The following is a 57,671-nucleotide window of genomic DNA, read 5'->3' as shown; positions in this document are numbered from 1 at the left end:
TCGAAATCATTTATCGAAGTTGGTCAGTCTGTAACCGCTGGCGAAACACTGTGCATCGTTGAAGCAATGAAGATGATGAACCAAATCGAAGCAGACAAATCTGGTGTAGTTACTGCAATCCTAGTTGACGATGGTCAGCCAGTTGAATTCGACCAACCACTTGTTGTTATCGAATAATAGAGGCTGTCTCTTATGTTAGATAAATTAGTCATCGCGAACCGAGGCGAAATTGCGCTTCGTATTCTTCGCGCATGTAAAGAATTAGGCATCAAAACCGTTGCCGTACACTCAACAGCAGACCGTGATTTGAAACACGTACTTCTTGCTGATGAAGCAATCTGTATCGGTCCAGCTCGCGGTATCGATAGCTACCTAAACATTCCACGCATTATTTCAGCAGCAGAAGTAACAGGTGCAGTCGCTATCCACCCAGGTTACGGATTCCTATCTGAGAACGCTGACTTTGCTGAGCAAGTTGAGCGTAGCGGCTTTATCTTTGTCGGTCCAAAGGCAGAAACCATTCGCATCATGGGTGACAAAGTATCCGCCATCACTGCGATGAAAAAAGCAGGTGTTCCTTGTGTACCGGGCTCTGATGGCCCACTTGACAATGATGAAGTGAAAAACAAAGCTCACGCGAAGCGTATTGGCTACCCAGTCATTATCAAAGCCTCTGGTGGTGGTGGTGGTCGCGGTATGCGTGTAGTTCGCTCTGAAGCTGAGCTGGTAGAAGCTATCGCTATGACCCGTGCTGAAGCAAAAGCAGCGTTCAACAACGACATGGTTTACATGGAGAAATTCCTAGAAAACCCACGTCACGTTGAAGTACAGGTGATTGCTGATGGTCAAGGCGGTGCTATCCACCTTGGTGAACGTGACTGTTCTATGCAGCGTCGTCACCAGAAAGTGGTTGAAGAAGCGCCAGCTCCAGGTATCACAGCAGAAATGCGTAAGTACATTGGTGAACGTTGTACGCGTGCTTGTTTGGAAATTGGTTACCGCGGTGCAGGTACTTTCGAGTTCCTTTACGAAAACGGCGAATTCTACTTCATCGAAATGAACACGCGTATTCAGGTAGAGCACCCAGTAACAGAAATGGTGACGGGCGTTGACCTGATCAAAGAGCAGCTTCGTGTAGCAGCCGGCCAGCCTTTGTCATTCACTCAGGATGACATCAAGATCCGCGGCCATGCGATTGAGTGTCGTATCAACGCAGAAGACCCTGAGCGCTTCCTACCTTCACCAGGTAAAATTGAGCGCTTCCACGCACCGGGCGGTATGGGCGTTCGTTGGGAATCGCACATCTACACGGGCTACACAGTACCACCGCACTATGACTCAATGGTCGGTAAGCTGATCACATTCGGTGAAAACCGTGATGTTGCCATTGCTCGCATGAAGAACGCACTCGGTGAGATGATCATCGAAGGCATCAAGACCAACGTTCCGCTGCAAGAAAGCATCATGAACGACGAAAACTTCCAACATGGTGGTGCGAACATCCACTACCTAGAGAAGAAACTCGGTCTGCAGTAATTAGATTACTGACACGATACAAATGCTCACTTCGGTGAGCATTTTTGTTTTCAGTGCAGTCTGGGCTCAAATACTCTCCCGAGTTCTGCTACACTCTGCGCAAATTTAAATCTAACTATCTAGACGAGCACATACCCATGCCTTGGATTCAAATCAAACTCAATGCGACCAACGACAACGCTGAGCAAATCGGCGACATGCTAATGGAAGAAACAGGAGCACTGTCTGTAACCTTCTTAGACGCGCAGGATACGCCAGTATTTGAACCATTGCCGGGGGAAACCCGTCTATGGGGTGATACCGATATTCTCGCTTTGTACGATGCTGAAGCAGATACCCAGTTTATTATTGAACAGACCAAAAATAGCAACTTGCTACCAGAAGGCTTTGCTTACAAAGTGGAGCAGTTGGAAGACAAAGACTGGGAACGAGAGTGGATGGACAACTTCCACCCGATGAAGTTTGGTGAGCGTTTATGGATCTGCCCAAGCTGGCGAGATGTCCCAGAGCCGGATGCGGTCAACGTGATGTTAGACCCTGGCCTCGCATTTGGTACTGGCACTCATCCAACTACTGCGCTGTGCCTGGAGTGGCTGGAAGGGCTAGACCTATCGGGTAAAACCGTGATCGATTTTGGTTGTGGCTCTGGAATCTTAGCGATCGCTGCGATCAAGCTTGGTGCTGAAAAGGTCATCGGGATCGATATTGATCCTCAGGCTCTCATCGCTTCAAAAGACAACGCCGAGCGCAATGACGTTGCCGATAAGCTCGAAGTTTTCCTACCACAAGATCAACCAGAGGGCCTGATCGCTGACGTCGTCGTCGCGAACATCCTTGCTGGTCCACTTCGTGAGTTGTCGCCGATTATCAAGTCTCTAGTCAAACCGAACGGCCAGTTGGCAATGTCTGGCGTGCTGGATACACAAGCAGAAGATGTGGCTAACTATTACCGTGATAAGCTTCACATTGATCCTATCAAGGAACAGAGTGAGTGGTGTCGAATCTCGGGCTGCAAGCAAGGCTAGACAAGACTTTCAGGGCTAATTGTTTGAAATTCATACAAATTACAAAAACAATTTGTAAATGCTCAAATATTAGTCTTTTCACAGCGGAAAAAAATGCGTAAAATGCGCGCCCTTGCTGGTACTAAGCTGTGAAGACGTTTTGAAAATCGGAAATCATCAACTTAAGAATAATCTCATCGTCGCCCCGATGGCGGGAGTGACCGATAGACCGTTTCGAGAGTTATGCCTCCGCTATGGTGCTGGGATGGCCGTCAGTGAAATGATGTCCTCAAACCCAAAGCTATGGAAAACGTCTAAGTCCAAGCAACGCATGGTGCATGAAGGTGAATCGGGCATTCGCTCTGTACAGATTGCGGGTGCGGATCCACAACTGATGGCCGACGCTGCTCAGTTTAGCGTTGAGAACGGTGCGCAAATCATCGATATCAACATGGGCTGCCCAGCAAAAAAAGTGAATAAGAAGCTTGCCGGTTCTGCACTGCTTCGCTTTCCCGATATCATCGAAGGTATCCTTAAAGCGGTAGTCAATGCAGTCGATGTCCCTGTGACACTCAAAACCCGAACAGGCTGGGACCCAGATAATAAAAACTGTGTCCAAATCGCTAAATTAGCCGAAGACTGCGGCATACAAGCGCTTGCTCTGCATGGCAGAACAAAAGCCTGTATGTACAAAGGTGAGGCAGAATATGACAGCATCAGAGCAGTCAAGCAGGCGATTTCGATACCGATTATTGCAAACGGTGATATCGATAGCCCAGAGAAAGCCAAGCGCGTACTGGAGTACACCGGTGCAGACGCTCTGATGATTGGACGTCCCGCCCAAGGTCGTCCATGGATTTTCCAGGAAATCCAACACTTTTTGGAAAACGGCACCACGATGCCTGACCTTCCGTCCACGGAAGTGAAAGACATTCTGCTGGGTCATGTGAATGCGCTCCACGATTTTTATGGAGAGTATTTAGGGCCACGAATCGCGCGTAAGCACGTAGGTTGGTACCTAAAAGAGCATGAGCAAGCAAGTGAGTTTCGCCGTACCTTCAACGCGATTGAGACAGCAGAGCTGCAACTTGAAGCGTTAGAAGCGTATTTTGATAAAGCCTAACTATTTGAAGCGAACGCTTTAGATACAATAGGTAAACGTTGCATCATAATTAAGAGAAGAGCTAGACCGAATATGTTCGAACAAAATCTGACTTCAGAAGCATTAACAGTAACGACAGTAACGTCACAGGACCAAATTACTCAGAAACCATTACGTGACTCTGTTAAAGCGTCTCTTAAAAACTACTTGGCTCAACTAAACGGCCAAGAAGTCACAGAACTATACGAATTAGTTCTAGCTGAAGTTGAACAGCCACTACTAGATACCATTATGCAATACACTCGCGGTAACCAAACTCGCGCAGCAACTATGATGGGTATTAACCGCGGTACTCTTCGCAAGAAACTTAAAAAATACGGCATGAACTAATCGTTCTGACGAGTTTTTTCTAAGAAAGCCGATTCCTCAGGGATTCGGCTTTTCTCTTTATCATCGCTTGCCATTTATTCACTTCATTTCATAGTAATTATTTGGCTCTCCAGCTCAGCTAGTTCACTGATTTTAAGGCTAAAGCGTACAAACCAAGCGCATATTACGTCTCACTTTCACATCCTATAATTGAGCAAATAGTAAGCAAACTGTGATCTCTCACGATTGTCATCACTACCTGTCTAGATATAATGCGGTGTTCACCTATTGTTGGATAAAACTATATGCTTGATAAGCAAAGGGAAGCATGGCTGAGCCAGATTCTTAATGAACTTCCTGACCGACTTTTCGTTTTGGATCAATCGGGGCGCTTTATCGAGGGTTTTGGGGGAACGTTCCATTCTGTTCGCCTCGAAAAAAGTGGCTATACCAACAGAACACTCCATGACCTCCTTCCGCACGATAAAGCCGATCAATTGTTCAGCTATATACAAACGGTAACAGCATCAGCAAAGCCGCTGATTGTGCAGTACAGTGTTAGCCCTATAGAGTGTCTACACTTCTCTATTAATGAACTGGACAATTTAAATGGGCGAGATGAAATGTGGTTTGAAGCGACGATCAAACCCCTGTGTATCGTGGATGGAGCTCAATATGTGCTGTGGCAAGAACGCGACATCACCAGTACTTACCACCGCCAAGAAGAACTGAAGCGACTTTCAGAAACCGATGAACTCACGGGTATCTTCAACCGACGAGCCTTCTTAGAAGCACTAGAAAGTGAGCTGACTAGCAGCAAAGACACACAGCATGGGCTATCGTGTTTGATGATTGATATTGACCACTTTAAAGAGATTAACGATCAGGTGGGCCACCTCTCAGGAGATGAAGTCATCACACATGTGGCGAAAATTTGCCAGCAACAAATCCGTGGTAGTGATTATATTGGGCGGTTAGGAGGAGAAGAGTTCGGTGTCGTGCTGTCTAATATCAATGCGATAAAAGCTTACGACATCGCTGAACGCATTCGTCAATCCATCGAGAGTACCCCCTGCCATGTCGATGAACATATTATTCACCCAACCGTAAGCATCGGCATTGCGGAAAGCACACCTGACATCCAAAATGTTAAACAGCTGCTAATCCAAGCGGATAAAGCCATGTACTACTCAAAACAAACAGGTCGTAATCAGGTTACGCTTTACCACAGTAGTTTGCCCGATATGAAGGTGCAATCGGCTACCCAAGCTCGGATTCGTCAGGCGGGTTAATCTTCAGAACAACACGATTGTTCATGCTCTTCATTTCCCAGCGCACCTAAAATCGAACAGTGACTGGCATCATCATCAACATGACCACAACACGCATCGTTGATTTTCTTCAATGCTTGGCGAATACGGTTTAGCTCTGCAATTTTTTCATCAATCACTTCGAGCTTTGCCGAGGTGATGGCTTTTACTTCGGCACAACTGTGCTCGGTGGCTTCTAGCTTTATCTCTAGCAGCTCGCGAATTTCTTCCAGACTTAGCCCTAGGTCTTTGGCTTTTAGGATAAAACCGACCTGTTTCTGATTTTCTTCGTTATAAAGACGATAACCCGATTCACTGCGCCCCATGGGGCGGATTAGTTCATTTTTCTCATAGAAGCGCAAAGTATCGGTGGTCACACCACAACGCTTTGCCAGTTCTCCAATCTGGAACATAACTTTCCTTATTAACTATCTCGTTACTTTTTAAGTTAAAAAGCACGGTTTTCATAATTATTTTTGAGATGCCAAACGATTGCGCGAGCTTTTTTGTAATAAATTAGTTAGAATGTGCGCCATCAAGTTTAGAGTCTAATACCTGCCCAGTCTCGACTGGCAAAAAGGTCTTTACCAAAACTGGCCAATATTTTATCCCTACGAGATAAAAACAAGTTCATTTTTGGCAAATATCTTTAGTTTAACTCCATGACTTTGAGGAAGATGGAAGCATGAACAACGCTCGTCCAATTCGCCGCGCCCTTATCAGCGTATCAGACAAAACCGGTATTGTTGAGTTTGCCCAAGCGCTTGCTGAGCGCGGTGTCGATATCCTATCCACTGGTGGTACAGCCCGCTTACTTGCTGAGCAAGGCATTAACGTTACTGAAGTATCCGATTATACGGGTTTCCCGGAAATGATGGACGGACGCGTGAAAACGCTACATCCAAAGGTTCATGGTGGTGTTTTGGGCCGTCGTGGCCAAGATGATGACGTGATGGAAAAACACGGCATCAACCCTATCGATATGGTTGTTGTAAACCTATATCCATTCGCCGAAACCGTTTCTAAAGAAGGCTGTACCCTAGCTGATGCGGTAGAGAACATCGACATCGGTGGCCCAACAATGGTCCGTTCTGCAGCGAAAAACCACAAAGACGTGACTATCGTTGTGAACGCTCACGATTACGACCGCGTGATCTCAGAAATGGACGCAAACGAAACGTCTCTTACGCTAGAAACACGCTTCGACCTCGCTATCGCGGCATTCGAGCACACCGCGTCTTATGATGGCATGATCGCAAACTACTTCGGTACTATGGTTCCATCTTACGGTGAGAACAAAGAAGGTGATGAAGAGTCTAAATTCCCACGTACTTTCAACCAGCAATTCAAGAAGAAGCAAGACATGCGCTATGGTGAGAACAGTCACCAAGCAGCTGCTTTCTACGTTGAAGCAAACCCTGAAGAAGCTTCGGTTTCTACTGCTCGTCAAATCCAAGGTAAAGCCCTTTCTTACAACAACATTGCAGACACGGACGCAGCGCTTGAGTGTGTGAAAGAGTTCAACGAGCCAGCATGTGTGATCGTTAAACACGCGAATCCATGTGGTGTGGCTCTAGGTAAAGACATTCTAGAAGCATACAACCGCGCTTACCAAACTGATCCTACATCTGCATTCGGCGGCATCATTGCCTTCAACCAAGAGCTAGATGCTGAAACAGCATCTGCGATTGTTGAGCGTCAATTCGTTGAAGTAATCATCGCTCCATCTGTTTCTGCTGGCGCGATTGAAGTGGTTGCGGCGAAGAAGAACGTGCGTCTGCTTGAGTGTGGCGAATGGACAACTAAGACGACGGGCTTTGACGTGAAACGCGTGAATGGCGGTCTACTCGTTCAAGACCGCGATCAAGGCATGGTAAGCCTAGACGACCTAAAAGTAGTTTCTAAGCGTCAGCCAACAGAAGAAGAGCTAAAAGATGCCCTATTCTGCTGGAAAGTAGCGAAGTACGTGAAATCAAACGCGATCGTTTACTCGAAAGGCGACATGACTATCGGTGTAGGCGCGGGCCAAATGAGCCGCGTTTACTCTGCGAAAATCGCAGGCATCAAAGCTGCAGACGAAGGTCTACAGGTTGAAGGTTGTGTGATGGCATCAGATGCATTCTTCCCATTCCGCGACGGTATCGATGCGGCAGCAGAAGCAGGCATCAAGTGTGTAATTCAACCAGGCGGCTCTATGCGTGATGACGAAGTTATCGCTGCAGCGGACGAACACGGCATGGCGATGATCTTTACCGGTATGCGTCACTTCCGCCACTAATTTCCTCTTCGTATTTGGCACTGTGGCGTCCTTAGCGGCTTTCGCCCACCCCAGCTGGCTATGCTCCCGGGGATGGGCTCAATTGCTACCTAGCCACATCACCAATTACTTTGAGCAAGACTTATAATTTTGTTTTTTAAATATTTCGATATTTGAAATACGTAGAGCACGTCAGTGACTTTAGTTCAAGGAAAACACGTGGAGCTTATGACCATAAGTGAGCATGTTTGACACAGAAATAAAGGCTCTGAAGCAGCTATAAGGATTTTAAAACATGAATGTATTGATTATTGGTGCCGGCGGTCGTGAGCACGCTTTAGGTTGGAAAGCAGCACAAAACCCAAACGTTGAGACAGTATTCGTTGCACCTGGTAACGCAGGTACCGCGCTTGAGCCAAAGCTAGAAAACGTAAACATTGGTGTTGAAGCCATCTCTGAGCTGGTTGCATTCGCTCAAGAGAAGAAGATCGAGCTGACGATTGTTGGCCCAGAAGCGCCACTTGTTATTGGTGTCGTTGATGCTTTCCGTGAAGCGGGATTACCTATCTTTGGTCCTACTCAAGCGGCTGCGCAGCTAGAAGGATCTAAAGCGTTCACCAAAGATTTCCTTGCGCGTCATAACATTCCGACGGCTGCGTACGCTAACTTCACTGAAATTGAACCAGCTCTGGCTTACGTTCGTGAGCAAGGTGCTCCTATTGTTGTAAAAGCAGACGGTCTTGCTGCAGGTAAAGGGGTTATTGTTGCGATGACGCTTGAAGAAGCGGAAGATGCAATCAAAGACATGCTGGCTGGCAACGCGTTTGGTGAAGCCGGTAGCCGTGTGGTGATCGAAGAGTTCCTCGACGGTGAAGAAGCCAGTTTCATCGTCATGGTAGACGGTCAGAGCGTTCTGCCAATGGCCACCAGTCAAGACCACAAGCGTGTGGGCGATAAAGACACTGGCCCTAACACTGGCGGCATGGGTGCTTACTCCCCAGCACCAGTGGTAACCCCAGAGATCCACGAACGTATCCTTGAAGAAGTTATCTACCCAACCGTGCGTGGCATGGATGCAGAAGGTCACCCTTATACTGGTTTCCTTTACGCTGGTCTTATGATCGACAAAGACGGTACACCGAAAGTCATCGAGTACAACTGCCGCTTTGGCGATCCAGAAACGCAGCCTATTATGATGCGTATGGAATCTGACCTTGTTGAGCTTTGTCTGATGGCTATCGACGAAAAGCTTGATGAAGCCGAGTCTAAATGGGACCCACGTGCGTCTATCGGTGTGGTTCTAGCCGCAGGGGGCTATCCAGCAGACTACGCAAAAGGTGATGTGATTTCCCTACCGGCTACCGAAGTCGAAGGTCAGAAGATCTTCCACGCCGGCACTGCAAACAACGAAGCTGGCGACATTGTGACGAATGGCGGTCGTGTTCTATGTGCAACTGCTCTGGGAAATAGCGTCTCAGACGCTCAGCAGCAAGCGTACGCGCTAGCTAAGCAAGTCAGTTGGAATGGTATGTTCCATCGTAATGACATTGGTTACAGAGCGATAGAGCGCGAAAAAAGCGAATAACCTCTCAGAATCAAAAAAGGCGCTTTAAAAGCGCCTTTTATTTGTTGAGTAGCTTAATCCGAAAGCAAACTTGGCCTCTCGATACAAGAATGGTCTTCATCTGCTAACATCAATAGGTCTTCAACCGTCACCCGATTGGTTCGGGTTGAGCCTAAGAATGCGACATAGTTATCCACACCCGCCAAACGATTCACTACAAAAGAAGGCAGAGTCTGATTAAACTCAAGTCGAGAATAACTTTGCCCCGAGCAAGTTTCAAAGGTTGTACCATCCCAGTAACCTTGGATCAGTTCTTGACCTTTTTTATCTTGTTCTTTCGTTACACTGGTAACAGACTCGGCGTCACTCTTATAACGTTCCAGTTCAGCAGGTTTCACAGGAAAAACTTTTCCATCCAAACGATATTGCTGGTAAACCGCTTCACCCTCTTTGTTAAAGCGAACATGAACTCGGTACGGCACCAGTCCTTGCTCCCCTTTTAATTGCTCACCTTCACGAATCAGCTCTCGAAGTTCACCTTCAATCCAGCGATAGTCTGTCTTGTACCACCCGTAATCTCCAGCAGTGACATAGTCTGCTGCAGTGCTTGGAGAAGCTTGCTTTTCGGTATACCAATATAAACTTGTCGCATCACCCATACTCTTTCCACCCGTATAATATGCGAATTGATCTAAGTTAGGTCGAGGAGCGCTGGAAGAGCAACCAACAATAGAAGAGATGATTAGTGAAGAGAATAAATATTTTTTCATGAGACAGTGATGCGCCAAGACAGAAGACTACCTTGGCGCATTATAAATTATTTCACTGCGTCTTTCAGAGCTTTACCTGAAACAAATGCAGGAACGTTTGCAGCAGCGATTTGGATCTCAGCACCCGTTTTTGGGTTACGACCAGTGCGAGCCGCGCGGTGGTTTACTTTGAATGTACCAAAACCAATTAGTTGAACTTGGTCACCCTCTTTAAGTGCATCAGTCACACCATCAAGAGTTGCTTCAAGAGCAGCCTTAGCTTGTGCTTTAGATAGATCTGCTTTCTCTGCGATAAAGTCGATTAATTGGGTCTTGTTCATTAGGTTTCCCTTCTCATATGTTATCGAATTCAACTCACTCTAAAGCATAAATGCCCCATCTGGCAAAGGTTTGTAAGCGATCTTTAGCTTTCATGACGTACTTTTAACCATAATATGAGTATTAACTCACAATTTGTTACCTTCCTCTCCTATGAGAAGGCTTGTTTTTCATCATAATTAACCTTATTTATAAAGCGCTGATGGTCCACGAAGCCTGATATTGTGGGGCTTGAAGCGAATATAAAATACTCACACCAATAATGCCCAGGCATAGTGGCTCATTTCATGATTGATAATTTTGATGAGTACATTGCAAAATTTGGTGCTGGTATAACCTATATAGGACACTTATGTTACTGCTAACCATATACGTCTCTGTTGCGATTGGCGTATCCTTTATCTGCTCCGTTTTGGAAGCGGTTCTTTTGAGTATTACCCCGAGCTATTTGGCTCAATTGCGTCAGCAGGGACACCCTGCGGCCAACAAACTCTCTAAGCTCAAAGCAGATATAGACCGCCCATTAGCGTCGATTCTAACCCTGAACACAATTGCTCACACTATTGGTGCGGCCAGCGCTGGTGCTCAAGCGGCTGTTGTATTCGGCAGTGAGTGGCTAGGCGTGTTCTCTGGTGTCCTGACACTGGGTATTCTGGTGCTATCTGAAATTGTGCCGAAAACGATTGGGGCGACCTACTGGCGACGGCTTGCCCCTCTAGCGGCAGTGATATTGCGATGGATGGTTTGGGCATTAACCCCATTTGTGTGGTTTTCAGAGCAGATTACTAAACGTCTCGCACGTGGCCACGAAGCCCCAAAAATGCGCGACGAGTTATCGGCGATGGCCATCCTGGCGAAAGAAAGTGGTGAGTTTGCTGAAGGCGAAACCAAAATCCTTAACAACTTACTGGGCATCCAAAATGTGCCAGTCACTCAGGTAATGACACCACGGCCAGTCGTATTCCGCGTCGATGCTGAAATGAGCATCAATGAGTTTCTTTCTGAATATAAAGAAACGCCTTTTTCACGCCCGCTGGTGTACAGCCAATCAAAAGATAACATCATTGGATTTGCACATCGATTAGAACTCTTCAAACTCCAACAAGCAGGCTGCGGTGAAAAACAACTGGGGGCGGTAATGCGTCCTGTCCATGTGTTACTAAATAACTTATCTCTGCCTAAAGCATTCGAGCAGATGATGGCTAAGCGCCTCCAGCTTGCGATGGTGGTTGATGAATATGGTACAGTGCAAGGTATTCTGACATTGGAAGACATCTTCGAGCACTTAGTGGGAGAAGAAATTGTCGATGAAGCGGATCGCGCAACCGATATGCAAGAATTAGCCTTTGAACGCTGGGAAAAGTGGAAAGAAACCCACGGTGTGATTGAAAGTCGAGACGACGACGAGGATCAAGCGTCAGAATTCAGTAGAAAAGAAGATAACTAATCATAACGGGAGCCTTGAGCTCCCGTTACAGATTAAAGGCTCACACCAATATTACTCATGCCTTCTTCTCTGAGCTCTAAGCGAAGATCTTTAATTAAATCGACGTCTCGTTCTTGAGCGTCTTTTAGTGGTCGGAAAATAGCCCACTGAACGTCCCACTCTTCACATACGGCTTCATTGTCTTTCTGATTTTCATTGGTTATATCAATACCCGTTTGAGCTTCCTCGAGCTGAGCAACTGTCTGTACTGATTGTTGACTGACCTTTTGCATACTTTCAAACAAGTCATCACGATCTAGCAAACCATGCAATAATGTCGACAGGCCAACACACGCATCAATAGCAGGCAACACCCCATAAAAGTCGAAATCTTCGGAGCTCGGAATAATCTCTTCTAATTTCTCTAGCTGACGTTCATAGTTTACTTTCGCATTTTTAACCGTCAGCTGTTCCCATACACTATCGAGAATATCGCGATAAATTCGTGCCTCAGCAAATTCCGTACTGTCACAAAACATCGCATAATTAGGGTACATACGTTCACACAGACACGCCATGAAGGTAATCTGCTTCCAAGGTTCTAACTTCTCGAGACGAAGTTGAAGAGGGTTCTGTAGCATAGGGACTCATTGGTTCAGAAAAAGACAGCGGAAGTGTACTTGATAACCATAGTGGAAAAAAGCAAAGCCGATGAACAATTTTACCAACAAAGTCTATTTACTGACTGAAAACAACGATGCCTATCAAAAGCAGCTTGATGCTCTACAATTACCAGACTTAGCCATCACTCAGATGCCCGATGAAGCGTGCATATTATTGGCTTCCCCTCCATTAGCCGCCAAGAAGCTGAATGACTTCCCTCATCTTGAATGGATGCAATCTGTCTATGCAGGAGTGGATGCACTCGCTACAGTAGAAAAGTCCGATTTTCTTCTCACCAATGTGAAGGGAATATTTGGTCAACAAATCTCAGAATATGTGTTGGGGTACCTCATCCAACACCATCGCCACTTTTTGCACTATCAAGAAAGTCAGAATCAGGCCAAGTGGGTGCCCAAACCCTACCAGTCTCTAAGCGCACTCACTTTATTGGTCTTAGGGACAGGCTCGATAGGTAGCCACCTCGCCAAAACGACTCAAGCATTTGGCATAAAAGTGATCGGCATTAATCGTAGCGGCATTCCGGCCATGCACTCGCCTTTCGCGGAGACTTACCATATTCAAGAGCTGGAAAGTGTACTCAGCCGAGTCGACGTTATTGTTAACACGCTTCCGAGCACACCCGATACACTGCATATTCTCAATAGCCAATCTCTTTCTCATTGTCGCTCTGCGCTACTGTTCAATGTTGGCCGTGGTAATGCTATCTGTGAATCTGGCCTATTGTCTGCGATTGAAAACCAATCTATCACTCACGCCTATCTTGATGTGTTTGAAAACGAACCACTAGAAGCCCAGCATCCCTTTTGGCATCATCCTGCCATTACTGTGACTCCTCATATCGCCGCGCTCAGTTTTCCTGAGCAAGTTGTCGAGATCTTTGCTGAGAACTATCAACGCTGGCGAGACGGCTTTTCACTCATCAATGAAGTCGATCTCGAGAAAGGTTATTGATGCTAGAAAAATTACTCAAAGAGGTTCGCCAGTGTAAGCTTTGTGAGCCAGAGCTACCGCTCGGTGCAAATCCAATCATTCAGGCAGGTAAGCAAGCCAAATTGCTAATCATAGGGCAAGCGCCAGGTACCCGAGTGCACAACACCTCCATCCCTTGGAATGATCCAAGTGGTGACAGGCTTCGTCAATGGCTTGATCTCGACAAAGCTCACTTTTATGACTCAAATAATATCGCCATCATGCCCATGGGGTTGTGCTATCCGGGTAAGGGGACAAGTGGTGACCTCCCACCGAGAAAAGAATGCGCTCCTCAATGGCACAATAAAATTCTTGAGCAGTTACCCAATGTAGGGATGACACTGTTAATCGGCCAATATGCGCAAAATTACTACCTGCAAGATAAACCGAGGACGCTGACTGAAACCGTGCGAGTCTGGCAACAATGGGCCCCACGCTATTTACCTCTACCCCACCCCTCGCCGCGAAATACGCTCTGGCTCAAGCGTAACCCTTGGTTTGAGAATGAAGTAGTCCCGTTCATTCGACAATATGTGCATGAGCATTTAGGACATTAAGTCACCATATAGATTCTAAGCGAGTCGCATTTTTGTAATAAAATTTCAACAAATATAGAAAACACCGTCTAGCCAAATTGATTACATTCATTTGCACAATATCTGCAAACTTAGCCTACACCATTTGACTCAAAGCGATATTTTTCGCTAGATTGTCTACTTAACAAGGAACAATGGATGTAATTTTTTTACAAGGCAGGATGACAATGAACGAGAAATACTCTGCTCTCAGAAGTAATGTAAGCATGCTAGGGCATTTACTTGGCAACACGATCAAGGATGCGCATGGTGATGCGCTTCTAGAAAAAGTAGAAACTATTCGTAAACTTTCTAAATCCGCGCTTTCTGGTAATCAATCTGATCGTGAAAGCTTGATTGAAGAGATCAAGAGCTTACCTGATGAGCAACTCACTCCTGTTGCGCATGCCTTCAACCAATTTCTCAACCTCACCAACATGGCAGAGCAGTACCATACGATCTCTCGTCATTGTGATGCGCACGTCTGTGAACCCGATGCCATCAATACCCTGTTTTCCAAACTAAGCCAAAATGGCATCAGTAAACTCGATACCACTCAAGCGGTCCGTGACCTCAATATAGAGTTGGTACTTACGGCGCACCCCACTGAGATCACACGCCGCACGATGATCAACAAACTGGTCAAAATCAATAAGTGCTTATCGAAATTAGAGTTAAACGATCTGTCAGTGAAGGAACGTCAAAAGACAGAACGCCGCCTCGAACAATTGATCGCCCAAAGTTGGCATTCAGACACCATTCGCCAGCAGCGCCCGACTCCCCTTGACGAAGCTAAATGGGGGTTCGCGGTTGTAGAAAATTCACTGTGGGAAGCAGTGCCTGATTTCCTACGCGAATTGGACGGCCGCCTACGAGGCTACCTTGAAGAAGGCCTGCCCATTGATGCACGCCCTGTCCACTTCTCGTCTTGGATGGGAGGGGATCGTGACGGTAACCCGTTTGTCACTCACACCATTACCCGTGAAGTGATGTTGCTGTCACGCTGGAAAGCGGCAGATCTATACCTTAATGATATCAATGAGTTGGTAAGCGAACTCTCAATGACTCGTTGTAATGAGGCGGTACGTGCACTAGCTGGTGAAGATGAACATGAGCCTTACCGTGCGGTACTAAAGCAACTACGAGCCCTACTGACCGAAACCAAAGAAATACTTGATGCAAAAGTAAACGGCCAGAAGCTAGCCGTTAAAGCCCCACTTCAGCGTGTCGAACAACTATGGGCACCACTTTATGCGTGTTACCAATCTCTACATGAATGTGGTATGGGCATTATTGCAGATGGTTCTCTACTCGATACCCTGCGACGTATCAAAGCCTTCGGGGTGCATCTGGTACGCTTGGATATCCGCCAAGAGAGTACCCGCCATTCAGATGCGTTATCCGAATTGACTCGCTACCTTGGCATTGGTGACTACAACCAGTGGAGTGAGCAAGACAAAATTGCCTTTCTGACCAATGAACTGGCTTCTAAACGTCCACTTCTCCCACGTGACTGGCAACCATCAGAGCCCGTCCAAGAAGTACTGGATACCTGTAAGATTGTCGCAGCCCAACCGCGTGAAGCATTCGGCGCTTACGTTATTTCGATGGCGCGTACCGCCTCTGATGTTTTAGCGGTACACCTATTACTGCAAGAAGCGGGATGCCCATATCGTATGGATGTCTGTCCACTTTTTGAGACGTTGGACGATCTGAATAATGCAGAGTCAGTGATCAAGCAGCTAATGGGTATTGATCTCTATCGTGGTTTTATTCAAAACCACCAAATGGTCATGATTGGCTATTCTGACTCAGCGAAAGATGCCGGAGTAATGTCTGCAGGCTGGGCTCAGTACCACGCGATGGAGTCCTTGGTGAAGGTCGCTGAAGAAGAAGGAGTCGAGCTCACCCTATTCCATGGTCGAGGTGGAACGATTGGCCGTGGTGGTGCCCCGGCTCATGCCGCTTTATTATCTCAACCACCAAAAAGCCTGAAAGGTGGCCTTCGAGTAACCGAGCAAGGCGAAATGATCCGCTTTAAACTGGGCTTACCAGAAGTGGCAGTAAACAGCTTCAACCTATACGCCAGTGCAATTTTGGAAGCTAACTTGCTACCACCACCAGAGCCGAAACAGGAATGGCGCGATCTGATGAATGTCCTATCAGAAGTAAGCTGTGAAGCTTATCGACGAGTCGTCCGCGGTGAACCTGACTTTGTTCCTTACTTCCGTCAGACTACCCCTGAATTAGAACTCGGTAAATTGCCTCTTGGTTCTCGTCCAGCGAAACGTAACCCTAAAGGTGGCGTAGAAAGCTTGCGTGCGATTCCATGGATCTTCTCTTGGAGCCAAAACCGTTTAGTCTTGCCAGCATGGTTAGGAGCAGGAGAAGCCATTCAGTATTCTATCGACAAGGGCCATCAAACATTGCTTGAAGAGATGTGCCGTGAGTGGCCGTTTTTTTCCACTCGCCTAGGCATGCTCGAGATGGTTTATACCAAATGTAACCTTGAGATCTCCCGATACTATGATGAACGTTTAGTCGAGCCAAAGCTCTTACCTCTTGGCGATAAGCTTCGAACGCAGCTACAAAAAGACATCAAAGCCGTACTGAATGTCGAAAACAATGAGAACTTAATGCAAAGCGACCCTTGGGGGCAAGAGTCCATTCGCCTGAGAAATATCTACGTTGAGCCATTGAACATGCTGCAAGCTGAGTTACTCTATCGCACTCGCCAAAGTGAAACAGCTTCTCCTGAACTTGAAGAAGCATTAATGGTCACGATTGCTGGTATTGCAGCAGGTATGCGTAATACTGGATAAACCATTACCAAAGCACAAAAAGGCTGTCATCCTAGACAGCCTTTGCTATATCTGATTCTAAAAACGTCAAAGCAATTAGCATTATTTAAACAAAAAATAGTAACAATACAGATTTTACAGAATAATAATCCAAAATATTTATTTATTGAGCAAATTATCAGTTTTTTGGTTTATTTTGTTCTTCTATTCCACTTTATGCTTATTATTTAGATATAATGTTGCTCCCTTGCGATACACAACAACATCTACATATCGCTCTAGGTGATAAAACGGCTTTTTTAAGGTGACATGGCCAACTTTGTTGGCGCTGCTTAAATACATTCACTGATGATAAGTGCCAAAGAAGCACGACAGTAACTAAGCAGTTGTTAGTAGTTATTTGACCATTTGGATTGAAGACATGTCATTACCACACGTTATCCTGACAGTTCTAAGCACGCGCGACGCAACTGGATATGATATCACCAAAGAATTCTCAGCCACTATTGGCTACTTCTGGAAAGCCAGCCACCAACAAGTTTATCGTGAGCTAAATAAAATGGCTCAAAACGAGTTGGTTACCTGTGTTTTAGAGCCTCAAGAAGGCAAACCAGACCGAAAAGTATATTCTATTACCGACTCCGGTCGTGTTGCATTAGGTGAATGGTTTGATCAACCCACAGCACATCCAACCGTTCGTGATGAATTCTCTGCGAAGCTGATGGCTTGTGCTGTTCAGCCTTCTGCGCCTTATCGTGAACAACTTGCAGAACTTGTTGAAGAATCACGCAAGTTAGTCGCTCACTATCAGGAAATTGAAAACGCATATTACTCAACCCCTGCAACGCTGGATAAACAGCAACGCTTAGAACGTTTAACGCTTCGCCGCAATCTCTTGGTGCGCCAAGCATGGATTGAGTGGGCAGAAGAAGTGCTCGCGGAACTAAGCTCTCTAGGTTAAAGAGACAAAAAAGGGTTGAAGCCAAAGCTTCAACCCTTTTTCTTTTAAGAATGTACCTTCTTAAATACCATCGCCACCAATAAAACTCTGCGAGCGCCCATTGAATTGTTGATCCATATCCAATGATGGCTTATCTGTCTTAGGTCGACCAACGATCTTAGCTGGTACTCCAGCCACAGTCGTATGAGCGGGGACAGCTTGCAGCACCACTGAGCAAGACCCAATTTTAGCCCCCTCACCGACTTCAATATTACCCAAAATCTTAGCTCCGGCTCCGATCATTACGCCTTCTCGGATTTTAGGGTGACGATCACCGCACTCTTTCCCCGTACCGCCCAACGTCACGTCTTGCAAGATCGACACATCATTTTCAACCACAGCCGTTTCACCAATCACTATGCCGGTTGCGTGATCCAGCATGATGCCTTGGCCAATTTTCGCAGCAGGATGAATATCAACTTGGCACGCGACTGAAATTTGATTTTGCAAGTAAGTCGCCAAAGCAATGCGCCCCTGGTTCCATAGCCAGTTTGCTACACGATAGCCTTGCAGGGCATGATAGCCTTTGAGGTATAAAAGAGGCATTGAATACATGGAAACCGCAGGGTCTCGATTCACTGTTGCACAGATATCACAAGCAGCGGCCTCCGTGATCGAGTGATCAGCGTTAAAAGCTTCTTCTACGACTTCACGAACAGCCATCGCTGGCATAGAAGCAGTGTTCAGCTTGTTCGCCAAGATATAGCTTAGAGCAGCAGCCAAGCTCTCATGCTTAATGATCGTCGCATGGTAGAAGCTTGCGAGCATCGGCTCCTGCTCTGACAGCTCTCGAGCTTCACGGACAATGGCTTGCCAGACTTTCTGTTTTTCACAATGTTTCATTTATCAACCCTTCACCTAAGCTGGCTTAAGTGCTTATCGCTTTCCATTTCTATCAGCGTTTACGCCTCTGATTTCTTATCTCGAGCAAGCAAATCTTTTGCTGCCAAGTGAGCATCTTTTCCTTGATACAATACTTGATAAATTTGGTCAACAATCGGCATCTCCACGCCCATTCTCTGAGACAGCAACCAAACCTCTTTTGTGTTGCGGTAGCCTTCAACAACTTGGCCAATCTCTTCCTGCGCCATATCGACATCTTTACCTTGTCCTAGAGCGAGCCCGAAACGGCGGTTACGTGATTGATTATCTGTGCAAGTCAAAACCAAATCGCCAAGTCCTGCCATACCCATGAAGGTCTCTGGCTGCGCGCCTAATGCAGCGCCAAGACGCGTCATTTCCGCAAGACCACGGGTAATTAATGCCGTACGTGCATTCGCACCAAAACCAATGCCATCGGACATTCCAGCCCCTATAGCAATCACATTCTTCACCGCACCACCCAACTGCATACCGGTGAAATCGCTGTTGGCATATACTCGAAAGGTCTTACTGCAATGAATTTTCTCCTGCAGATCAGAAACAAAACCTTTATCAGGAGAAGCCACCGAGATTGCTGTCGGCATTCCCATCGCTAGCTCTTTAGCAAAGGTTGGCCCTGATAAAACCGCCATTGGGTGGTTTTCTCCTAAAGCTTCAACTGCAACTTCTTTCAACAATCGACCTGTTTCAGGCTCAAGCCCTTTGGTCGCCCAACAAATTCTGGAGTCGGGTCTTAGGTAAGGCTTAACATTATTCAGTACAATACCAAAAACATGGCTGGGTACGACAACCAATAGGTCACGACTTGCCTGTACAGCCTTTTCTAGATCTGATTCAATGATCAGTGAGTCAGGAAAATCAATCGCTGGTAAAAATTCGTGATTAGCTCTATCAGATTCCAAGCGCGCCATATGCTCAGGGTCATGCCCCCAAATCACCACATTCGCACCATTTCTCGCGAGTGAAATAGCTAGAGAAGTACCATAGGAACCCGCGCCAAGCACTGTCATTGCTATCTCTTTACCATAGCTGTTTTGAATGTCTGAGTCCGTCATTAATCCGCCTGATCGTATCTAATATGTGGAACTTGGAATGATTTCAGTGTAAGGCACTATTATCAGCAATAAATAAAAAATGCACAGCACATCCCTCGATGCTCTGTGCATTTCTTTAAGAAATAGCGATGAAACAATTAAGCTTCCGCTGTACCTTCTTGCTGAGCTTGCTGCTGTAGGTAGTTCATAAACAGAGCATCAAAGTTAACTGGTGCTAGGTTAAGTTGTGGGAACGTACCTTTAACCACTAAGCTAGAAATCGTCTCACGAGCATATGGGAATAGAATATTAGGGCAGAACGCACCTAGACAATGCGCAAGCTGGCCTGCTTCCATCTTGTCCGCTGTGAAGATACCACCTTGTTGTACTTCACATAGAAATGCTGTTTCTTCTTCGTTTTTAACCGTCACGGTTAGACGTAAAACCACTTCGTACACACCTTCACCTAGCTCACGGCTCTGGGTGTCTAAGTCCAATTTCACGTCAGGGTTCCACTCTTTCTGGAACATATTTGGTGAGTTAGGCGCTTCAAAAGAGACGTCTTTTAAGAAAATACGTTGGATTGCGAAATTTTGCGCTTCTTGTTGGGGTGCTGCTTCAGCCATTTTAAAAATCCTTTAATAGATCAAGTCGTCTGCTAGGAGACTAACTGAGAGAGTTGATTGTGACTAGGTTTTCCAAACAATTCGTGGAATTGTTCACATCTCTCTCTAATAAGCGCTGATTTTTTATTCAGCGCTTTCGTAAAATTCATGCCATTTACTTCTTGCCTTTTACCAGAGGCAAATTCGCTTCATTCCAAGCGATTAAACCATTCTTCAGCAAACTAACATTTTCAAAGCCAGCTTTTGCTAGGAGATTAGCACTCTCTTGCGCTGTTTGGCCCGTTTTGCATACCACAATAATTGGGTTAGATTTATGGTTTTCAAGACTACCTAAATTACCTGCTTTAATGTCAGAAGGTAAAATGTGAACTGCATCAGTAATATGCCCCTTACGGAACTCGTCTTTACTACGAATATCAACCACAACACCATTTTCACGATTCATCAGTTGTGTCGTTTGAGAGGCCGTCACTTCTTTATATGCCGCCGTTGTGGATTTTACGATATTCATGATTAAGGCAACCAAAAGGCCCACCCATACTAGAGAAAGTATCATGTTCTCTTGAAAAAATGCGATATATTCTTGCATGTCCTGTGCTCTTAAATTGTAGAGCGGCCTAAATATAAGCAGCTCTGGACTCAAATTCAGTTTGGGAGTATAGCGAGGATAAGAACTTAAGGCGAGAACACCTTAAGTTTGATAGTTAATTAGCTAGTCATTCTCTCGACCAAATGCATAACGAACCAATACAATAGCAACTCCCAGCATCCCTCCCAGGAACGTCGCTAATACGCATATCAATGCTCGTTTGGGCCCGTTTTTTTCTTCTGGTACTACAGGGGGATCAATCACTTTAAATGCATATTCATCTTTCACTTCTGCTAGCATGAGTGTCTTAGTTTGTTCCTCAATCAATTGATAAAACACATTCTGCATATCTACCACTTTAGTTCGTTCTAATTGTTGTTCTAGATACTCAATATTGCGATTAGTTTCCGTTAAAGATTCTTCTTTCATCCATAAATTCAGCTCCTTCACCAACCATTGAGTCCATTGCTGAGCAACAAAAGGTGATAAATGAGTGATACTGACAGTGACAATTCCTGTGTCTTTTGCTTCAGATACATTTAAGAGTTCTTTAAATGCTTTATAAGCTTGCCAAGCAGTGGGTTCTAGTGATAGTTCAGGGTTGTCAGGATCATTTAACCAACGACTACCATCATAGATCTCAGGATCGAGCACTAGCTTATTATGTTCTTTATCCCAAGATTGCGTTGCCATCAAAATCGGTAGTAATGCATATTTGTCAATAAAGGCATTGATAAACTTACGCGATTCCAATGTAGCTAAAGACAAAGACTTATCGTCCGTTTTTCCGCTATTCACATTAATACCAGCCAATGACGCTAGCCCACCAAATTGGCTGGCCATAGCCGCAAGGCCACCACTTTTTTCATCGTTAGCAGCAACTAAGGTGGCTGACGCTTGATAAGTGTTAGGTTGAGATAAAGCAAATAGCACACCGCCTATCGCAAACAATGCAGTCGTACAGAAAATGATCCATTTTCCCTTCCATATCGCCAAACATAATTCTCTCAAATCAATTTCATCTTTGGCTACTGAAAAGTCTTGCACATGCGTAAAATGGTTATCATGAATAATAGGTTTGTTCATAGTCTCTTCTTATAATATGAAGCCCTCTAACAATCGAGGGCTTCTTATACCGCTAGTCTTTTATTGCACTCCAAGCCACACCGATTTGGTAAAGGATCTGGGTTGCTGAAGTTAAGGTGCTTAAGCCATCTAGGTAATCCGTATCGAGCGGCACAATAATCGTATCGCCAGGCTCTAAAGGCATAGACTGACGACTAAACCAAAATGAGTTGTTGGGTAACATAACGGAGCCATCAGCACGCACAACATAGATTCGGTCTGTATCCGCTTGTTTTTTCGTTCCACCAGCAGAGGAAATATAGTCTTCGATCGTCATCCCTGGAGTAAAGGTGTGGTTAGAAGAAAACTGAACTTCCCCCATCACACTGACAATGGGCTGCCGAGCAGGAATATATAGCTTGTCCCCTTTCTCGACCATAATGTCAGCGTTCGGTTCTCCTGAGAGCGCTTCGGGTAAATCAATCACTAAGCGACCAATGGCCTCGGCAGAGGCAAGCTCATCGGCAATAGCCATCGCTTCAGTAGGACTCGTAGTATAAGTAGCACTTGAGTTCTGTCGGCGTAGCGCTAAATTACCAATCTCCTGCTTTAATTGTAGATTGAGTAGCTTTAAACGTTCTGCTTCTTGGCGACGTAAACTCTCACGACTAAACACCGCCCCTTGCGCATAGGCAAATTGGGTCAGCCCACCAGCACGCTCGATGAGATCTTGGATTGTTTCACCCCGCTGGAATGTGTAAATTCCTGGAAAAACCACTTCACCTTGTAATTCGATAGAGTTACCGCGCTGCCAATTGGGCTGAGTCTTGATCACAATATGATCTTGAGCTTGAATATCGAGTTTCTCTTGACCACTCAATATTTCCTGAGGAGAAAAAGAGTAGTGTTGAACCATAAAGTCTTGTTTAACCTTCTCCGAGCGACTTAACTCTGCGCTGTAGAGAAATGCTTGCTCAGCAAAACCACCGGCTGCACTAATAAGTTTTTCAAAACTGGCATTCTCTGTTAATGGATAAACACCGGGGTATTTTACTGCGCCAGCCACTTCAATAATCTTTGCCTGCTCAGAGAGATTTGCTTGAGCTTTCAGCCTTTCAATTATCGGTTTTAACAATGATTCTCGACTAGAAAGTCGGAAATCATCCGCTTCCGCAAATTTATCAGCGTCAGCAATATCGAGCTCCTTTTGCCGCTCTTTCTCTATTAGCGCTCCTGTCGCAGAATCTAATGTCGCAACACTTTTGGATTCCGTTACTGAGTTTTCTGTATTATTCCCACTGACGTGTTCACTCAGCTCTTTCGCTCTCTTTGAGCTGGTCGATTTCTGATCTCGATACCAATAGTCAACGTTTAGACCATTATCAAATACAAATAACTGGTCGCCTTTTTGAAGAGAGTAATTTTCGCTCGCACTTGGTGAAGTTAGCACTTCACCTAAGTTAAATTGCCACACGCTAATATCACGACTTTTAGGCTCTTCTCTAACCAGTAGCGCATAAGTCAGATCGGCATTTTCTTTCAAATCCTCGAAGCCAATCACATCACTGATCTGCAGTCCATTTTTAAATTGGTACGCCCCTTGACGAAACAACTCACCACGCAATGCTATCGCATTATCCAAGTTATCCCCAGTAGGTAACAAAGATACTTCGTCGCCGGCTTGTAGCTTAAAGTTCTTTCCATGAGGTGATGACAGGTCCAATGTCAGCTGCTCAATACCATTTGCATTGCGTCTTTTTACGTTAGCTTTTGACAAATACGCACTAGGTAAAGCGCCACCGGCAATATCAATTAAATCATTGATATTATTATCCATGCCAAGCTCATAATGAGCAGGACGAAGCACTTCTCCTTTAATCACCACATCAGATTTTTTCGCAGGGACAAGGATGGTATCTCCTGCTTGTAAACGAACATCTTGGCTAGAGTCACCATTGACAATCAAATCGTAGGCATCGAAGGTTACTACTGTTTTACCTAGCCGTTTTACTTTAATGTTTCTAAGACTACCGGATAATTTGATCCCACCAGCCGCAATCAAAGCTTGTGATAACGTTGTTAAACCATTGACATTGTAGGCTCCTGGCTGATTGACATCACCAGTAACAAAGACTTGCATAGTGCGCATTGCACTTAAAGATACAACCGCTTCAACACCAATCGATTTGCGCTGAATAAGAGACGCTACGTAATTTTTTAACTCACTAAACGTCTGACCAGCCACATACTCCGGCCCATATTCCGGTATATTGAGCTTCCCTTCGCGATCAATTTTCAACTTTAAGTCACTAAACGATTTGCCAAATAATTGGATACGAACTTCATCTCCTGGCGCGATGATATAGTCATGAGGCACTGGTAAATGATCGACAGGTGTAAAGTCTAGCGAAGCACCAGAGAACACATCGTAACCAAAATAAGGTAGCTCTACTTCTTTGCTTTTTCCATGATCAGTCTTGGTCCCTCTGTCTGACGCATCAGTCGCTCTTTCTGGTTTTTTTACTTCAGGGGGGGCCGTATCAGTGCTTAAAGATGCGCTATCAAGAGAGTTTATACTAGAAAGATCGACTCCCATTTGTCGCGCAAGCTGCTCTTGTTGAGCCTTAGGAAGAGACTGGAACTGATTAATCTGTGCCTGAGTTGGCGTTGCAGCATGAATACTCGCACTTAGGAGTATTGGGATGGCCAACATATTTATGTTTATATTTAACTTCAACGTTCTGCTACTCATTAATTTATATAATACTCTGCTCTCTGACATTAGTAACGCCAATCAAAACCTAAACTCATACTTCGAACCAAATACCGTTTCACTGTCAGTGGTACTTTTATTGATGTAATCAATGTTAAGCTTAATTTTTCCTTTGAGTGCAGGGAGCTGATAAGACAACTGATATTGTTCCTGCTTTTCGTTGCTATCATTCAATAACTTTTTTGTCGAAATAATAGCAGAAATTTGATGGTCATTAACAAGCTGTAAATAACTACTCAATGACCAGCTAGCCTTATTCAAATAGCTAGACTGCAAATAATCGTCAATCCCATCACTAATAATGGACTGACTCTCCTCTGAAGACATTAATTGATATTCAGCCACTATACGTAATGAGCTATCAAATATCGACTTATGTCCGCTCCAACCCACTAGATACGCACCTAATCCTTTATCTTTTTGAGCTGAAGACATTTCTGTATACAGTCCATGCTGTACACTATATATTTCCGGTAAGGTCAACTTTACATCAACAGCAACTTGCTTTTGGTTCCTCAAAGCTTGCTGCTTGTTTGCCTCAAACCAATAATGCTGAGTCAAGCCAAGTTCGAACCAACTATTTAATTTACTCGCATACCTTAATGAGGCTCTGTAATCATAATCAAGTTTGTCTAACTTTGACGTCACAACGTTTAGATTCCAAACACCCAATAGCGGATTCTCTCCGATCCAGCTCAAGCCAGCATCTAAATCTTTTCCTGATGTAGTTAAAATGAGACTATGATTCCAGCCGTGCCCCCACCACCTAGGAAGCATCCCTACATCAAATAGTGTGTGGCCAGCATTCAAGGCGATATAACTGTCCGTAAATGAAGCTTCTTTGCTCTCATCATTTTCTCGGTATGAAGAATTAAGCCTGAACGCATAACTATCAGTAAGGTGCTCATAACTTGCCTCCACCGTCCATTTGTCACCGCTGACATCAGAAAACCAACCATTGTCCAGCTCCGAATTCCCTCCAGACATCACAAAACGACGATTACCTCGGTTGAGCTTAGCCGTATTCAGAGCGTACTTGAAATGCTCAAGTTCAGTACCAAGATGATTATTGACAGTGACAAGAGCGTCACTTCCTGCCACGGAAGACCAACGCAAAGGAAAATTACTTGTTACACCACTAAGTTTGCTTGCATCACTTAAAGCCGTCATGGATGACCTCAAAAAAGGGTCATTCGCTTCGATCCAAGGAGAAGAGTAACTATTACTACTTGTAAACAGAATAGGTATAAGTACTATCGATAAGCTGAGCCTCTCAATCCTTGGCATGTGTCCTACTTTAAATTTCTAATTCACCTATAAAGCACAAATAATGTAGTGTGAATTGCCTAAAAATGAATTCATTATAAAGGTCGATTTAGATTAAGCAATCCACCATACTGTGATCATCTTGCATTAAAGTTATTTTAATTTTTACAGATATAATAAAGTGAAATAGAATCAGAATTGGAGCAGGTGAAATTTGCTCCAGCATCGATGTTAATTTGTAAATTTACAAAGGGATACTCAATGAAAAAAATTGCTCTAACCATGTTAGTGGCGCTATGTGCTTCTGCTGGGGCTTTCGCTGAGGAAAGTACCGCAGCAAGTACTGCAGGTGGCTCTACCGCTGGTGGTACTGCAGCTGGCTCTACCGCAGCTGCATCTACAGCAGCTGCTGGCGTAGCAACCACGACGGCCGTCGCGGTAGGCGCGGCCGTTGCTGTTGCTGCGGTTGCGGTTGCTGCATCAGATAATGATGGTACTACTGGTACTACCGGCACTAACTAATTGGTACTTTCGTTATAAACACCCTTAGCTTTGCTAAGGGTGTTTTTTTGCAATATTAAGGCCTGAGCTTTCATAATGACCAATAAAATACTTGCTCTATTTATCGCGACTTTAATCCTATTCTTAAGTGGATGTACCCAACGCTTCTCTGATACTAACGAGACCCTTAAAGAAGCCTTTTGGGGATTTGAAGACGAGAATTTAGATAAAGAGTCGATAGAAAACATCCCTTACGCCAGCAGCTATTTTAAAATCAATGATGGTCCACAAATTTTCATGGTGCTTGCATTCGTTGAAAGTAACCCCAACACCGGAAAAACTCAGTATAAGTGGTTATCCAGTGATAAAGCGATGATTGTGACCGAAGAAGGACGTATCGTTAAAACATATAACCTTCCAGACGCAAATCTAAGGGGTACAATTCCTTTCAAAGAAATGAGCCACTTTAAAACGCCTCAGTATACTTGGGATGCCGTTTATGATTGGCAACCAGGTTACCAATATAATAATCATGCCAAAATTATGACAGAATCCGTTGCTACGACTCAATTAAACTCGGTACTGTGGTCTCAACAAGTTAAGATTTGGCAAGAGTACATTTCATTTGAAAAGCTAGGTAAAAACATGCAAAGCACCTTTTGGGTAAATGACAAGGGCCATGTACTAAAGTCGGCTCAATGGGTCATTCCAGACCAGCTTTTTATCGAGCAAGAAGTACTCAAACCATATCAAGGATGAACTTAATGACACGTGGTTTTTTATTTTTATTAACTTTGAGTTCTTTCGCAAACGCTATTGCCGCTAACGTCACTGTTGAACTTCCCAGTGAGCAAATCGTGATGGATTATACTGCTCCGATTCGTTTAGAAAGAGCCCTCGCTGACACCATAGAGCATAGTCAGAGAAATACTCCTTTTAGCTATCCGATCAATAACGCTCTATTCAACTTGGATAAACAAAGAGTTGCCAACAACAAAAAACAAGCGGCACTGAATCTGATTGATAAACTCAAACAACAAGAAGCCGAACTGTATGAAAGTCTAGGTATTTTACGCGAGCAAGTTAAGACTTGGCAGATAGGTTATCGAGAAAACCTCTCATTGGATCTCGACTTCATTCGTCTCACTCCTTCTGCCAACCCTATGCTAACTGGCCACTATCAATTCGAATACCCAGAGCGGCCGACAACTATCACCCTAGAAGGACTGTTTTTCAGTCCGACGATGCCTGAAGTAAAACCCAATTGGACGGTGAAAGATTACTTATCAACATCCAGAGTACTTTCCAGCGCAAACAATAGTCATGCTTGGGTGATTTACCCAGACGGTCACTACAAACAAGTCGGTTTCGCTTACTGGAACGATGAAAAAACACCTCTGCCTCCAGGCTCTAGCATTTTCCTAGGGTTTAACAATCCATCCAAAGAACTCTCTCAACTTGAGCAAGAGATCGTCTCTCTGATTGCCTGGAGAAGAAATTACTAATGAAACTTAATCCAATCACAGCGCTATTTCTTTCCCTTGGTTTCGTTTCCGTCAGTCAAGCAAGTGATTATCTCAAAGTCTCTCAAACAGATTTTGGTGGTGTCGGGCTAATGCAAATGCCTTCTGGACGTATGGCTGAAGAAGGTGAGTTCAACATAGGTGTCAGCATTAACGATGACTACCAACAATATACAGCATCAATTCAGTTGATGAGCTGGCTCGAGTCTACCGTTCGCTATACACGGGTGCCCGATCTATTGTTTAGCAGCGATCCTGCCTATAGTGGAGATAATTTATATACTGATAAAGGAATCGACTTCAAAGTCCGCCTTTGGCAAGAGGGGTACTGGTTACCTGAGACGTCAATTGGAGTTCGTGATTTTGGCGGAACAGGGCTATTTGACGGTGAATTTGTTGCCGCCACAAAACGCTTTGGTAGTGTAGACATCACCCTAGGGCTTGGCTGGGGTTACCTAGGCCAACGCGGCAATGTGACCAACCCTTTCTGTAAAGCAAGCGATGAGTACTGTAATCGTGACAGTGACTTTAAAGGTACCGGTGGTAGTGTCGATTATGAGCGCTGGTTTAAAGGCCCTGCGGCAATATTTGGAGGTCTTGAGTATCAAACGCCTTACGCGCCATTTCGTTTAAAGCTGGAATACGACGGTAATGATTATACCCAGGACTACCCTGTTGTTCGCGCTGGTAAGCCTCTGCCTCAACATACTCCGTGGAATATAGGGGTTAACTATCGTTTAGGAGATTGGGGGGACGCCAAAGTCAGCTATCAACGTGGCGATACCATCACTTTCGGGATTAATCTCTACACCAACTTCAATGAGATGAAAGCAACATGGCGTGATGAGCCTAGACAAGCAATCAATAACACTGATAACCCTAATCCAGATTGGCAATCAGCAGCAAAACAGATTGAGTCAAACGCAGGCTTTGAGCAAAACTCTGTTACGCTTGATGGCGATACCATCATCGTCAAAGGCCAGCAGAAGAAGTACCGAGATAGAGAAGAAGCGCTTGACCGAACCGCAGCAATTTTGTCTAACCACTCAAACGACTTGATTCGTGTATTTAAAGTCGTTGAACAACAAGATGGTATAAACCTTAAAGAAACCACCATCGATAAGCAGAAATATCTCACTGCGGCGAATTACTTATCAACTGAAGCAAAGGTCAAAGACAGTTTTGAAGAATCAGAGCCTAACAATAATATTGCCAATGCACCTGCTGCAGAAAATAAGGAGCGTTGGGATTATGGCTTAGAGCCAGTGCTAAAACAAAGCATCGGAGGCCCTGAGTCTTTCTACTTGTACAGTTTAGGCATCAGCGCCAACTCAAGCTACAAGCTAATGGATAACCTCGAGTTCGGCGGTTCTATTATCTTCAACTTAATCGATAACTACGACAAGTTTAACTACGTTGAAAACTCTCCGCATGTAAGGAACTACTCGACACCGAGAGTTCGAACCATGTTCCGCGCCTACGTACATGATAACCCTGTCAGGCTTGACCACCTCCAGCTCACATGGTTTGAACAGCCATTCGAGCAAGTTTATACCCAGATGTACGCAGGCTATCTCGAAATGATGTTCGCAGGTGTGGGTGGTGAGATCCTATATAGGCCGATGAACACAAACTGGGCGCTAGGCTTTGATGCCAACTTAGTGAGCCAACGTGATCCCGATTCATGGTTTGGCACATACAGCGAAGATTATTTCTTTTATGATGAGACAAGCTGTAGTGATCCGATCCCTTCCTGCCAAGCATATGTGTTAAGTAAAGGGACAACGGGACATGTGACCGGCTACTATATGCCGAACTGGGATTTCCTCACTGGTACACTTTTCAAAGTCAGTGCAGGCAAGTTCTTGGGAGGTGATATGGGAGCTCGCTTCGATTTTTCTAAGCAATTTAATTCTGGAGTTATCGTCGGTGCATACGCGACCTTTACCGATCTGACAGCAGAAGAGTATGGCGAAGGAAGCTATAACAAAGGCTTCTATATTTCGATTCCTCTGGACATTATGACGATTAAGCCAAGTACCAGTCGCGCTGATATCTCTTGGGAGCCAATTACCCGAGATGGCGGGCAAATGCTGAAGAAACAATACAACCTATTTGAGAAAACAGACGTTCGTTCTCAATGGTATCAACGACCTAGCACCGTTGAGTAGAATTGGCGAAGGCTGGCAGTGATGCCAGCCTTTTTACTCTTACGCTCTAGGGAAAGGGAATGCGGTTACTTTATTAATATGATCATTATTGGTTGCCAGCATAACTAGACGATCGATACCTAGTGCCACTCCTGCACATCGTGGTAAGCCTGCTTCTAATGCCTTAATCAAATAATGGTCAATGGGTTGTGTGGTTAGGCCCATTTGTTGTCGTTTAACGTTATCTAGCTCAAAGCGTTTAAGCTGCTCTTCGGCACTATCCAGTTCATGGAAGCCATTTGCTAACTCTATTCCTTTAAAATACACCTCAAAGCGATCGGCAACACGGCTGTCTTGGTCGTTTATCTTTGCCAATGCCGCTTGTGAGGCAGGAAAATCGTACACAAAGGCAGGAACTTGCTGACCGATTTCAGGCTCAACTCCAACGCTAAATAATAGTTGCAGCAAGGTGTCTCTGTCCTGTTCTGGCTGAGCAATATCACTAAGTCCTAACAAACCAGCCGTTACTTTCAGCTCTTCCATCGACGCCTCTAGCGGACAAATTTTCAATATTGAGAGAAAAGCCTGTTGATAGGTCATACGATCTGCGGCTCCAACCTTCAGACTCAGTTGCAGTAGCTCATCCATCTCATCCATCAACTGATGGTGATCAAAGCCAATCCGATACCACTCAAGCATGGTGAACTCAGGGTTGTGATATCGGCCATTTTCTTCATTACGAAAAGATTTACAGATCTGGTAGATACAGCCACTTCCTGCAGCTAGCAAACGCTTCATATGAAACTCTGGGCTGGTCATTAAATAGAGATTCTTACCTTGCGAATAGCCAGGGCCAACAAATTTGGTTTGAAACGTGTGCAAATGAATATCTGTCACTGTTGCATGACTCATCGCGGGTGTATCAACCTCAAGGACGTTTTTATCCTTAAAAAACTGACGTATCTGCCCAATCAAATCCGCGCGTTGCCTTAACTGTTCAATGCTTGCCGTGGGTTGCCAATCTGCCTGCATAGCTCTTCTCTCGTGACGATGTATTGTGGCGCAAACTATCATCTTTCACTCAAATTGCAAATGAACAGCTCTTAGCTTGAAGCGTTAAAATAACGTACTACAAGAAATAATTCCCCAGCTTTAACATTGATGAAATTAATAACAAATCTCACTCGCAACATACCCGTAACAGCAGGTTCTGCAGAGACTTAGAGCTAAAATAGGTTTGCCGTGATAGTAATCACATAACCTGTATTTTCTATGCTCTCATATGCATTACTGGGGAAAAAACCTAAATACATCAACTTTTCCATAACGATACTCTTCTACACTGCCCCTACCACTTTTGGGGGAATTCCCTCATTTTATGATAACAAGCGGAACACTCCGCAATTTCACACTGGAGGATAACTGTGCAAACTATCATCACAGATATCGCAGTCATCGGCGCTGGCGGCGCTGGTCTTCGCACTGCTATTGCAGCAGCTGAAGCAAACCCTGATTTAGAAGTCGCACTGATTTCTAAAGTTTATCCAATGCGTTCCCACACAGTCGCAGCAGAGGGTGGCTCAGCAGCAGTTATCAAGGATGAAGATAGCCTAGACAATCACTTCAACGACACCGTTGGTGGTGGTGACTGGCTATGTGAACAGGACGTTGTCGAATATTTTGTAGAAAACGCGACTCGCGAAATGATCCAAATGGAGCAATGGGGCTGCCCATGGAGTCGTAAAGAAAACGGGGAAGTCAACGTACGCCGCTTTGGTGGTATGAAGGTTGAGCGTACATGGTTCGCGGCTGATAAAACTGGCTTCCACATGCTTCACACCCTATTCCAGACATCAATGAAGTACGACAACATCAAACGTTTTGATGAGTACTTTGTGGTGGATCTTCTTGTCAATGAAGGTGAAGTGCAAGGTCTTATCGCCATTCACATGTCAGAAGGTGAACTCGTTACGATTAAAGCCAAGTCTGTTGTTTTAGCAACAGGTGGTGCAGGTCGTGTTTATCACTGTAATACTAACGGCGGTATCGTAACCGGTGATGGTATGGCAATGGCTTACCGTCATGGCGTACCTCTACGTGATATGGAATTCGTTCAGTACCACCCAACTGGTCTTCCAGGTACAGGTATCCTGATGACCGAAGGCTGTCGTGGTGAAGGCGGTATCATCGTTAACAAGAATGGCTACCGTTACCTACAAGACTACGGCATGGGCCCTGAAACTCCAGTTGGCCAGCCAAAGAACAAATACATGGAACTCGGTCCTCGCGACAAAGTTTCTCAGGCTTTCTGGCATGAACAGCAGAAAGGCAACACCATTAAACATCCTCTAGGTGATGTGGTTCATCTAGATCTTCGCCACCTTGGTGAAGAGTACTTGCAAGAGCGTCTACCGTTTATTTGTGAGCTAGCGAAAGCATACGTTAACGTTGACCCTGCGAAAGAGCCGATTCCAATTCGTCCAACGGTGCACTACACCATGGGTGGTATTGAAACTAACGGCGAATGTGAAACACGCATTAAAGGTCTATTCGCGGTAGGCGAATGTGCTTCTGTTGGTCTTCACGGCGCTAACCGTCTAGGTTCTAACTCACTGGCTGAGTTCGTGGTATTCGGCCATGTTGCTGGTGAACAAGCAGTGAAACGTGCAGCGGAATTCAAGGGTTGGAACGAAGAATCTATTGCAGCTCAAGTCAAAGATGTTGAGCAGCGTATCGCAGCACTAATGAACCAAGAAGGCGATGAAAACTGGGCAGATATCCGCACTGAAATGGGTCATACCATGGAAGCGGGCTGTGGTATCTACCGCCAAGAAGATTTGATGCAAGCCACCATTGATAAAATCACTGAGTTGAAAGAGCGTTACAAGCGCATCAGCATCAAAGACAAAGGCAAAGTGTTCAACACAGACCTTCTGTACGCTATCGAAGTCGGTTACGGCCTAGAAGTGGCAGAAGCTATGGTTCACTCTGCCATCCTACGTAAAGAGTCTCGTGGTGCCCATCAGCGTCTAGATGATGGCTGTACTGAACGTGATGACGTAGAGTTCCTCAAACACTCTCTGGCTTTCTTCCAACCAGATGCAGCGCCAACTATCGACTACAGCAAAGTGACTATCACTAAGTCACAGCCTAAAGCTCGTCTATACGGTGAAGCTGCTGAGAAAGCCGCCGTTGAAGAAGCAGCAAAAGCGGCACAGAAGAACGCAGAGGAGCAAGCATAATGTCAGCAAATCGCATCCAAAAAGTAGAGATTCTGCGTTATGACCCAGAAAAAGACGCAGAACCGCACTTCCAGACCTTTGAAGTACCATTCGATGAAACTATGTCGACCCTTGATGCACTTGGCTACATCAAGGATAACCTAGATAAAGACCTGTCTTACCGTTGGTCTTGTCGTATGGCGATCTGTGGTTCATGCGGCATCATGGTTAACGGCGTGCCGAAACTTGCTTGTAAAAGCTTCCTGCGCGATTACCCAAACGGCGTGAAGATCGAGCCATTAGCAAACTTCCCAATCGAGAAAGACTTGATTGTCGACATGACGCCATTCATTGAGCGCCTTGAAGCCATCAAGCCTTACATCATAGGTAACGATCGTAAACCTGAAGACGGCACTAACCTACAAACGCCAGAGCAAATGGCCAAGTACAAGCAGTTCGCCGGTTGTATCAACTGTGGTCTATGTTATGCAGCGTGTCCGCAGTTTGGTCTAAACCCTGAGTTTATCGGCCCTGCTGCACTGACTCTTGCCCATCGTTACAACCTCGACAGTCGTGACAATGGTAAAGCAGAGCGTATGGCGATGATCAATGGTGAAAACGGCGCTTGGGGCTGTACCTTCGTCGGTTACTGCTCTGAAGTATGTCCGAAGAACGTCGATCCTGCGGCTGCAGTAAACCAAGGTAAAGTCGAGTCTTCTATGGACTTCGTGATTGCTATGCTGAAGCCTGACGGTACACCAGCAAAAACAGCAGAGGAGGCATAAGAATGAGTAACCGTAAACCTTATGTTCGTGAAGTAAAACGTACTTGGTGGAAAGATCATCCTTTTTACCGCTTCTACATGCTGCGTGAAGCGACTGTACTGCCTCTGATCCTATTTACTGTCTTCCTGACTTTCGGTTTAGGTTCACTAGTGAAAGGTTCCGAAGCTTGGCAAAGCTGGCTTGAGTTTATGGCCAATCCACTTGTAGTCGCGATCAACATCGTTGCGCTTGCGGGTAGCCTACTGCATGCTCAAACGTTCTTCAGCATGATGCCGCAGGTAATGCCGATTCGCTTAAAAGGTAAGCCAGTGGATAAGAAGATCATTGTGCTTACTCAATGGGCAGCCGTGGCATTTATTTCTCTGATTGTGCTGGTAATCGTTTAAGGAGCTATGACTATGAAACCTAATTTTTCTGTAGATAGAGCCCCTAAGCGTTCTGATGAGCCAATTTGGTGGGGACTGTTTGGCGCTGGCGGTACTTGGTTTGCCATGATAACCCCTGTGACGATTCTGGTTATTGGTGTACTTGCTCCATTAGGCATCATCAATGCAGAAGCCCTAAGCTATGAGCGAGTGGTTGATTTTGCCACAAGCATCATTGGCGCTCTATTTATCATTGGTACACTCGCGCTACCAATGTGGCATGCAATGCACCGTGTTCATCATGGTATGCATGACCTTAAACTCCATACCGGTTTGGTCGGAAAAATCGCTTGTTACGCATTTGCAGGCTTGATCTCTGCCCTCGCAGTGATCTTTATCTTTATGATTTAAACAACTGAGTTCTTAGGTGATAAAATAAGCCCGCTCAATGGAGCGGGCTTATTACTATCTAAGCGAAGCTAAAGAATAAAACGACTCAGATCTTCATCTTCGACTGTATCGCCCAGTTTAGCTTTTACATAGTCAGAGTCTATCGTCAATTGCGAACCGGATTTATCCGTTGCTTCAAACGAGATCTCATCCATCAAGCGTTCCATCACCGTATGCAGGCGACGAGCGCCAATGTTTTCCGTGGTTTCGTTAACCGTCCACGCCGCTTCAGCAATTTGAGTAATACCATCCTCGGTAAATTCGATATCCACATCTTCAGTTTTCATCAGGGCAATGTACTGCTCTGTCAACGATGCTTTAGGCTCTGTCAGAATACGTTTGAAGTCATTGCTTGAAAGCGCTTCTAGTTCAACGCGAATTGGCAAGCGACCTTGTAATTCAGGGATAAGATCTGATGGTTTTGCCACTTGGAATGCGCCAGACGTAACAAACAAAATGTGATCAGTTTTTACCATACCATGCTTGGTTGAGACCGTACTGCCTTCAATAAGCGGCAGTAAATCACGCTGAACACCTTCGCGAGACACATCTGGGCCAGAGCTTTCACCGCGCTTACAGATCTTGTCAATTTCATCGATAAATACGATACCGTTATTTTCAACATTAAAGATCGCCTGCTCTTTTAGCTCCTCTTGGTTCACAAGCTTCGCAGCTTCTTCTTCTGTGAGCGCCTTGAAGGCATCTTTAATTTTCAGTTTACGCTTCTTCTTGGTATCGCCCGCTAGGTTTTGGAACATACCCTGCAGTTGGTTAGTCATCTCTTCCATACCAGGAGGCGCCATGATCTCAACCCCCATCTGAGGAGCTGCCACATCGATGTCGATCTCTTTGTCGTCTAGCTTGCCTTCACGTAGCTTCTTGCGGAAAATTTGACGTGTATTTGAAGCACTTTCGTCCTGTTGCTCGTTTTGCCCCCACGCATCTCGTGCGGGTGGTAAAAGCGCATCAAGAACACGTTCTTCAGCTTGCTCTTCAGCACGGAATCTTACTTTTTCCATTGCTTGCTGATGCGTCATCTTGATGGCAACATCCGTCAGATCACGAATGATAGTCTCGACCTCTTTACCAACATAACCTACTTCAGTAAATTTGGTCGCTTCCACCTTGATAAATGGCGCGTTCGCCAACTTTGCCAGACGGCGAGCAATTTCCGTTTTACCCACACCCGTTGGACCAATCATCAGAATATTTTTCGGGGTAACTTCGGCACGCAAGCTTTCTTCTAGCTGCATACGACGCCAGCGATTACGTAGTGCAATTGCTACAGAGCGTTTCGCATTATCTTGACCGATAATATGGCGGTTCAGTTCATGCACAATTTCGCGAGGAGTCATTTCAGACATATCAAATTCCTTAAATTCTAGTAGCCACTATCTTGGGTTATTCAGCACTTAATAGAGCTGGAATTTCTAGTTCTTCGATAGTGTGGTGATGATTAGTAAACACACAAATATCACCGGCAATTTTCAATGATTTTTCAGCAATATCACGCGCATCCAGTTCGGTGTTCTCTAGTAATGCGGTCGCTGCAGCTTGAGCAAAATTACCGCCGGAACCGATCGCAATCAGATCATTTTCAGGCTGAACCACATCACCATTACCTGTGATGATCAAAGAGGCAGTCTCATCCGCCACAGCCAATAGCGCTTCTAATTTGCGCAGCGCACGGTCACTACGCCAGTCTTTGGCCAACTCTACCGCCGCTTTCGTCAAATGGCCTTGATGCATCTGCAGCTTGCTTTCAAACTTTTCAAACAACGTGAAGGCATCCGCTGTTCCACCAGCAAAGCCAGCAAGCACTTTGTTGTTGTACAGGCGGCGCACTTTGCGCGCATTACCCTTCATTACTGTGTTACCCAAAGATACTTGTCCATCACCAGCGATGACGACTTTGTTGTTACGACGTACAGATACAATGGTAGTCACGTGTAGGGCCTCATAATAGTTTTCATCTTAGTGTTAGAAGATATATGAGGTTAGCTTAAAGGGAATTCAAGGGCAGTCGGTGCTAAGGAGCCACGCTTAAAGGAAGCAATGAGCATCAAGATATTGCTACAAGCACGTAGAACAAAATCTCTAGCGAACTTAGGCTCGATACAAGAAAGCGAGCCAATTGGCTCGCTTCATTTATCTACTGACTGTCTTTCCAGATCGCACAAGGTTCAATCTTAGCACGCTGAAGTTTGTGCTTATCTCGTTCTGCATCACGCTTGAACTTATATGGCCCTAACACCACACGATACCATTTGCTGCCCTCTTTCTTGCGGATCTTGCTGTTGATCCCCTGAAAAGCAATATCGAGCTTACGCGCTTCGGCCTGAGAAGCATTGGTGTACGCCCCACACTGCATGATATAAGGGATCTCGGACACCACCTGCTCCTTGGCTGTGACTTCAATCTCACGACTGGGAAGGGATTCAACGTAGTCCCATTTTTCTTCCGGAGGAGGTGGTAACACCTTATCAGCCTTTGGTTTAGGTTTCGGCTTGGTTTGCTGCACAACAGGCTGGGGGGGCTCAGGGTCATTGTTCAATGTATAAAGTCCGTAGCCAAACCCTCCTACCAGCAAAATTGCCAGTAACCCGCTTCGCCATGGCTTTCTTTTGGGAGCCGACTTTTTACGCACGGGTTTGCGCCCGCTGTTACCACGACCGCGCTTTACATAATCTCTATTTGCCACTGCTGTACATCAATGTCTATTACCTCTTTGGCTATGGTAATGCAGTTTGCGCCCTGATTACAGAGGGGAAATGGAAGCGGCGCATCAAAATGCACCGCTGTGGGGAAAGCTATCCTCAGATGACTCGCGGTGGAGCGGCACTTTCTCTGACCACTAACTGAGTTTCCAACAATCTTGAGCCTGCTCGAACATCATGTCCTCGCAACAACTCCAACATCATCAACATCGCTTGACGGCCAATTTCGTAGCGCGGCTGAGAAATGGTGGTCAGCGGTGGATCGCAGTACTGAGCAAATTGAATATCATCGAAGCCAACGACTGAAAGATCTTGTGGTACTCGTAAGCCTAATTTCTTCGCTTCCTGAATCGCACCAATGGCCATTGCATCGTTGTGACAGAAAATAGCAGTTGGAGGCTCAGGTAGAGATAGAAGCTGTCTCACTGCTTTTGCGCCATCTTCAAACGAGAAATCACCATAGATAGTGTAGTTGGGGTTCATCGTGATCCCCGCTCGACGCAGTGCTTGCTGGTAACCTTGGAAACGGAATTGACACAATACAGCTGAGTCCGGCCCAGAAATCTGGGCAATACGTTTATGCCCCATTTGTGTCAGATAGTTCACTGCTTCAAATGCCGATGTCAGGTTGTCAATGTGAACCGTCGGCAATTCCAACTCTGGCGCAAATTCACACGCCATCACCATAGGTGGCAAGTTTTTCTGCTCTGGTTTGCTGACGTCAAATGGCAGATCCGTACCAAGCAGCAACATACCATCCGCCTGCTTAGTAAAGACAAGGTTAACAAAAGAACTTTCTCGTTTTTTCTGCTGACCACTATCTCCTAGCAGTACTATGTACCCATGCTCCATTGCTGCATCTTCTATCCCGCGAATAATCTCTGTGTAGTAGGGATCACAAATATCTGGGATGATAGCAATAATGGTTTTGGACTCATTTCGGCGCAGGTTGCGCGCCAGAGAATTTGGTGAATATCCGGCTTCTAAAACTGCATCTTCGACCCGCTTCCTTGTGGCTGAAGATACTTTTTCCGGGTTCATTAGAGCACGCGATACTGTTGCAGTTGAAACACCGGCCAGCTGAGCAACATCCTTCATTGTCGCCATATATTAATTACCCTCTTTATTTCCTAAACATGGTAGCGCCTAGTGCCACCTAAACCGATTTTGATGAGCTGAAACCCATTCTTATGTTTATTGCCTAGAGCAATCGTTTACCTGTCTTATATCACTCAATTTATTCAATCAAGCTAATCCATAGTTTATTCATTTCGAAACAGAAAGTTACGGGAAGATTAACAAAATTAAACCCCGCAGCGAGACGTGAATCACAATTAAATGAAAAAGATGAAAATCAACTCAGATCTTGCGGCTCAATATCTAAAGACCAGCGAACCTTTTTTGCATTAGGTAGCATTTGGATCGCGGGTTTGGCACTAGCCAGTAGTTTTTGCATCCTTGGGCGAGTTTGCGTCTGCAACATTAGCTGCCAACGGTGCTTACCAGCTCGTTTTGCCAGCGGAGCCGGTGTGGGGCCCAAAACCTGACAATAACCGTCAAAGAGAGGATGAGCTTCCAAGGTATGACGAACCTGACGCAAAAATGCTTCCACGTGTTGGGAGTTATTCGCCTCGGCACGAAACAGTGTCAAATAAGAATAAGGTGGCAGCAGGGCAAATTTACGTTCCTGTAATGCAGTCTCAGCAAAATGGCGATAACTTTTGGTCAGCAGTGCCTGTAATAAACTGTGTTCAGGGTGATGGGTTTGTAGTATCACCTCCCCGGGTTTGCTCGCACGACCGGCACGCCCTGCTACCTGAATAAACAATTGAGCCAAACGCTCTGATGCCCTGAAATCACTGCTGTATAGTGAACCATCAACATCCAGCAATGCTACCAATGTCACATCAGGGAAATGATGACCTTTCGCCAACATCTGAGTACCAATCAATATTTGGTATTTACCGCTACGAATTGCACCTAGCGCTGATTCAAGACTCCCTTTACGCCGAGTGCTGTCGCGGTCAATCCGTATGGTTTTATATTCAGGAAAGAGCTCACCCAGTTGCGCTTCAAGCTGCTCAGTACCAACGCCCACCGTTACTAAGTTGGATGAACCACACCCTTTACACTGATGAATAGTAGGCTGCTGAGAGCCGCAATGGTGACAACGAATTTCATTGCTGTATTGATGGTAGGTGTAATACGCATCACAACGCTTACATTCGGCAATCCAGCCGCAGTCATGGCACATCAAAGCTGGCGAAAAACCGCGGCGATTGAGAAATAGCATCACTTGATTGCCCGCGCTGAGATGTTGACGCATTTCAGCAATTAAAGACGCAGATAAGCCACTTTCCAGATACTGGCCTTTTACATCCAACACCTTATTTGTCGTCGGTACAGCATTGCCTGCGCGCGCTGTCAGTGTCAGATGGTGGTACTTGCCTGATAAGGCGTTATGCAGCGTTTCCAACGCAGGCGTTGCTGAGCCAAGAACAATAGGGATTTGTTCCTTATTGGCCCGCATTACGGCGACATCACGCGCATGGTAGCGAAGGCTGTCTTGTTGCTTATACGAAGCATCGTGTTCTTCGTCTACAATGATGATGCCGAGATCGGCAAAAGGAGTGAGCAGTGCTGATCGCGTGCCAATCACGATGCCAGCCGCTTTATCACGAGCACTTAACCAAGCATTTAACCGCTCACTGTCATTGAGCCCCGAATGAATAACAGCAACTGGAACTTCAAACCTATGACGAAAGCGATTGATTGTTTGAGGCGTCAGGCCAATTTCCGGTACTAAAACGAGAGCTTGCCGCCCTTTCTCCAACACTGGCTTGATAAGGTTAAGATAAACTTCCGTCTTACCTGAACCGGTCACTCCTTCCAGTAAGAAACAACCAAAGCCATCAAAGCTATTAACGGTCGCAATAGCGACAGCCTGCTCTTCATTAAGCTTTGGCTTATCCACATCCGCTTCAACCTGCCGACTCCAATCGCGAATCTCCGGTTTGCACTCTATCGACTCAATCCAGCCTTTCTCTTGCAAGGTTTTGAGAACACTAGAGCTGATTTCTTCATCAATGAAGTGCTGGTGTGGTACTGAACCACTTTCAAGCATATGCATGACTTTGGCTTGCTTGACGGCTCGGCCAAAACCTAACATCAGCTGATTACGCCCGGCTGCAGTCAACTGCCATTCCACCAGCGTTGCAAAATCGGCTTCTTTGCCTTTACGAAGTGCACTTGGCATCGCATTGAGCAAGGTGTCTCCAAGAGGATACTGGTAAAACTGACTGCACCATTGCAGTAACTCGTAGAGGCTATCGGGCCACACAGGCTGAGAGTCCAACACCTGTTTCAGCGGTTTGAGTTTATCAATGCTAAATTCTGATTGATTAACAAGCGCAGTCACCACCCCCACCAAAGTCTGGGGGCCAAAAGGCACAGACACACGTCCACCAATAACAGGGAATAGGTGTGCCGGGATCTGATAGTCAAATTGTTTGTCGAGTGGTACAGGCAAGGCTACTCGGGCAATCGTCGGTCGCATATAAGCTTAAATACAATCAAAGGTACCCAGTTAGTCTAAGGGAAAAGCGCTAAACGGGGAAGCAACGACATCATGAACTTCAGTTCTGCGATGGTTCAACCTCATAGGCGAAAAAAGTAGCAACTTTATTGGTAAATCGGTTGATCCCAGAGAACGTATTCATTACTATATCGCGCCTTAGTGATATGGCTTGCTTTTGAGCAGCGGTATCCAAAGTGACATTTTATTAACTACGTGTGGTGTCCGGCTTAGAATCGGATAGCGACACGGCCTATTACAGAGGTTCTCCCATGAAAGCTGGTATCCACCCAGAATACAAAGCAGTTAAAGCAACTTGCTCTTGCGGTAACTCTTTCGAGTTCAACTCAACTCTAACTAAAGAGTCAATCCACCTAGACGTATGTGACAAATGTCACCCATTCTACACTGGTAAGCAGCGTATCGTTGATACTGGCGGCCGTGTAGATCGCTTCAACAAGCGTTTCGGTGCTCTTTCTTCTAAGAAATAATTTCTTTTTAGATGAAAAGAAAAGGACGCTACGGCGTCCTTTTTTGTTATCTGCTTTTGCCCCAACCCATTCAGAATAATCTCTTCCACTGTTTGATATTCGCTAGCCATATCTCTACCCATCTGGTCTTATCTCCAGTGATTTAGCACATTTTATTGCTTTAGCTCGCATTCTGACCTAGGCAGCTTGACTTAGTTACTCTAGAATGGATTTCCCCTATCCTAATTATTATTAACGAGTACCTACACCTATGTCCGATGACAATCGCCAAGAACTATCCCCTGAAGAACAATTCCGTCAGCAAGCGCTGGATTACCATGCTTACCCAACAGCAGGTAAAATTTCGGTGGAGCTGACAACACCAGCCGAAACGGCAGGTGATCTGGCGTTAGCGTACAGCCCAGGCGTGGCTGAGCCTGTACGTGAAATTGCACAGAATGCAGATAATGCCTATAAGTACACCTCAAAAGGTAACATGGTAGCGGTTATCTCTAACGGAACAGCAATTCTTGGTCTTGGTAACTTAGGTCCACTGGCATCAAAGCCAGTCATGGAAGGTAAAGCTCTTTTGTTCAAACGCTTTGCAGGTTTGGACTCTATCGACATTGAAGTCAAACACCGCACAATCGAAGAATTTGTCGATACGGTTGCCAACATTGCCGATACGTTTGGCGGTATCAACCTTGAAGACATTAAAGCCCCAGATTGTTTTGAAATTGAAAAGCAATTAATCGAGCGCTGTGATGTGCCGGTTTTTCACGATGACCAACACGGCACAGCGATCGTAACCGCAGCCGGGATGCTTAACGCAATTGAGCTGCAAGGCAAAAAGCTAGAAGACGCGACGATTGTCTGTCTTGGCGCAGGCGCTGCAGCAGTAGCTTGTATGGAGCTACTGATCAAATGTGGTGCGATGCGTGAAAAAATCTACATGCTTGATCGCAAAGGCGTTATCCACACTCGCCGTGATGATCTCAACGAATACAAGCAGCTATTTGCGAATAACACTGACAAGCGTACGCTGGAAGATGTTATTGAAGGCGCAGACCTGTTCTTAGGCGTATCTGGCCCGAACTTGCTCGCTCCTGAAGCTCTCAAACTGATGGCTGACAAACCTGTTGTCTTTGCGTGTTCAAACCCAGATCCGGAAATCAAACCAGAGCTGGCACATGAAGTTCGTGATGATTTAATCATGGGTACAGGTCGCAGTGACTACCCGAACCAAGTGAACAACGTATTGTGTTTCCCATTCATCTTCCGTGGTGCTCTTGACGTTCGTGCTAGCGAAATCAACGATGAAATGAAACTCGCTGCGGTAGATGCCATTCGTGAACTGGCGAAAGAAGAAGTTCCAGCGGAAGTATTGAAAGCCGCTGGCGTGGATAAGCTGGAATTTGGTCCTGGTTACATCATTCCTAAACCGATGGACTCTCGCCTATTGCCACGTGTTGCAAAAGCGGTTGCTCTAGCGGCTGTGGAATCAGGTGTAGCTCGTATTGAGATGCCAGAGAATTACATGGAAGCGTAAGCGTTTCTCTCTGAAACAAAAAACCGCTGAATATTCAGCGGTTTTTTTGTATTTAGCGAAATAAAAATAAGGTGTGCAGCTGGTGATTACTCTTCATCATACGCTTCGAATTCAATCCCCATCTCAGTCATGAGTTTTTTCACTTCCGCGGGAATATCATCTGGGCGATCTTTACGTAAATCTTCATCAGTAGGTAGTGGCTGGCCTGTATAAGCATGCAAAAACGCTTCACAAAGCAGCTCACTGTTGGTCGCATGGCGCAGGTTATTAATCTGACGACGGGTTCGCTCATCAGTTAAAACCTTCAATACTTTCAATGGAATAGAAACCGTAATCTTCTTTACTTGTTCACTTTTCTTTCCATGTTCAGCATACGGACTAATGTATTCGCCGTTCCAATCTGCCATTGCGCACCTTTATGATTCATTATGTATAAAATTAGAAAGCGTAATTTTAGCGGGATTTATGGCCACAAGCAAAGACATATAGACGTCTAGAAGTGTTGACGTCTTTAAAAATGAGAAGTAAAGTGAAGAGACATACGATTGGAATAACATATATCTAACATCCGGCAAATAGGTATAGTGTAATCTCCAGCCAAGTCACTACAGTTCGAAAGGAAACACTTATGAGCGCCCGTAAACCAGCCACAATCGCGGTACGTACTGGTATCGAGTCAGACACTCAGCATCACGCCGTTGTGCCACCTATTTACCTCTCGACTAACTACGGTTTTCCCGCCTTTGGCGAAGTGCCAAAATATGACTACACTCGCTCGGGTAACCCAAACCGTGGCTTGTTAGAAAAAGCTCTGTATGAGCTGGAGTCTGGTAAAGGTGCGGTAGTGACCAACTGTGGAACCTCTGCATTGAACTTATGGGTCTCTGCATTTCTTGGCCCAGATGATCTGATCGTCGCACCACACGATTGCTACGGCGGTACGTACCGTTTGTTTAATACCCGCGCTCAGAAAGGTGATTTCAAGGTCCAGTTTGTCGATCAGTCCGATCAAAAAGCCTTGGACGAGGCTATTGCAAAAAAACCTAAACTGATTCTGTTAGAAACACCGTCTAACCCTTTGGTTCGCGTAGTCGACATTGCCGCGGTATGTGAAAAAGCCCGTCAGGTTGGTGCACTGGTCGGCGTCGACAATACCTTTTTGACACCTGTGTTCCAAAAGCCTCTCGAACTCGGCGCTGACTTCGTCATTCACTCGACAACCAAGTACATTAATGGTCATTCTGATGTCATCGGTGGCGTGGTGATCACCAAAACTGAGCAGCATGCTGAAGATCTTGCTTGGTGGGGCAACTGTATCGGCGCAACAGGCACACCATTCGATAGCTACATGACATTACGCGGTATTCGCACCTTGGGCGCACGCATGAAAGTACATGAAGAAAGCTCAGCGCACATTCTCAATTACCTACAGTCTCAGTCTCTGGTAGGTAACATCTATCACCCTAGCTTGCCGGATCACCCTGGTCATGAGATTGCGAAAAAGCAGCAGTCTGGATTTGGCTCCATGCTTAGCTTTGAGTTTGCAGGCAGCTTTGAGCAGCTCAAACACTTTGTTGGTCAGCTAGAACTCTTCTCACTCGCTGAATCACTTGGCGGCGTAGAAAGCCTGATTTGCCACCCAGCGTCGATGACACACCGAGCAATGGGAGAAGCGGCACTAGCTGAAGCTGGTGTGTCCCAACAATTACTACGCCTTTCAGTTGGTCTAGAAGACGCTGACGACCTGATTGCAGACCTTGAGCAGGCATTTAATAAAACCAAGGAGGCGTTGTCATGAGCCAGCAACGTCAATTGCATAAATTTGGCGGCAGTAGCCTCGCGGACCCAGAGTGTTACCGCCGCGTCGTCAACATACTCAAAGAGTATTCAGACAAAGAAGATTTGATTGTTGTCTCTGCTGCGGGTAAAACCACTAACCGTTTGATCGAATTTCTCGACGCATTAAGCAAAGATGGCCGCCTCGCGCATGAAGCATTGCAAACGTTGCGTCAGTTTCAAACCCAACTGGTTGAGGAGCTACTCCAAGGAGAGACTCAACAACAGTTGATCGCAACACTAAACGATGAATTCAGTACACTGGGTGAGCTGACAGCTCCGTTAACTAGCGCCGAGCGCGCAGCCGTATTAGGTCACGGAGAAGTGTGGTCTTCACGACTACTGGCAGCATTACTGAATCAAAACGACCTACAGGCTGTCGCTCAGGATGCAAGAGCCTTCCTACGTGCCGAAGCAGGCACACAACCTGAAGTTGACCGGGGCACCTCCTATCCACTGATCAAAGAAGTGCTCGCTCAACACGCCCATCACCGCGTTGTGATCACAGGCTTTATGGCACAGGATGAGCAAGGCCATACCGTTCTGCTTGGTCGTAATGGTTCAGATTACTCCGCCACTGTCATTGGTGCGCTAGCCGAAGTAAAACGCGTGACCATCTGGAGTGATGTTGCCGGTGTCTACAGCGCAGACCCTCGTTTAGTTTCGGATGCTTGCCTGTTGCCATTACTTCGCCTTGACGAAGCCAGTGAATTAGCCCGGCTTGCAGCGCCCGTTTTACACAGTCGTACTTTACAGCCTGTTGCACAAAGTGCGATGGATTTGCACCTACGTTGTAGCTATGACCCCGAAGCTGGCTCAACTCGAATCGAACGTGTTCTTGCATCAGGCCGCGGTGCTAAAATTATCTCCTCGTTAAAAGAAGTACTGCTTATTCAACTCAACTTTGCCTCTGGGCATGACTTCAAACGCCTTGAACAGGAAACCTTGGCAAGTTTGAAACGAGCACAGCTAGAACCCTTAACCTACGAGGTTCAGGAAGATCAGCAAACCCTGCGCTTAGCCTACACTGCCGAGATTGCAGGTGGTGCGCTCGAATATCTGCAAGATGCGGCGATAGAAGCAGAAATTAAGCTCAAAGAAGGCTACTCACTAATTGCGGCCGTCGGCGCAGGCGTGACGAAAAATGCAAGCCATTGCTATGGTTTTTATCAGAAGCTCAAAGCTGCACCTATCGAGTTCATCTCAGAATCCCAATCTGGTTTGAGCTTAGTCGCTGTACTGCGCAGTACAGATACTTCTGTTCTGGTTAAGTCAATCCATAGCCAGTTATTTCAAGCTCAAAAACGTGTCGGCATTGCTCTATGTGGTAAAGGCAATATTGGCTCGAGCTGGCTCGAACTGTTCGCCGAGCAAAAAGCTGAACTGGAAAAGCGTCGCGGCATGAACTTTGAGCTGGTTGCCATCGTTGGCAGCCAAAATTATTGGTTCAATGCTGAAGGGATTGATGCCAGTACCGTCAGCGATCACTATGAAGAAGAGGCCGTTGAATACCAAGGTAATGAGTGGGTAAGAAAGCTCGGCGCCATCCAAGGTTACGATGATGTAGTCGTGCTTGATGTGACGGCAAGCCCACAGCTGGCAGAGCGTTACCTAGAGATTGCAGAACAAGGCATGCACCTTATCTCGGCCAACAAAGTCGCCGGCTCTGCGTCCAGCAGTTATTATCATCAAGTGCAAGATGCCTTTGCCAAGATAAACCGCTACTGGCTGTATAATGCAACTGTCGGGGCAGGTTTACCCATTAATCATACCGTCAAAGATCTACGTGAGAGTGGTGATGATATTCATGCCCTATCCGGAATTTTCTCCGGAACGTTATCTTGGTTATTCCAGCAATATGACGGCAATGTCCCTTTTGCTGAGCTGGTGGATCTCGCTTGGCAGCAGGGGTTAACTGAACCCGATCCGCGTAGCGACCTCGACGGTTCCGATGTTATGCGAAAATTGGTTATTCTTGCTCGAGAGGCAGGACTCGACCTCGAGCCTGAAGCCGTCAAAGTCGAAAGCCTAGTTCCCTCTGAACTCGCGGAGTTGTCTCTCGATGACTTCCTCGATAACAGCCAACTATTGAGTGAGCTATTAGCTGAACGTTTAGAAAAAGCTCAGCGTGAAGATAAAGTACTTCGTTATGTTGCTAGGCTGGAAAAGAACGGTTCTGCAACCGTGGGAGTTGAGGCACTTAGCAAAGAACATGCATTAGCTAACCTGCTGCCATGTGACAACATATTTGCCATCGAAAGTAAATGGTACAAGGATAACCCTCTAGTCATTCGCGGCCCGGGCGCTGGTCGAGAAGTCACCGCAGGTGCGATTCAGTCCGATCTCAACTTACTTTCCAGCTTCTTATAATCGACTTTAGCGCAGCCCTCAGCTGCGCTTTTTCTTTCCCGCACAACTATTCACCTTTCAAGTTGAAAGCGTCTAATATTTAACTTGAGAAAAATTCATAATCGTATTGTTGACTTTAAATCGTATTCAATACATCCTGTGGACATATAGACGTCTAAACGTCGATTTGAGGAATTTGAGTTTTCGTGGTCTTGGTTACCACATGGAGAGAGTAAGATGGGATACACACACGCAGGCCATATTGATGCCTTAAATCAAAATATCGCCGAGCTTTCTGACAACATCAATGTGTCATTTGAGTTTTTTCCACCAAGCAGTGAAAAAATGGAAGAAACATTGTGGAACTCTGTCCATCGCCTCAAAACACTAAAACCTAAGTTCGTTTCTGTTACATACGGAGCCAACTCGGGTGAACGTGACCGCACTCACTCCATCATTAAAGAAATCAAGGCAGAAACCGGCCTAATCGCCGCTCCTCACCTAACATGTATTGACGCGTCACGCGAAGAGTTAGTTCGAATTGCGGATGATTACTGGGCAAATGGTATTGAGAGCATTGTCGCTCTTCGTGGTGACATCCCACCGGGTGGCGGTAAGCCAGAAATGTACGCCTCCGATCTGGTAGAACTGCTGAAAGAGCGTCATGATTTTGATATTTCCGTCGCTGCTTTCCCAGAAGTGCATCCTGAAGCAAAAAGTGCTCAAGCCGATTTACTCAACTTAAAACGCAAAGTGGACGCGGGAGCAAACCGTGCTATCACTCAGTTTTTCTTTGACGTCGAAAGCTACCTACGTTTTCGTGATCGCTGTGTTGCAGCAGGCATCGACGTTGAAATCGTACCGGGTATTTTGCCGGTTTCTAACTTTAAGCAAGCATCACGCTTTGCCGCACAAAACAATGTCAAAGTACCAAGCTGGATGGCAAAACAGTTTGAAGGTCTGGATGATGATCCAACCACGCGTCAATTGGTTGGTGCAAGCCAAGCAATCGATATGATTCGAGTGCTGAGTCGTGAAGGTGTGAAAGACTTCCACTTCTACACACTAAACCGCGCAGAAATGACTTACGCGCTGTGCCATACGTTAGGCGTGCGCCCTCAGGTATAACCTGAACTCATTATTCCTCTAAAAACGTAAAAAGGGTTGGCCACAAGCCAACCCTTTTCTCATTAAGACAGGACTTATTCGACTTCGTCCATCTTACCGAGCAGATTACGGATACGCTCCTGCCATGCAGAGTGCTCTTGCTGCATTTGCTGTGCTTTCTGTTCAATCTCTTCACGGCTAGAGCGAAGCTCATTAGCTTCTACAGCTAGCTTTTCTTTTTCTTCTTTCAGCTCTTCCACTTCCATTTGTAGAAGTGCAATGGTGTCAACTGCAGTTTGGATTTTCGCTTCTAGTTTTTCTAGTACTTCAAAAGACATCTTAGCCTACCTTGTATTGTCCGGTTATTGTGAAGAGCTTTCTCCACCTAATACTCTCATTCTACTTAGGCAGAGAGTGATAAACACGCCCTATATTCTATATTTCGTATCATTCGGTCAAAAAAACAGCATACATTGACAATGTACTGACGGAGAAGTGTTGCGGGTAATTTTTTTGGCGATTTGCACCTCATTTTGATCGAGTTCAATCTCACCAGCCTAAAATAGCAAACGTTTACTTACGAATGTGCTAAAATCCTGCGCGTTTAATTCATTCCCCTATTCTCTAGATTTGGAGTCCTCATGAAACGCGATTTAGCAATAGCATTTTCCCGAGTAACTGAAGGCGCCGCACTGGCTGGTTATAAATGGCTAGGACGAGGTGACAAAAATGCGGCCGATGGTGCTGCCGTTGGAGTAATGCGAATCTTACTTAACAAAACAGAGATTAGTGGCGAAATCGTAATTGGTGAAGGCGAGATTGACGACGCCCCCATGCTATATATTGGAGAAAATGTTGGCCTAGGCGGTGATGACATCGATATCGCAGTTGACCCTATTGAGGGGACACGCATGACAGCTATGGGTCAATCAAATGCCCTAGCGGTCCTCGCCGCAGGTGAAAAAGGCAGTTTCCTTAAAGCACCAGACATGTATATGGAAAAGTTGGTTGTTGGGCCTAGTGCGAAGGGCTGCATCGATCTCAACAAACCACTGAAAGACAATCTAGAGAATATCGCCCAAGCACTAAATAAAACCCTAGATACTTTGGTCGTTATTACACTGGCTAAACCGCGCCATGATCAGGTGATTGCGGAGATGCAGGCAATGGGAGTACGTGTCTTTGCTGTACCCGATGGTGACGTAGCCGCTTCTATTTTAACCTGCATGCCAGACAGCGAAGTCGATGCAATGTACTGCATTGGCGGCGCACCTGAGGGGGTGGTGTCTGCTGCAGTTATCCGCGCTCTGGATGGTGACATGCACGGCCGTTTACTGCCTCGTCATGAAGTTAAAGGCGATACAGAAGAAAACCGCATTTATGGCACGGCTGAGCTAGCACGCTGTAAAGAAATGGGTGTAGAAGCAAATGTCGTACTCACCATGGAAGACATGGCGAAGAGTGATAATGTGGTTTTCTCAGCAACTGGTATCACTAAAGGTGATCTGCTGGATGGCATTACTCGCCAAGGTAACATTGCTACCACAGAAACACTGCTTATCCGAGGTCGCTGCCGTACCATTCGCCGTATTAAATCCACCCATTATCTTGAGCGAAAAGACGCCGAAGTAAGAGAGATTATTCTCTAACCTCTAGCAGAGTTATTTGATAGTAAATAAACCTCTGCTGTATAAATCAGATACGAAAACGGAGCCTAAAGGCTCCGTTTAAATCACTACTGTGACTAAGAATCGGAGCCAAACAGATCTCTTGTATAAACTTTATCAACAACGTCAAGAAGCTCATCCGCCATCCTATTTGAGACGATGACATCGGATTTCAATTTAAATGCATCTAAATCTCGTATAACTTCCGAATGGAAAAACTCATCCTCTTCCAGAACTGGCTCATACACAACCACAGTAATACCTTTAGCTTTCAAACGCTTCATAATGCCTTGTATCGATGAAGCACGGAAGTTATCAGATCCTGCTTTCATTATTAGCCGATAAATACCTACGACTTTTGGATTTCGTTTTAAAATCGAGTCAGCAATATAATCTTTACGTGTACGATTAGCATCAACTATAGCTCCGATTATGTTATTAGGAACGTCTTGGTAGTTAGCTAGAAGTTGTTTCGTATCTTTGGGTAAACAATACCCACCATAGCCAAATGAAGGATTATTGTAATGTTCACCAATTCTAGGGTCTAATCCGACACCTTGTATTATCTGACGAGCATCTAAACCATGAGCTTCTGCATATGAATCTAACTCATTAAAATAGGCCACACGCATTGCAAGATAAGTGTTAGAGAATAACTTAACAGCTTCAGCTTCTGTCGAGTGAGTTAATAATACTTCAATACTTTGTTTTCTAGCACCTTCAATAAGTAAATCTGCAAACTCACGAGCACGATTACTCTGTTCACCAACAATTATTCTCGATGGATATAAATTATCGTAAAGCGCTTTGCCTTCGCGTAGGAATTCTGGCGAAAAGATAATATTTTCGCATTGCAGTTCTTGTTTAATTCTCTCCGTATAACCAACAGGTACAGTTGATTTTATCACCATAACTGCTTCTGGGTTTATTGCCATCACATCTTTAATAACAGATTCTACAGATGAAGTATTAAAATAATTGGTTTCTGGATCATAGTCTGTTGGCGTGGCTATAACTATAAATTCGGCACCGACATAGGCATACTCCTTATCTGTCGTTGCTTCAAAATCTAATGATTTATTTGCCAAAAAATCTTCTATTTCGCTATCAACAATCGGGGATATTTTGTTATTCAGCAGTTCCACCTTTTGCTCAATCACATCTAAAGCGAAAACTTGATGATTTTGAGCTAACAACATCGCATTTGATAGACCAACATAACCTGTACCAACAACCGCAACTTTCACAACATGCTCCATTATTAATTTGATGGAATAAGAAACTATATTTCCGCTAATATACCGATATAGTAGCGCTAAATATAAACATAGAGTTACTTTTAACATCGGTATGTAAACTGTTTTACTTTAAAATAAAAACGGAGACAGAAAAGTCTCCGTTTTTATAAGCGAACGTGTATAGGATTACATCATACCGCCCATGCCACCCATACCGCCCATGCCACCCATATCAGGCATTGCAGATGCATCTTTCTGAGGTAGGTCCGTAACCATCGCTTCTGTTGTGATCATTAGGCCAGCCACTGATGCCGCGAACTGAAGTGCAGAACGAGTGACTTTGGTTGGGTCTAGAATGCCCATCTCAAGCATATCGCCGTACTCACCCGTTGCTGCGTTGTAGCCGTAAGAGCCTTCGCCACCCTTCACGTTATTGGCAACCACTGATTCTTCATCGCCTGCGTTCATAGTGATTTGACGGATTGGTGCTTCCATTGCACGTAGAGCAACGCGGATACCAACGTTTTGCTCTTCGTTATCACCTTGAAGTTCAGTAATCTTAGAAGCTGCGCGGATTAGTGCTACACCACCGCCAGCTACTACGCCTTCTTCAACTGCAGCGCGAGTCGCGTGTAGAGCATCTTCTACGCGATCTTTCTTCTCTTTCATTTCAACTTCAGTCGCAGCACCAACTTTGATGACTGCAACACCACCAGCTAGCTTAGCAACACGCTCCTGTAGCTTCTCTTTGTCGTAATCTGAAGTCGCTTCTTCGATTTGCTGACGGATTTGAGCAACACGACCAGAGATCATTGCTTCTTCGCCAATGCCATCGATGATAGTTGTGTTTTCTTTAGTGATAGCAACACGCTTTGCTTGACCTAGGTCTTCTAAAACTACTTTTTCTAGCTCCAGACCCACTTCTTCAGAAATTACTGTACCACCCGTTAAGATAGCGATGTCTTGTAGCATTGCTTTGCGGCGGTCACCGAAGCCAGGCGCTTTAACAGCCGCTACTTTTACGATGCCACGCATGTTGTTCACAACTAGCGTGGCTAGTGCTTCACCTTCAACATCTTCAGCGATAATTAGAAGTGGGCGAGAGGCTTTCGCTACTGCTTCTAGAGTAGGAAGAAGTTCGCGGATGTTTGAAACTTTCTTGTCGATCAGAAGAATGAATGGGTTTTCTAGATCAACACTACCTGCTTCTTGGTTATTGATGAAGTATGGTGACAGATAACCGCGATCGAACTGCATACCTTCCACTACGTCTAGCTCGTCTTGCAAAGCCTGACCTTCTTCAACCGTGATAACGCCATCACGACCCACTTTTTCCATCGCTTCCGCAATGATGTTACCAACGCTTGCATCGGAGTTAGCAGAAATAGTACCAACCTGAGCAATCGCTTTAGTATCCGCACATGGAACCGATAGCGCTTTTAGCTCTTCAACTGCAGCAACTACCGCTTTGTCTATACCGCGCTTAAGATCCATCGGGTTCATGCCAGCAGCAACCGCTTTTAGGCCTTCGTTAACAATAGCCTGAGCAAGCACGGTTGCCGTTGTTGTACCATCACCTGCAGCGTCATTTGCTTGCGAAGCGACTTCTTTAACCATTTGCGCGCCCATATTTTGGAACTTGTCTTCAAGTTCGATTTCACGCGCAACAGATACACCATCTTTAGTAATCGTTGGTGCACCGAAAGATTTGTCTAGAACTACGTTACGACCCTTAGGACCTAGTGTTACTTTTACTGCGTCCGCTAGAACATTGACACCTTCTAGCATTTTAATACGTGCGTCATTACCAAATTTAACGTCTTTAGCAGCCATCTTTAGTTTCCTTTTCTAAATTCTTCGTTTTGATTTGTCGTTGAACCTGAGCAAAAAATTACTCAATGATTGCTATTACTCAACGATAGCCATAATGTCGTTTTCAGACATCACTAGCACTTCTTTACCGTCGATTTTTTCCGTTTTAGTACCGTAACCTTCAGCGAAGATAACAGTGTCGCCAACTTTAACGTCCAGTGGCATCACAGAGCCATTTTCTAGAATGCGGCCTTTACCCACAGCCAGAACTACGCCGCGAGTTGATTTCTCTGCAGCAGAACCAGTCAGAACGATACCACCCGCTGATTTAGACTCAACTTCTTGGCGTTCTACGATAACTCGGTCGTGTAATGGACGAATGTTCATCGGTCGTCTCTCCTGATTAGTTTCCATATTTACATGATGAATGGCCATAACAGCCTAATGATGTCTATATGAGGACGGATAAGAGAAACCCAAGGGGGAGGAAAGAATTTTTGTGTGATCTAGGTCTTAGATGCTATTGAGAATGAAAAAACCGGATGACTAGGAGGTCATCCGGCTAGAAGTCGGTCTCTATTTAATCTTGCTCTCGGCGGAAGGCAAAGCGTATCAGCACGATAGCAACACCCAACATACTACCAAGTAAGGTACCTAGGATTGCTATAAGAGCACGTTTGGGTTTGATATGTGATTTAGGCTTAACCGCTTCACTTATCTGAATCACTAACTTCGAGTTAGGCCTCTCTAATATAGCTGCCTTGAAAAGCTGTTGCGCTAAAAGTTCGTCCAAATATTCTTTAGTTTTAAGAGAATAGATGTTCTTTTGGCGTTCGAGGGCCTCAGTAGACACTCGTACCTTTTCTAATTCCCTCTTCTTCAATACTCGATTAAATGCAAGAGAAAATGTTGATACTCCATCAAACGCAGCTTTAGGGTCTATAGATGTTTTAGAGATTGATATTTCTTTCCCTCGACTATTATACGATACACTAACACCATTAAGTACAGTCGTATCCCCATCTATCTCAGAGGAAATCATATTTTTAAGTTCACCACTACTCAAGAACTGAAGGGGGATATTTGGCTCGGATACACTCGATACACCATAAAATACTTCTTCCAATACAAAGGTGGCCTGAGACCGATAAACATTTGGTTGTTTAAGAGCCCAAAAAGTAGCACAAACTGTAAACAAAACTGTTGTGGCAATAATAATGAATTTGCCATCCCAAAGAGCTTTGAATAATTTTCTTAGGTCAATCTCATCATTGCTTTGAAACGCAGAGGGTATTTGAGGTGAGTATTGCTGTTCTTGAGGTGATTGTTGAATTTGCCCGCTCACACTTAATCCTTATTAAGGCCATAAAGCCTTAACAACTATTTCAGAAATTCTATTAAGCTTGAAAGTGTAACATAGAGGCCACACTGTGAACATAGACAACTAGTTTGACTTAACCACAAGGTGTTAGCGCCACTCATCTAAAACGATAAGATCAATATCCTTATACTCCTTATCTAGAACATCACCTTCAAGAGCCTCATGGAACTTACCCATTTGACTGACTAATTCTCGCATCAGCACGACATTGGTGTGATTCGGGTTTTTACAGTGCCCAACTACCCTATCTATATGACTTTGCTGGGCCCACAATCTCCCTTGCATTTCCTCAGAGGCAGAATTGATCATCTCCTTGCACATATTCTTTTTAAAACGATTAAACTCTTCTGGATTATTTTGAGCTAGAGCCATGAGCTCATCAAAAGATGGTAAAGTTTGATTGATTAGTGCCGCACTCATGATTCCTCCCACATAGTGATAGTTTTATCATCATCATAAAAAGAGTTTAGATTAACGACAGAAAAAGGGAAATGTACAGTTCCACATTCTCATAAGTGAGAACATCTATTGCTCAATAGGGGTAATGTCATAGCAACAGCGACGTTGTCCTTGGATGATGTGCTCCGTCCGAGTAACCACACACAAGTCTCCAAGAAGCTTCTGGAACACATTCAGTTCAGACTGACACAAAGCAGGACAATGCACCGCCGCGTTACAAATAGGACAGTGGTTTTCGATCAATAGATAGCGATTATTACACTCTTCAAGCTCCGCCATATAACCTTCTTGTTGTCTCAATTCCACCAGTTTAATCAAACGCTGTTCCAGTCCAGACAATTTGCTAAGTTGCATTTGATAGCTTAGAAAGGTGCTCCGCTCGCGTTCCTCTGCAACTTTTTTGAGCCCATCCGCACCAAATAGATGCTCTACCGCATCAATCACTTGGATAGTCAGCTCTCCATGACGATCCGCAAACTGCCTATGGCCCAAAGCCGTCAGTAACCAATGGCGTGTGGGACGCCCAATCTTTGCCTTGCGATCTTCATATGATAGCAACCCATCCTTCTCAAGCTTTTGTAGGTGCTGCCTGACTCCCATAGTTGTCATACCAAGTTCTTGCGCAAGCTCCTTAACCGTAACGGCACCGCGAGTTTTGATGACTTGTAAAATTTTCTCCGTGCTTTTCATATCACTTCCTTTCATCACAATAATCATTATTGCGCACGGGTTTAATAACGCAACTCATTGATATACTAATACATCACTGGGCAAGAATTGCATTGGAACTAATTTCTTATTTCGGTTGTAACGATGAAACCGCTCTTTTAGTTGACCGGGCAAGCCTGAAGGTTCTATTGTTGCAAACCCATGCTGAGCGTAGAAACTTTCTAGGTGTTCGTAAGCAAAACAGTAGTCCCTATCGGCAAGGATATGAGCAGAGCAATATTGCATCAATTGATGACCTAAACCGAGTTGACGTTTATCAGGTACAACCAACATACCCGTAAGTAATCTGATATTTTCTATCGTTTTCAAGCGCACAACCGACACAATTTGATCCTCAAGATACCCTACTAATGTCAGCTCATCCTTTTTAGCCTTACCGGATGGGTAAAACTGCTTATACAAACGCGTGACTAAAGGCAATTTTAGCGGATCAATCTGTTCTATCTGCATGGCGTTCATTATCACCCAACCTTTATTTGAGGTAGAATGTGCGCAGTTTAGATTACTCAATAAATCCGATGCAAATATTAGCTAACGCAGAGCTTAGTCGCTTCCATACTTTCTCTATTTCTCAAACCTGCTCTTACCTAGTTGAAGTGGCAAACGTTGAAGAGATTCAACAAGCCTATCAAAAACGAGAATGGTTGGATCTTCCCAAGCTAATTTTGGGTAAAGGCAGCAATGTTTTATTTACTCAGCCCTATCAAGGCGTTGTAGTCGTGAATAATTTACTCGGTAAATCAATCACTGAAAGCGACACTCATTGGCACCTGCACATTGCAGGCGGTGAAGATTGGCCTAGCTTAGTCAAATGGAGCGTTGAGCAAGGTTATTATGGATTAGAAAACCTCGCCCTTATTCCTGGTTGCGCTGGCAGCGCCCCAATTCAAAATATTGGCGCTTACGGCGTTGAACTGAAAGATGTTTGCGAGTACGTCGACGTACTTTGTTTGGAAACCTTCCATACAAAGCGATTGAGTACTGAAGAGTGTCGATTTGGCTATCGAGACTCCATTTTTAAACATGAGCTGTTTCAGAAAGTCATGGTTGTAGCGATTGGCTTAAAGCTCCCCAAGCAGTGGTCAGCAAATATCGAATATGGCCCACTTCAATCTCTGCAAAGCGAACCCCTCAACGCACAACTAGTGTTTGAACGAGTTTGCCAGATCCGAACGGAAAAGCTGCCTGACCCTACCAAGCTAGGCAATGCAGGGAGCTTCTTTAAGAACCCCGTGATATCAAACCAGCAGTTCGAAAATTTGAGTAAACAGTTCCCCAATATTGCCGCGTACCCAACACAAGGTGGCGTAAAAGTAGCCGCTGGCTGGCTAATAGATCAATGCCAATTGAAAGGCCATCAAATCGGCGGGGCTCAAGTTCACCCTAAGCAAGCCTTGGTGTTGGTGAATAAAGACAACGCAACAGCAAAGGACGTTATCAAATTAGCTGCCACAGTTAGACAAACTGTGTTTGAAAGGTACCAGATAACCCTAGAACACGAGGTAAGATTTATCGGCTCTCAGGCAGAAACTAATCTTGAGAAGATATTGGAGAATCAGCAATGAAAGAACATTCCGTCAAGCTCTCTATCTTGAAGGCTTTATCTCAAGGAGACTTTCACTCGGGAGAGGAACTTGGAGAGAAGTTTGGTGTCTCTCGAGCAGCGATCAGTAAACACATCAAAGGTATCCAAGCTTGGGGCGTCGATGTATTTCGCGTGCAGGGAAAAGGCTACCAACTCGCTAAGTCTATCCAGCTACTCGATCAGGAAATACTCCAAAATAGCCTAGCTAACCACGTCGAGCTAATCCCCATTATCGACTCAACCAACCAATATCTACTCGATAGAATCGATAGCTTAGAGTCAG

Annotated in this window: 55 protein-coding genes (2 of these 55 running past the window's edge); 29 read left to right on the top strand and 26 right to left on the bottom strand. The window is 45.2% G+C overall.

The window, feature by feature from the left end:
* The 6 genes from accB to L1D31_RS15625 all read left to right on the top strand — a co-directional run.
* Positions 1–177, top strand: partial view of an acetyl-CoA carboxylase biotin carboxyl carrier protein gene (gene accB / locus L1D31_RS15650; protein WP_239838027.1) — the 3' end only. It extends 288 nt beyond the left edge of the window; 177 of the gene's 465 nt are visible here — the last part of the coding sequence; the start codon falls outside the window, past its left edge; the stop codon is at positions 175–177.
* Positions 178–192: 15 nt separating this feature from the next.
* A complete protein-coding gene (gene accC / locus L1D31_RS15645) occupies positions 193–1,536 on the top strand; it encodes an acetyl-CoA carboxylase biotin carboxylase subunit (RefSeq protein ID WP_239838026.1) in 1,344 nt (447 codons plus the stop codon).
* A gap of 137 nt (positions 1,537–1,673) precedes the next feature.
* On the top strand, positions 1,674–2,561 hold the full coding sequence (prmA, locus tag L1D31_RS15640) for a 50S ribosomal protein L11 methyltransferase (protein WP_239838025.1): 888 nt from the start codon (positions 1,674–1,676) through the stop codon (positions 2,559–2,561).
* A gap of 139 nt (positions 2,562–2,700) precedes the next feature.
* Positions 2,701–3,663, top strand: a complete 963-nt coding sequence (gene dusB / locus L1D31_RS15635; protein WP_239838024.1) for a tRNA dihydrouridine synthase DusB — start codon at positions 2,701–2,703, stop codon at positions 3,661–3,663.
* Between the two features lie 72 nt (positions 3,664–3,735).
* Positions 3,736–4,032, top strand: coding sequence for a DNA-binding transcriptional regulator Fis (fis, locus tag L1D31_RS15630; protein WP_000462885.1), 297 nt, complete (start codon positions 3,736–3,738; stop codon positions 4,030–4,032).
* 284 nt (positions 4,033–4,316) lie between these two features.
* Positions 4,317–5,303: a sensor domain-containing diguanylate cyclase gene (locus tag L1D31_RS15625; RefSeq protein ID WP_239838023.1), complete on the top strand. Its 987-nt coding sequence runs from the start codon at positions 4,317–4,319 to the stop codon at positions 5,301–5,303.
* On the opposite strand, the gene zntR is transcribed toward L1D31_RS15625, so the two are convergent.
* A complete protein-coding gene (gene zntR, locus L1D31_RS15620; protein ID WP_239838021.1) occupies positions 5,300–5,734 on the bottom strand; it encodes a Zn(2+)-responsive transcriptional regulator in 435 nt (144 codons plus the stop codon). The genes L1D31_RS15625 and zntR overlap by 4 nt on opposite strands.
* Before the next feature lie 272 nt (positions 5,735–6,006).
* On the opposite strand from zntR, the gene purH reads away from it, so the two are divergent.
* Both purH and purD read left to right on the top strand, forming a co-directional pair.
* Positions 6,007–7,599 carry a bifunctional phosphoribosylaminoimidazolecarboxamide formyltransferase/IMP cyclohydrolase gene (gene purH / locus L1D31_RS15615; RefSeq protein ID WP_239838016.1) on the top strand — a complete coding sequence of 531 codons (1,593 nt, stop codon included), beginning with the start codon at positions 6,007–6,009 and terminating at the stop codon, positions 7,597–7,599.
* Between the two features lie 274 nt (positions 7,600–7,873).
* Positions 7,874–9,163, top strand: a complete 1,290-nt coding sequence (purD, locus tag L1D31_RS15610) for a phosphoribosylamine--glycine ligase (RefSeq protein ID WP_239838014.1) — start codon at positions 7,874–7,876, stop codon at positions 9,161–9,163.
* Positions 9,164–9,216: 53 nt separating this feature from the next.
* Here the strand turns inward: purD and L1D31_RS15605 are convergent, their stop codons facing one another.
* Positions 9,217–9,912 (bottom strand): DUF1481 domain-containing protein, encoded by a 696-nt coding sequence (locus L1D31_RS15605; protein WP_239838013.1) that lies wholly within the window; start codon positions 9,910–9,912, stop codon positions 9,217–9,219.
* Positions 9,913–9,959: 47 nt separating this feature from the next.
* The gene (gene hupA / locus L1D31_RS15600; protein WP_239838011.1) at positions 9,960–10,232 is read right to left on the bottom strand and encodes a nucleoid-associated protein HU-alpha; all 273 of its coding nucleotides are present in this window, start codon (positions 10,230–10,232) and stop codon (positions 9,960–9,962) included.
* 350 nt (positions 10,233–10,582) lie between these two features.
* Between hupA and L1D31_RS15595 the strand changes: the two genes are divergently transcribed.
* A complete protein-coding gene (locus L1D31_RS15595; protein ID WP_239838009.1) occupies positions 10,583–11,677 on the top strand; it encodes a hemolysin family protein in 1,095 nt (364 codons plus the stop codon).
* A gap of 32 nt (positions 11,678–11,709) precedes the next feature.
* On the opposite strand, the gene L1D31_RS15590 is transcribed toward L1D31_RS15595, so the two are convergent.
* The gene (locus L1D31_RS15590) at positions 11,710–12,297 is read right to left on the bottom strand and encodes a DUF416 family protein (RefSeq protein ID WP_239838008.1); all 588 of its coding nucleotides are present in this window, start codon (positions 12,295–12,297) and stop codon (positions 11,710–11,712) included.
* A 70-nt stretch (positions 12,298–12,367) separates the two neighbouring features.
* Between L1D31_RS15590 and L1D31_RS15585 the strand changes: the two genes are divergently transcribed.
* The 4 genes from L1D31_RS15585 to L1D31_RS15570 all read left to right on the top strand — a co-directional run bounded on the left by L1D31_RS15585 (position 12,368) and on the right by L1D31_RS15570 (position 17,646).
* Entirely contained in the window at positions 12,368–13,291 is a 924-nt protein-coding gene (locus L1D31_RS15585) for a D-2-hydroxyacid dehydrogenase (RefSeq protein ID WP_239838006.1), read from the top strand.
* The gene (locus L1D31_RS15580) at positions 13,291–13,866 is read left to right on the top strand and encodes a uracil-DNA glycosylase family protein (RefSeq protein WP_239838005.1); all 576 of its coding nucleotides are present in this window, start codon (positions 13,291–13,293) and stop codon (positions 13,864–13,866) included. The genes L1D31_RS15585 and L1D31_RS15580 overlap by 1 nt, the downstream gene beginning before the upstream one ends.
* A gap of 206 nt (positions 13,867–14,072) precedes the next feature.
* Positions 14,073–16,706 carry a phosphoenolpyruvate carboxylase gene (gene ppc / locus L1D31_RS15575; RefSeq protein ID WP_239838004.1) on the top strand — a complete coding sequence of 878 codons (2,634 nt, stop codon included), beginning with the start codon at positions 14,073–14,075 and terminating at the stop codon, positions 16,704–16,706.
* Positions 16,707–17,106: 400 nt separating this feature from the next.
* Positions 17,107–17,646, top strand: coding sequence for a PadR family transcriptional regulator (locus L1D31_RS15570; protein ID WP_239838003.1), 540 nt, complete (start codon positions 17,107–17,109; stop codon positions 17,644–17,646).
* 60 nt (positions 17,647–17,706) lie between these two features.
* Here L1D31_RS15570 and cysE read toward each other — a convergent pair whose 3' ends face one another.
* The 7 genes from cysE to L1D31_RS15535 form a co-directional block, all read right to left on the bottom strand.
* On the bottom strand, positions 17,707–18,528 hold the full coding sequence (gene cysE, locus L1D31_RS15565; RefSeq protein ID WP_239838002.1) for a serine O-acetyltransferase: 822 nt from the start codon (positions 18,526–18,528) through the stop codon (positions 17,707–17,709).
* 59 nt (positions 18,529–18,587) lie between these two features.
* Positions 18,588–19,622: an NAD(P)H-dependent glycerol-3-phosphate dehydrogenase gene (gpsA, locus tag L1D31_RS15560; protein ID WP_239838001.1), complete on the bottom strand. Its 1,035-nt coding sequence runs from the start codon at positions 19,620–19,622 to the stop codon at positions 18,588–18,590.
* Between the two features lie 137 nt (positions 19,623–19,759).
* Positions 19,760–20,227, bottom strand: coding sequence for a protein-export chaperone SecB (secB, locus tag L1D31_RS15555; protein WP_239838000.1), 468 nt, complete (start codon positions 20,225–20,227; stop codon positions 19,760–19,762).
* A gap of 154 nt (positions 20,228–20,381) precedes the next feature.
* Positions 20,382–20,816, bottom strand: coding sequence for a rhodanese-like domain-containing protein (locus L1D31_RS15550; RefSeq protein WP_239837999.1), 435 nt, complete (start codon positions 20,814–20,816; stop codon positions 20,382–20,384).
* 123 nt (positions 20,817–20,939) lie between these two features.
* Positions 20,940–21,902 carry a Wzz/FepE/Etk N-terminal domain-containing protein gene (locus tag L1D31_RS15545; protein ID WP_239837997.1) on the bottom strand — a complete coding sequence of 321 codons (963 nt, stop codon included), beginning with the start codon at positions 21,900–21,902 and terminating at the stop codon, positions 20,940–20,942.
* A 52-nt stretch (positions 21,903–21,954) separates the two neighbouring features.
* On the bottom strand, positions 21,955–24,594 hold the full coding sequence (locus L1D31_RS15540) for an SLBB domain-containing protein (protein WP_239838081.1): 2,640 nt from the start codon (positions 24,592–24,594) through the stop codon (positions 21,955–21,957).
* Between the two features lie 81 nt (positions 24,595–24,675).
* Entirely contained in the window at positions 24,676–25,824 is a 1,149-nt protein-coding gene (locus L1D31_RS15535; RefSeq protein WP_239837996.1) for a capsule assembly Wzi family protein, read from the bottom strand.
* 357 nt (positions 25,825–26,181) lie between these two features.
* On the opposite strand from L1D31_RS15535, the gene L1D31_RS15530 reads away from it, so the two are divergent.
* The 4 genes from L1D31_RS15530 to L1D31_RS15515 all read left to right on the top strand — a co-directional run bounded on the left by L1D31_RS15530 (position 26,182) and on the right by L1D31_RS15515 (position 30,115).
* Positions 26,182–26,442 carry a hypothetical protein gene (locus L1D31_RS15530; protein WP_239837994.1) on the top strand — a complete coding sequence of 87 codons (261 nt, stop codon included), beginning with the start codon at positions 26,182–26,184 and terminating at the stop codon, positions 26,440–26,442.
* A gap of 75 nt (positions 26,443–26,517) precedes the next feature.
* Positions 26,518–27,180: a YjbF family lipoprotein gene (locus tag L1D31_RS15525; RefSeq protein ID WP_239837993.1), complete on the top strand. Its 663-nt coding sequence runs from the start codon at positions 26,518–26,520 to the stop codon at positions 27,178–27,180.
* Between the two features lie 5 nt (positions 27,181–27,185).
* Positions 27,186–27,926 (top strand): capsule biosynthesis GfcC family protein, encoded by a 741-nt coding sequence (locus L1D31_RS15520; protein WP_239837991.1) that lies wholly within the window; start codon positions 27,186–27,188, stop codon positions 27,924–27,926.
* Positions 27,926–30,115 carry a YjbH domain-containing protein gene (locus tag L1D31_RS15515; RefSeq protein ID WP_239837990.1) on the top strand — a complete coding sequence of 730 codons (2,190 nt, stop codon included), beginning with the start codon at positions 27,926–27,928 and terminating at the stop codon, positions 30,113–30,115. Before L1D31_RS15520 ends, L1D31_RS15515 begins: the two co-directional genes overlap by 1 nt.
* A 39-nt stretch (positions 30,116–30,154) precedes the next feature.
* Here L1D31_RS15515 and epmA read toward each other — a convergent pair whose 3' ends face one another.
* Complete coding sequence (gene epmA, locus L1D31_RS15510; RefSeq protein ID WP_239837988.1) at positions 30,155–31,126, bottom strand: elongation factor P--(R)-beta-lysine ligase; 972 nt, start codon at positions 31,124–31,126, stop codon at positions 30,155–30,157.
* Positions 31,127–31,518: 392 nt separating this feature from the next.
* Between epmA and frdA the strand changes: the two genes are divergently transcribed.
* The 4 genes from frdA to frdD are packed head-to-tail and all read left to right on the top strand — an operon-like array spanning position 31,519 to position 34,876.
* A complete protein-coding gene (gene frdA / locus L1D31_RS15505) occupies positions 31,519–33,336 on the top strand; it encodes a fumarate reductase (quinol) flavoprotein subunit (RefSeq protein WP_239837986.1) in 1,818 nt (605 codons plus the stop codon).
* Positions 33,336–34,100 carry a succinate dehydrogenase/fumarate reductase iron-sulfur subunit gene (locus tag L1D31_RS15500; protein WP_045975826.1) on the top strand — a complete coding sequence of 255 codons (765 nt, stop codon included), beginning with the start codon at positions 33,336–33,338 and terminating at the stop codon, positions 34,098–34,100. Before frdA ends, L1D31_RS15500 begins: the two co-directional genes overlap by 1 nt.
* Positions 34,101–34,102: 2 nt before the next feature.
* Entirely contained in the window at positions 34,103–34,486 is a 384-nt protein-coding gene (frdC, locus tag L1D31_RS15495) for a fumarate reductase subunit FrdC (protein WP_239837985.1), read from the top strand.
* A 12-nt stretch (positions 34,487–34,498) separates the two neighbouring features.
* On the top strand, positions 34,499–34,876 hold the full coding sequence (frdD, locus tag L1D31_RS15490) for a fumarate reductase subunit FrdD (RefSeq protein ID WP_239837984.1): 378 nt from the start codon (positions 34,499–34,501) through the stop codon (positions 34,874–34,876).
* A gap of 68 nt (positions 34,877–34,944) precedes the next feature.
* On the opposite strand, the gene hslU is transcribed toward frdD, so the two are convergent.
* The 5 genes from hslU to priA form a co-directional block, all read right to left on the bottom strand.
* Positions 34,945–36,279 (bottom strand): HslU--HslV peptidase ATPase subunit, encoded by a 1,335-nt coding sequence (gene hslU / locus L1D31_RS15485; protein ID WP_239837982.1) that lies wholly within the window; start codon positions 36,277–36,279, stop codon positions 34,945–34,947.
* Positions 36,280–36,316: 37 nt separating this feature from the next.
* Positions 36,317–36,862 (bottom strand): ATP-dependent protease subunit HslV, encoded by a 546-nt coding sequence (gene hslV, locus L1D31_RS15480; RefSeq protein ID WP_239837981.1) that lies wholly within the window; start codon positions 36,860–36,862, stop codon positions 36,317–36,319.
* A 205-nt stretch (positions 36,863–37,067) separates the two neighbouring features.
* A complete protein-coding gene (locus L1D31_RS15475; RefSeq protein ID WP_239837980.1) occupies positions 37,068–37,616 on the bottom strand; it encodes an SPOR domain-containing protein in 549 nt (182 codons plus the stop codon).
* Between the two features lie 115 nt (positions 37,617–37,731).
* A complete protein-coding gene (gene cytR, locus L1D31_RS15470) occupies positions 37,732–38,739 on the bottom strand; it encodes a DNA-binding transcriptional regulator CytR (RefSeq protein ID WP_239837977.1) in 1,008 nt (335 codons plus the stop codon).
* Positions 38,740–38,986: 247 nt separating this feature from the next.
* Positions 38,987–41,188: a primosomal protein N' gene (gene priA, locus L1D31_RS15465; protein ID WP_239837976.1), complete on the bottom strand. Its 2,202-nt coding sequence runs from the start codon at positions 41,186–41,188 to the stop codon at positions 38,987–38,989.
* A 290-nt stretch (positions 41,189–41,478) separates the two neighbouring features.
* Between priA and rpmE the strand changes: the two genes are divergently transcribed.
* Entirely contained in the window at positions 41,479–41,697 is a 219-nt protein-coding gene (rpmE, locus tag L1D31_RS15460) for a 50S ribosomal protein L31 (protein ID WP_006963341.1), read from the top strand.
* A 250-nt stretch (positions 41,698–41,947) separates the two neighbouring features.
* Positions 41,948–43,225, top strand: coding sequence for a malic enzyme-like NAD(P)-binding protein (locus tag L1D31_RS15455; RefSeq protein ID WP_239837973.1), 1,278 nt, complete (start codon positions 41,948–41,950; stop codon positions 43,223–43,225).
* Positions 43,226–43,311: 86 nt separating this feature from the next.
* Here L1D31_RS15455 and metJ read toward each other — a convergent pair whose 3' ends face one another.
* On the bottom strand, positions 43,312–43,632 hold the full coding sequence (gene metJ, locus L1D31_RS15450; RefSeq protein ID WP_006963343.1) for a met regulon transcriptional regulator MetJ: 321 nt from the start codon (positions 43,630–43,632) through the stop codon (positions 43,312–43,314).
* A gap of 221 nt (positions 43,633–43,853) precedes the next feature.
* Between metJ and L1D31_RS15445 the strand changes: the two genes are divergently transcribed.
* From L1D31_RS15445 to metF, 3 genes are all read left to right on the top strand, one after another.
* On the top strand, positions 43,854–45,023 hold the full coding sequence (locus tag L1D31_RS15445) for an O-succinylhomoserine (thiol)-lyase (protein WP_239837972.1): 1,170 nt from the start codon (positions 43,854–43,856) through the stop codon (positions 45,021–45,023).
* Positions 45,020–47,431, top strand: coding sequence for a bifunctional aspartate kinase/homoserine dehydrogenase II (locus L1D31_RS15440; RefSeq protein ID WP_239837971.1), 2,412 nt, complete (start codon positions 45,020–45,022; stop codon positions 47,429–47,431). Before L1D31_RS15445 ends, L1D31_RS15440 begins: the two co-directional genes overlap by 4 nt.
* A 216-nt stretch (positions 47,432–47,647) precedes the next feature.
* Positions 47,648–48,538 (top strand): methylenetetrahydrofolate reductase, encoded by an 891-nt coding sequence (gene metF / locus L1D31_RS15435; protein ID WP_239837970.1) that lies wholly within the window; start codon positions 47,648–47,650, stop codon positions 48,536–48,538.
* A 74-nt stretch (positions 48,539–48,612) separates the two neighbouring features.
* On the opposite strand, the gene zapB is transcribed toward metF, so the two are convergent.
* The gene (gene zapB / locus L1D31_RS15430) at positions 48,613–48,855 is read right to left on the bottom strand and encodes a cell division protein ZapB (protein WP_006963347.1); all 243 of its coding nucleotides are present in this window, start codon (positions 48,853–48,855) and stop codon (positions 48,613–48,615) included.
* 303 nt (positions 48,856–49,158) lie between these two features.
* Here zapB and glpX point away from each other — a divergent pair, with 303 nt between their 5' ends.
* A complete protein-coding gene (gene glpX / locus L1D31_RS15425; protein ID WP_239837969.1) occupies positions 49,159–50,166 on the top strand; it encodes a class II fructose-bisphosphatase in 1,008 nt (335 codons plus the stop codon).
* A 95-nt stretch (positions 50,167–50,261) separates the two neighbouring features.
* Here glpX and L1D31_RS15420 read toward each other — a convergent pair whose 3' ends face one another.
* From L1D31_RS15420 to L1D31_RS15390, 7 genes are all read right to left on the bottom strand, one after another.
* Entirely contained in the window at positions 50,262–51,431 is a 1,170-nt protein-coding gene (locus L1D31_RS15420) for a nucleotide sugar dehydrogenase (protein WP_239837968.1), read from the bottom strand.
* 177 nt (positions 51,432–51,608) lie between these two features.
* Complete coding sequence (groL, locus tag L1D31_RS15415) at positions 51,609–53,255, bottom strand: chaperonin GroEL (protein ID WP_239837967.1); 1,647 nt, start codon at positions 53,253–53,255, stop codon at positions 51,609–51,611.
* 75 nt (positions 53,256–53,330) lie between these two features.
* Complete coding sequence (locus L1D31_RS15410; RefSeq protein ID WP_239837966.1) at positions 53,331–53,621, bottom strand: co-chaperone GroES; 291 nt, start codon at positions 53,619–53,621, stop codon at positions 53,331–53,333.
* 193 nt (positions 53,622–53,814) lie between these two features.
* The gene (locus tag L1D31_RS22675; RefSeq protein ID WP_239837965.1) at positions 53,815–54,579 is read right to left on the bottom strand and encodes a Wzz/FepE/Etk N-terminal domain-containing protein; all 765 of its coding nucleotides are present in this window, start codon (positions 54,577–54,579) and stop codon (positions 53,815–53,817) included.
* Positions 54,580–54,702: 123 nt separating this feature from the next.
* Entirely contained in the window at positions 54,703–55,035 is a 333-nt protein-coding gene (locus L1D31_RS15400; RefSeq protein WP_239837964.1) for a DUF3135 domain-containing protein, read from the bottom strand.
* 105 nt (positions 55,036–55,140) lie between these two features.
* Positions 55,141–55,764, bottom strand: coding sequence for a metalloregulator ArsR/SmtB family transcription factor (locus tag L1D31_RS15395; protein ID WP_239837963.1), 624 nt, complete (start codon positions 55,762–55,764; stop codon positions 55,141–55,143).
* 54 nt (positions 55,765–55,818) lie between these two features.
* Positions 55,819–56,262: a GNAT family N-acetyltransferase gene (locus tag L1D31_RS15390; protein ID WP_239837962.1), complete on the bottom strand. Its 444-nt coding sequence runs from the start codon at positions 56,260–56,262 to the stop codon at positions 55,819–55,821.
* A gap of 59 nt (positions 56,263–56,321) precedes the next feature.
* Here L1D31_RS15390 and murB point away from each other — a divergent pair, with 59 nt between their 5' ends.
* Both murB and birA read left to right on the top strand, forming a co-directional pair.
* Entirely contained in the window at positions 56,322–57,368 is a 1,047-nt protein-coding gene (murB, locus tag L1D31_RS15385; RefSeq protein WP_239838080.1) for a UDP-N-acetylmuramate dehydrogenase, read from the top strand.
* Positions 57,365–57,671: the beginning of a bifunctional biotin--[acetyl-CoA-carboxylase] ligase/biotin operon repressor BirA gene (birA, locus tag L1D31_RS15380; protein ID WP_239837961.1), read on the top strand. 656 nt of this gene lie beyond the right edge of the window; 307 of the gene's 963 nt are visible here — the first part of the coding sequence; the start codon lies at positions 57,365–57,367; its stop codon lies beyond the right edge, outside the window. Before murB ends, birA begins: the two co-directional genes overlap by 4 nt.

The sequence above is a fragment of the Vibrio sp. Isolate23 genome (genome assembly GCF_022398095.1).
Taxonomy (GTDB): Bacteria; Pseudomonadota; Gammaproteobacteria; order Enterobacterales; family Vibrionaceae; genus Vibrio; species Vibrio coralliilyticus_A.
Note: the sequence above shows the minus strand (reverse complement) of the source record. Positions and strands in the feature narration are given on the sequence as shown.

What these genes read in the sequence shown, in the direction of transcription:
- accC (WP_239838026.1), top strand. Translation starts at nt 193, where the DNA reads ATGTTAGATAAATTAGTCATCGCGAACCGAGGCGAAATTGCGCTTCGT.
- prmA (WP_239838025.1), top strand. Translation starts at nt 1,674, where the DNA reads ATGCCTTGGATTCAAATCAAACTCAATGCGACCAACGACAACGCTGAG.
- fis (WP_000462885.1), top strand. Translation starts at nt 3,736, where the DNA reads ATGTTCGAACAAAATCTGACTTCAGAAGCATTAACAGTAACGACAGTA.
- L1D31_RS15625 (WP_239838023.1), top strand. Translation starts at nt 4,317, where the DNA reads ATGCTTGATAAGCAAAGGGAAGCATGGCTGAGCCAGATTCTTAATGAA.
- zntR (WP_239838021.1), bottom strand. Translation starts at nt 5,734, where the DNA reads ATGTTCCAGATTGGAGAACTGGCAAAGCGTTGTGGTGTGACCACCGAT.
- purH (WP_239838016.1), top strand. Translation starts at nt 6,007, where the DNA reads ATGAACAACGCTCGTCCAATTCGCCGCGCCCTTATCAGCGTATCAGAC.
- purD (WP_239838014.1), top strand. Translation starts at nt 7,874, where the DNA reads ATGAATGTATTGATTATTGGTGCCGGCGGTCGTGAGCACGCTTTAGGT.
- L1D31_RS15605 (WP_239838013.1), bottom strand. Translation starts at nt 9,912, where the DNA reads ATGAAAAAATATTTATTCTCTTCACTAATCATCTCTTCTATTGTTGGT.
- hupA (WP_239838011.1), bottom strand. Translation starts at nt 10,232, where the DNA reads ATGAACAAGACCCAATTAATCGACTTTATCGCAGAGAAAGCAGATCTA.
- L1D31_RS15595 (WP_239838009.1), top strand. Translation starts at nt 10,583, where the DNA reads ATGTTACTGCTAACCATATACGTCTCTGTTGCGATTGGCGTATCCTTT.
- L1D31_RS15590 (WP_239838008.1), bottom strand. Translation starts at nt 12,297, where the DNA reads ATGCTACAGAACCCTCTTCAACTTCGTCTCGAGAAGTTAGAACCTTGG.
- L1D31_RS15585 (WP_239838006.1), top strand. Translation starts at nt 12,368, where the DNA reads ATGAACAATTTTACCAACAAAGTCTATTTACTGACTGAAAACAACGAT.
- L1D31_RS15580 (WP_239838005.1), top strand. Translation starts at nt 13,291, where the DNA reads ATGCTAGAAAAATTACTCAAAGAGGTTCGCCAGTGTAAGCTTTGTGAG.
- ppc (WP_239838004.1), top strand. Translation starts at nt 14,073, where the DNA reads ATGAACGAGAAATACTCTGCTCTCAGAAGTAATGTAAGCATGCTAGGG.
- L1D31_RS15570 (WP_239838003.1), top strand. Translation starts at nt 17,107, where the DNA reads ATGTCATTACCACACGTTATCCTGACAGTTCTAAGCACGCGCGACGCA.
- cysE (WP_239838002.1), bottom strand. Translation starts at nt 18,528, where the DNA reads ATGAAACATTGTGAAAAACAGAAAGTCTGGCAAGCCATTGTCCGTGAA.
- gpsA (WP_239838001.1), bottom strand. Translation starts at nt 19,622, where the DNA reads ATGACGGACTCAGACATTCAAAACAGCTATGGTAAAGAGATAGCAATG.
- secB (WP_239838000.1), bottom strand. Translation starts at nt 20,227, where the DNA reads ATGGCTGAAGCAGCACCCCAACAAGAAGCGCAAAATTTCGCAATCCAA.
- L1D31_RS15550 (WP_239837999.1), bottom strand. Translation starts at nt 20,816, where the DNA reads ATGCAAGAATATATCGCATTTTTTCAAGAGAACATGATACTTTCTCTA.
- L1D31_RS15545 (WP_239837997.1), bottom strand. Translation starts at nt 21,902, where the DNA reads ATGAACAAACCTATTATTCATGATAACCATTTTACGCATGTGCAAGAC.
- L1D31_RS15540 (WP_239838081.1), bottom strand. Translation starts at nt 24,594, where the DNA reads ATGTTGGCCATCCCAATACTCCTAAGTGCGAGTATTCATGCTGCAACG.
- L1D31_RS15535 (WP_239837996.1), bottom strand. Translation starts at nt 25,824, where the DNA reads ATGACGGCTTTAAGTGATGCAAGCAAACTTAGTGGTGTAACAAGTAAT.
- L1D31_RS15530 (WP_239837994.1), top strand. Translation starts at nt 26,182, where the DNA reads ATGAAAAAAATTGCTCTAACCATGTTAGTGGCGCTATGTGCTTCTGCT.
- L1D31_RS15525 (WP_239837993.1), top strand. Translation starts at nt 26,518, where the DNA reads ATGACCAATAAAATACTTGCTCTATTTATCGCGACTTTAATCCTATTC.
- L1D31_RS15520 (WP_239837991.1), top strand. Translation starts at nt 27,186, where the DNA reads ATGACACGTGGTTTTTTATTTTTATTAACTTTGAGTTCTTTCGCAAAC.
- L1D31_RS15515 (WP_239837990.1), top strand. Translation starts at nt 27,926, where the DNA reads ATGAAACTTAATCCAATCACAGCGCTATTTCTTTCCCTTGGTTTCGTT.
- epmA (WP_239837988.1), bottom strand. Translation starts at nt 31,126, where the DNA reads ATGCAGGCAGATTGGCAACCCACGGCAAGCATTGAACAGTTAAGGCAA.
- L1D31_RS15500 (WP_045975826.1), top strand. Translation starts at nt 33,336, where the DNA reads ATGTCAGCAAATCGCATCCAAAAAGTAGAGATTCTGCGTTATGACCCA.
- frdC (WP_239837985.1), top strand. Translation starts at nt 34,103, where the DNA reads ATGAGTAACCGTAAACCTTATGTTCGTGAAGTAAAACGTACTTGGTGG.
- frdD (WP_239837984.1), top strand. Translation starts at nt 34,499, where the DNA reads ATGAAACCTAATTTTTCTGTAGATAGAGCCCCTAAGCGTTCTGATGAG.
- hslU (WP_239837982.1), bottom strand. Translation starts at nt 36,279, where the DNA reads ATGTCTGAAATGACTCCTCGCGAAATTGTGCATGAACTGAACCGCCAT.
- cytR (WP_239837977.1), bottom strand. Translation starts at nt 38,739, where the DNA reads ATGGCGACAATGAAGGATGTTGCTCAGCTGGCCGGTGTTTCAACTGCA.
- priA (WP_239837976.1), bottom strand. Translation starts at nt 41,188, where the DNA reads ATGCGACCGACGATTGCCCGAGTAGCCTTGCCTGTACCACTCGACAAA.
- rpmE (WP_006963341.1), top strand. Translation starts at nt 41,479, where the DNA reads ATGAAAGCTGGTATCCACCCAGAATACAAAGCAGTTAAAGCAACTTGC.
- L1D31_RS15455 (WP_239837973.1), top strand. Translation starts at nt 41,948, where the DNA reads ATGTCCGATGACAATCGCCAAGAACTATCCCCTGAAGAACAATTCCGT.
- metJ (WP_006963343.1), bottom strand. Translation starts at nt 43,632, where the DNA reads ATGGCAGATTGGAACGGCGAATACATTAGTCCGTATGCTGAACATGGA.
- L1D31_RS15445 (WP_239837972.1), top strand. Translation starts at nt 43,854, where the DNA reads ATGAGCGCCCGTAAACCAGCCACAATCGCGGTACGTACTGGTATCGAG.
- L1D31_RS15440 (WP_239837971.1), top strand. Translation starts at nt 45,020, where the DNA reads ATGAGCCAGCAACGTCAATTGCATAAATTTGGCGGCAGTAGCCTCGCG.
- metF (WP_239837970.1), top strand. Translation starts at nt 47,648, where the DNA reads ATGGGATACACACACGCAGGCCATATTGATGCCTTAAATCAAAATATC.
- zapB (WP_006963347.1), bottom strand. Translation starts at nt 48,855, where the DNA reads ATGTCTTTTGAAGTACTAGAAAAACTAGAAGCGAAAATCCAAACTGCA.
- glpX (WP_239837969.1), top strand. Translation starts at nt 49,159, where the DNA reads ATGAAACGCGATTTAGCAATAGCATTTTCCCGAGTAACTGAAGGCGCC.
- groL (WP_239837967.1), bottom strand. Translation starts at nt 53,255, where the DNA reads ATGGCTGCTAAAGACGTTAAATTTGGTAATGACGCACGTATTAAAATG.
- L1D31_RS15410 (WP_239837966.1), bottom strand. Translation starts at nt 53,621, where the DNA reads ATGAACATTCGTCCATTACACGACCGAGTTATCGTAGAACGCCAAGAA.
- L1D31_RS15400 (WP_239837964.1), bottom strand. Translation starts at nt 55,035, where the DNA reads ATGAGTGCGGCACTAATCAATCAAACTTTACCATCTTTTGATGAGCTC.
- L1D31_RS15395 (WP_239837963.1), bottom strand. Translation starts at nt 55,764, where the DNA reads ATGAAAAGCACGGAGAAAATTTTACAAGTCATCAAAACTCGCGGTGCC.
- L1D31_RS15390 (WP_239837962.1), bottom strand. Translation starts at nt 56,262, where the DNA reads ATGAACGCCATGCAGATAGAACAGATTGATCCGCTAAAATTGCCTTTA.
- murB (WP_239838080.1), top strand. Translation starts at nt 56,322, where the DNA reads ATGCAAATATTAGCTAACGCAGAGCTTAGTCGCTTCCATACTTTCTCT.